General features: G+C 65.9%; 33 protein-coding genes and 1 pseudogene. 14 read left to right on the top strand and 20 right to left on the bottom strand.

The window, feature by feature from the left end:
- On the top strand, positions 1-1061 hold a 1061-nt coding region (locus ACLMAL_RS28230), incomplete at its 5' end, for a 3-oxoacyl-ACP synthase III family protein (RefSeq protein WP_412001861.1).
- Positions 1062-1606: 545 nt separating this feature from the next.
- On the opposite strand, the gene ACLMAL_RS28235 is transcribed toward ACLMAL_RS28230, so the two are convergent.
- The gene (locus ACLMAL_RS28235) at positions 1607-2641 is read right to left on the bottom strand and encodes a hypothetical protein (protein ID WP_412001862.1); all 1035 of its coding nucleotides are present in this window, start codon (positions 2639-2641) and stop codon (positions 1607-1609) included.
- Between the two features lie 457 nt (positions 2642-3098).
- Between ACLMAL_RS28235 and ACLMAL_RS28240 the strand changes: the two genes are divergently transcribed.
- Together ACLMAL_RS28240 and ACLMAL_RS28245 are read left to right on the top strand one after the other, a co-directional pair.
- Positions 3099-3473 (top strand): DUF4913 domain-containing protein, encoded by a 375-nt coding sequence (locus ACLMAL_RS28240; RefSeq protein WP_412001863.1) that lies wholly within the window; start codon positions 3099-3101, stop codon positions 3471-3473.
- Between the two features lie 71 nt (positions 3474-3544).
- Entirely contained in the window at positions 3545-4261 is a 717-nt protein-coding gene (locus tag ACLMAL_RS28245; protein ID WP_412001864.1) for a metal-dependent hydrolase, read from the top strand.
- 532 nt (positions 4262-4793) lie between these two features.
- On the opposite strand, the gene ACLMAL_RS28250 is transcribed toward ACLMAL_RS28245, so the two are convergent.
- Positions 4794-5174: a MerR family transcriptional regulator gene (locus ACLMAL_RS28250; protein WP_412001865.1), complete on the bottom strand. Its 381-nt coding sequence runs from the start codon at positions 5172-5174 to the stop codon at positions 4794-4796.
- Positions 5175-5203: 29 nt separating this feature from the next.
- On the opposite strand from ACLMAL_RS28250, the gene ACLMAL_RS28255 reads away from it, so the two are divergent.
- On the top strand, positions 5204-6124 hold the full coding sequence (locus ACLMAL_RS28255) for an NAD(P)-dependent oxidoreductase (RefSeq protein WP_412001866.1): 921 nt from the start codon (positions 5204-5206) through the stop codon (positions 6122-6124).
- Positions 6125-6405: 281 nt separating this feature from the next.
- Positions 6406-7392 carry an SMP-30/gluconolactonase/LRE family protein gene (locus ACLMAL_RS28260; protein WP_412001867.1) on the top strand — a complete coding sequence of 329 codons (987 nt, stop codon included), beginning with the start codon at positions 6406-6408 and terminating at the stop codon, positions 7390-7392.
- A gap of 112 nt (positions 7393-7504) precedes the next feature.
- Here the strand turns inward: ACLMAL_RS28260 and ACLMAL_RS28265 are convergent, their stop codons facing one another.
- On the bottom strand, positions 7505-8599 hold the full coding sequence (locus ACLMAL_RS28265; protein ID WP_412001868.1) for a hypothetical protein: 1095 nt from the start codon (positions 8597-8599) through the stop codon (positions 7505-7507).
- 95 nt (positions 8600-8694) lie between these two features.
- On the opposite strand from ACLMAL_RS28265, the gene ACLMAL_RS28270 reads away from it, so the two are divergent.
- Positions 8695-9492 carry a HugZ family protein gene (locus ACLMAL_RS28270; protein ID WP_412001869.1) on the top strand — a complete coding sequence of 266 codons (798 nt, stop codon included), beginning with the start codon at positions 8695-8697 and terminating at the stop codon, positions 9490-9492.
- Positions 9493-9547: 55 nt separating this feature from the next.
- Here the strand turns inward: ACLMAL_RS28270 and ACLMAL_RS28275 are convergent, their stop codons facing one another.
- The 4 genes and pseudogenes from ACLMAL_RS28275 to ACLMAL_RS28290 all read right to left on the bottom strand — a co-directional run bounded on the left by ACLMAL_RS28275 (position 9548) and on the right by ACLMAL_RS28290 (position 11381).
- Positions 9548-9919, bottom strand: a complete 372-nt coding sequence (locus tag ACLMAL_RS28275) for an MmcQ/YjbR family DNA-binding protein (RefSeq protein ID WP_412001870.1) — start codon at positions 9917-9919, stop codon at positions 9548-9550.
- Between the two features lie 357 nt (positions 9920-10276).
- Positions 10277-10378 (bottom strand): annotated as a pseudogene (locus tag ACLMAL_RS28280) (haloacid dehalogenase-like hydrolase); the annotation flags it as partial.
- A 138-nt stretch (positions 10379-10516) separates the two neighbouring features.
- Positions 10517-10909, bottom strand: coding sequence for a hypothetical protein (locus ACLMAL_RS28285; RefSeq protein ID WP_412001871.1), 393 nt, complete (start codon positions 10907-10909; stop codon positions 10517-10519).
- 43 nt (positions 10910-10952) lie between these two features.
- Positions 10953-11381, bottom strand: a complete 429-nt coding sequence (locus tag ACLMAL_RS28290; RefSeq protein ID WP_412001872.1) for an organic hydroperoxide resistance protein — start codon at positions 11379-11381, stop codon at positions 10953-10955.
- A gap of 186 nt (positions 11382-11567) precedes the next feature.
- Between ACLMAL_RS28290 and ACLMAL_RS28295 the strand changes: the two genes are divergently transcribed.
- The 3 genes from ACLMAL_RS28295 (at position 11568) to ACLMAL_RS28305 (ending at position 14240) form a co-directional block, all read left to right on the top strand.
- Positions 11568-12266 (top strand): alpha/beta fold hydrolase, encoded by a 699-nt coding sequence (locus tag ACLMAL_RS28295; RefSeq protein WP_412001873.1) that lies wholly within the window; start codon positions 11568-11570, stop codon positions 12264-12266.
- A 9-nt stretch (positions 12267-12275) separates the two neighbouring features.
- On the top strand, positions 12276-12953 hold the full coding sequence (locus tag ACLMAL_RS28300) for a winged helix-turn-helix transcriptional regulator (RefSeq protein WP_412001874.1): 678 nt from the start codon (positions 12276-12278) through the stop codon (positions 12951-12953).
- 117 nt (positions 12954-13070) lie between these two features.
- Positions 13071-14240: a PQQ-binding-like beta-propeller repeat protein gene (locus ACLMAL_RS28305; protein ID WP_412001875.1), complete on the top strand. Its 1170-nt coding sequence runs from the start codon at positions 13071-13073 to the stop codon at positions 14238-14240.
- Between the two features lie 351 nt (positions 14241-14591).
- Here ACLMAL_RS28305 and ACLMAL_RS28310 read toward each other — a convergent pair whose 3' ends face one another.
- Complete coding sequence (locus ACLMAL_RS28310) at positions 14592-15380, bottom strand: FkbM family methyltransferase (RefSeq protein WP_412001876.1); 789 nt, start codon at positions 15378-15380, stop codon at positions 14592-14594.
- Complete coding sequence (locus ACLMAL_RS28315) at positions 15374-39811, bottom strand: non-ribosomal peptide synthase/polyketide synthase (protein ID WP_412001877.1); 24438 nt, start codon at positions 39809-39811, stop codon at positions 15374-15376. The genes ACLMAL_RS28310 and ACLMAL_RS28315 overlap by 7 nt, the downstream gene beginning before the upstream one ends.
- Positions 39812-40819: 1008 nt before the next feature.
- Here ACLMAL_RS28315 and ACLMAL_RS28320 point away from each other — a divergent pair.
- A complete protein-coding gene (locus ACLMAL_RS28320) occupies positions 40820-41659 on the top strand; it encodes a hypothetical protein (RefSeq protein ID WP_412001878.1) in 840 nt (279 codons plus the stop codon).
- Between the two features lie 421 nt (positions 41660-42080).
- Here ACLMAL_RS28320 and ACLMAL_RS28325 read toward each other — a convergent pair whose 3' ends face one another.
- A complete protein-coding gene (locus tag ACLMAL_RS28325; protein WP_412001879.1) occupies positions 42081-43520 on the bottom strand; it encodes a short-chain fatty acid transporter in 1440 nt (479 codons plus the stop codon).
- Between the two features lie 347 nt (positions 43521-43867).
- Positions 43868-44515 (bottom strand): TetR family transcriptional regulator, encoded by a 648-nt coding sequence (locus ACLMAL_RS28330; protein ID WP_412001880.1) that lies wholly within the window; start codon positions 44513-44515, stop codon positions 43868-43870.
- Between the two features lie 60 nt (positions 44516-44575).
- On the opposite strand from ACLMAL_RS28330, the gene ACLMAL_RS28335 reads away from it, so the two are divergent.
- Both ACLMAL_RS28335 and ACLMAL_RS28340 read left to right on the top strand, forming a co-directional pair.
- On the top strand, positions 44576-45097 hold the full coding sequence (locus ACLMAL_RS28335) for a VOC family protein (RefSeq protein ID WP_412001881.1): 522 nt from the start codon (positions 44576-44578) through the stop codon (positions 45095-45097).
- A 143-nt stretch (positions 45098-45240) separates the two neighbouring features.
- Positions 45241-46116 carry a TIGR03619 family F420-dependent LLM class oxidoreductase gene (locus ACLMAL_RS28340; RefSeq protein ID WP_412001882.1) on the top strand — a complete coding sequence of 292 codons (876 nt, stop codon included), beginning with the start codon at positions 45241-45243 and terminating at the stop codon, positions 46114-46116.
- Positions 46117-46548: 432 nt separating this feature from the next.
- On the opposite strand, the gene ACLMAL_RS28345 is transcribed toward ACLMAL_RS28340, so the two are convergent.
- Both ACLMAL_RS28345 and ACLMAL_RS28350 read right to left on the bottom strand, forming a co-directional pair.
- Positions 46549-47394: a fructosamine kinase family protein gene (locus ACLMAL_RS28345; RefSeq protein WP_412001883.1), complete on the bottom strand. Its 846-nt coding sequence runs from the start codon at positions 47392-47394 to the stop codon at positions 46549-46551.
- Positions 47391-48170, bottom strand: a complete 780-nt coding sequence (locus tag ACLMAL_RS28350; RefSeq protein WP_412001884.1) for a helix-turn-helix domain-containing protein — start codon at positions 48168-48170, stop codon at positions 47391-47393. The genes ACLMAL_RS28345 and ACLMAL_RS28350 overlap by 4 nt, the downstream gene beginning before the upstream one ends.
- Before the next feature lie 109 nt (positions 48171-48279).
- On the opposite strand from ACLMAL_RS28350, the gene ACLMAL_RS28355 reads away from it, so the two are divergent.
- A complete protein-coding gene (locus ACLMAL_RS28355; protein ID WP_412001885.1) occupies positions 48280-49080 on the top strand; it encodes a thioesterase family protein in 801 nt (266 codons plus the stop codon).
- A gap of 139 nt (positions 49081-49219) precedes the next feature.
- Here ACLMAL_RS28355 and ACLMAL_RS28360 read toward each other — a convergent pair whose 3' ends face one another.
- Positions 49220-49783: a type 1 glutamine amidotransferase domain-containing protein gene (locus ACLMAL_RS28360; RefSeq protein WP_412001886.1), complete on the bottom strand. Its 564-nt coding sequence runs from the start codon at positions 49781-49783 to the stop codon at positions 49220-49222.
- A 553-nt stretch (positions 49784-50336) separates the two neighbouring features.
- Between ACLMAL_RS28360 and ACLMAL_RS28365 the strand changes: the two genes are divergently transcribed.
- Entirely contained in the window at positions 50337-51857 is a 1521-nt protein-coding gene (locus ACLMAL_RS28365; RefSeq protein ID WP_412001887.1) for a catalase, read from the top strand.
- Positions 51858-51861: 4 nt separating this feature from the next.
- Here the strand turns inward: ACLMAL_RS28365 and ACLMAL_RS28370 are convergent, their stop codons facing one another.
- The 6 genes from ACLMAL_RS28370 to ACLMAL_RS28395 form a co-directional block, all read right to left on the bottom strand.
- Complete coding sequence (locus ACLMAL_RS28370; RefSeq protein ID WP_412001888.1) at positions 51862-53262, bottom strand: AMP-binding protein; 1401 nt, start codon at positions 53260-53262, stop codon at positions 51862-51864.
- Positions 53255-53857, bottom strand: coding sequence for an energy-coupling factor transporter transmembrane component T family protein (locus ACLMAL_RS28375; RefSeq protein ID WP_412001889.1), 603 nt, complete (start codon positions 53855-53857; stop codon positions 53255-53257). The genes ACLMAL_RS28370 and ACLMAL_RS28375 overlap by 8 nt, the downstream gene beginning before the upstream one ends.
- Complete coding sequence (locus ACLMAL_RS28380) at positions 53854-54534, bottom strand: energy-coupling factor ABC transporter ATP-binding protein (RefSeq protein WP_412001890.1); 681 nt, start codon at positions 54532-54534, stop codon at positions 53854-53856. Before ACLMAL_RS28380 ends, ACLMAL_RS28375 begins: the two co-directional genes overlap by 4 nt.
- A gap of 64 nt (positions 54535-54598) precedes the next feature.
- The gene (locus tag ACLMAL_RS28385) at positions 54599-55726 is read right to left on the bottom strand and encodes a thiolase family protein (protein WP_328400799.1); all 1128 of its coding nucleotides are present in this window, start codon (positions 55724-55726) and stop codon (positions 54599-54601) included.
- On the bottom strand, positions 55723-56811 hold the full coding sequence (locus ACLMAL_RS28390; protein ID WP_412001891.1) for a class I adenylate-forming enzyme family protein: 1089 nt from the start codon (positions 56809-56811) through the stop codon (positions 55723-55725). The genes ACLMAL_RS28385 and ACLMAL_RS28390 overlap by 4 nt, the downstream gene beginning before the upstream one ends.
- Before the next feature lie 25 nt (positions 56812-56836).
- Complete coding sequence (locus ACLMAL_RS28395) at positions 56837-57421, bottom strand: biotin transporter BioY (protein ID WP_328400797.1); 585 nt, start codon at positions 57419-57421, stop codon at positions 56837-56839.
- Between the last annotated feature and the right edge of the window lie 250 nt (positions 57422-57671).

Genomic DNA, 57671 nt, shown 5'->3' on the forward strand with positions numbered 1-57671 from the left:
ACCTGGTGATGACCAATGAACGCCTACTCGACATGTTCCCCGGACCACGTAACAACCCTTGGACGCCAACGGAATTCGAGCAGAAGACCGGCATCAGGCAACGTCGATTCAGCGTCGATCTCGACGACAAAACAGGTCGCGCCGTGTTCCCGCCCGGTTACGGCGAGCCACCCGGCCCCGCCGGGATCCTCGCCGAAAACGCACTGCAGGAGGCGCTGACCACCGCAGGCATCGACGCAAGGGAACTCGACGGCCTCATCATCGGTTGCTGCACCCCAGATCTACTGCACTTCGGCACCGATGCACAGTTGCTGCATCATCGGCTCGGCATGCGCCCCGACGCCACCGTGCTACAGACCGACATCGGTTGCGGCGGCGCCGTCTTCTGCCTGCAGTGGGCCAAGGAAATGCTTCTGAGCGGCATCCGCAAACGGATCGCGGTGGTCATTACTCACACGATGTCACCACTGTTCGACAGCGAAATGTATACCGGCAGTGTTACGTTCGACGAGAAAGAAGTCGGGGCATTTCTCACGCCGCTCCTGTTCGGAGACGGTGCAGGCGCAGTGATTTTGGAGGCCACCGACGACGACAGCAACTCAGGGATAGTGTCATCCCTGGCCGTCAACGAGCACTACGAAATCACCCTCAGGCCCGGGGGCGGCAACCTACATCCACCCGGCCTGCCGAATACCGCCCTGTCCGACCATGCGTTCTACATCACCGGAAAGCGGGTTGCCGACGCCTACGTACCGGTCATGAAGAAATCCATCGACCACGCCCTCGCGGATGCTCGAATGGATGCCGACGACATCGCGCGCTTCTATCCGCATCAGTCCAACCTCCGGCTCATCGAGCGACTCATGGATGCCGCGAATATGCGCGAAGATCGAACAGCCACCAATGTCGAACGGTACGGAAACACCGCAGGCGCCAGCGTTCTCATCCTCCTCGCCGAAGATGTACGCGCCGGAACCGTCACCCTTGGCGGTGGCGAGCCGATTGTCGTCGCCGCCATCGGCGCCAACCTCCAATACGGTGCACACGTGATACGACTGTAGTAACCAGAGTGGTCGCGGGCCGCCCTATCCCCTCAAATCGTCACCGTGACATTTTGAGGGGATAGGCCACAACGACCAGGGGAGAAGTGCATCATCGCACCAACCGCATCAACGGCTCGCCGATCAACAGCCCTGGCAACATCCGCACAGTCACCAGCCAACAGGTGACAATGATGAATTTCCGTCGCAACGCGGATTTGACAGAAAGATTTCCATTCGGCGAATCCGAAGACGACACCGATCGACCGGCACACATTTCATCCAAAGCCGTGTTGGGCCCGAGATACCTACCAAAACCCAGGCAATCGACCACCAAAAGGGGTGACAAACAATTGAGGAGGACACCCCTTCCGACACCTTCTTGTAACGCCGATAATCAACATTATGTCAACTAAACCCCTTCACTATTCTGGAAGTACTGGCTGCGTGCTCTCGTCACAAGGTGATAGACCTTGACCGGTTCAGCATCCCGTTAGCTGATACAGCTCGCTCAGGGATGCCGTGCATCATGTGGACCATGCCGTTCGGCGTCCTGCGGTCCCGGATCACGAAAGTGTGTCCGCCAGCTCCGCATGCAAATCGAACAGCGCGGTGATCTGGTCGGCTGACCGTCGGCCCATGCCGCACTCGGTGGCGATGCCGAAGTCCGCGACGGCGGTGCGGGCGGCTTCGATCCGACGCACTGCGCCGTCTCGACCGTCGGTAGCGTGCACCAAGCCGAGGTAGAGATCGGTTTCGGGCGGCAGGTCGAGATCGGCGAGGGGTTTGAAGTAGTCGGCGTCGGCCCGCGACCGCGGGACCGGCATGTGGATCCAATCGACGCGCCTGCCCAGCCCGGAAAGGATGCGGGTCGCGACCGAGGCCAGCCGCCCGGTATCGGTGGGTTCGGCGAAGTGGCGGTGGCCGAAGTCGCCGTAGCACAGGTGGAATCCGAGTTCGACCGGTTCGGGTACCGCGGCGCCCAACCGGACCAGCCGCTGTGCGACTTCCTCGAGCTGGGTCGGATAGTCGCCGCCGAACCAGGACGGGAACACGCCTTCGAAGATGGCGAACTCGACTGCGGTATCCCATTGCACCGCAAGGTCTTCCGCCGGGATGCCGTCGACGATACGGGCCAACTCGCTGCGCAGCTGCGCCTCGTACCTGCCCTCCAACTCCCCCTGCGGTCCCGCGACGAACGCCCCGATCACCGCAATCGGCGTCGGCAGGCACACCTGGAATCGGGAGCCCTGCGGGATAACGCCTTCCTCCCGCAGGCGCCGGAAGACCTGCCATGACTCCAGGGCAGCGTCGGCATAGCCCAAGGGGCCGAAGTTGATTGATGCCGCGTCGACACCCGATTTGGGTTGCACTCGTTCACTTGGCCCGTATTCCGGGCTCGGCGGCGGAACGGTCTCCAGGTCCGGGTGTGCCTGCATCTTGGGCAGCTGCCACACCACCCAGTTGTTGCGCACTCCCGTCTCACCATCCGGAATGCGCTTCAGGCGAGAACCTATCCGCTGTGCTGCTTCCGAGAACACCGTCTGCGCATCCGCCAACGGAACGCTGCCGCACAGATGAACTCCGCGACCTCTACCCACCGCAATCTCCCTACACATCGCCTACCACTGGTCGAGCCGACCTGGTCGAAACCGGATTGTTGCCGCGCACCGTCCCGCTCGGTGCGACCGGGCGACGGTGCGCAGTCGGGTCACAGGCACGCGACGAGGTCGCGCTACGCGATGCAGCGTAAGCGCGGCCATGCAATGAGGTTCCCCACATTTGGGAAGTAGTCGAGCACCCGCTCAGCCCCGGAATGCGGCGATGTTGCGGCGGACGAAAGCCGATCGCAGGCAGGGATGCGAAAGGCCTCGTGCGTGCTCAGATCGACTGCAGAGTTCGGGGATTGGGCGCGATCCCGGTAGAGCTTCGGCGAGCACCCTGACCCACGTCAAGGGATACCGGACTCCGCCCGACGTGGCCGGAACGGTATGAAAGCAGCCGAGATTCGTCGCTACCCTCGAAGGTGGCTGGATCTACCACAGGTACGGGGGACGAATGAGTGACGAGCAGAGGCCGGCCTTGTTCGGCTCCGTTGTCGAGTTCGTCGAGAGCTACTTGACACTGATCTATCAGCGCGACATCGACATTCACGCGTGGTGCCCGGAATGGTGGCAACACGCCGAGGCCGTTGTACGCCTGGATGCGCTCTGGAGAACGTGGGAGTACTACCGGCTCGATGGGAACACCGGGCTCTCGGTGTGGTTTCTCGACCATGCCGATGCTCATATGGGCGTCCTACTCAGCCTCGACGGTCCGTTCAGCGGCTGCTCGGTCCGCAAGGGCCACTCCGCCAAGGTACCTCCCCTGCCACTGGAAGCCCCCCCTCTCCCGAACATGTTCCGATCTCCGACTCTCACCCGAGACGACTAGCAGCGGGCGGCATTTCATCACCCCCACCAGCGCTTATCCGAAAAGTACTGTGGTCAACTAACGTTCATGCGGTGCTAGGACATTCTCATGCGACCAGTGGCGCGTTTGCCTGGTCGGTAGCGGCCGCGACCTTGCCCGTATCGGCGATGACGTATCCCGTATTGACAAGTGCGGACGTGCATCTCGGCCCTGTCGACATACTGTTGGGCGTCTTTCTGACGGCGGGCGCCGCGCTCCTGCCCGATGCCGACCACCCCAACGGCACCATCGCCCACGTGCTCGGACCGATTTCGTACTACCTGTGCCGATTCATCTCATGGATATCGGGCGGGCACCGCCATGCCACGCACTCGTTCGCGTTCGTCGTCGCCGTGGCATACGGGACCTGGGCAGGCGAACACTGGCTCGGACGATACTTCACCCTCGCACTCGCCTTCTTCCTTCTGGCCCTCGCGGTACGCGCACTACATATCTGCCCCTCCGGTGACAGCATCAAAGCGTGGGGCACCGTGGTGATCCTCGCCGCCGCGGGCACCTTCGCCATGGACCACTGGATCACCGACAAACCGGTCTGGCTACCGTTCTCCGTCGGCCTGGGTGCACTCGCCCACCTGGCGGGCGACTGCCTCACCGACCGCGGCTGCCGCCTGTTCTGGCCTTTCCCGCTGCGCACCCGCGTGCCGATCATCGACCGCACCGGCAATAAGGTCGAAACCTGGGTTCTGTCACCATTGTTCACCCTCGGCGCCCTTTCGGCGCTCTGGTACGTCTTCACCACCAGCCCCTGACCGCCACCGGCGTGGCGACTGTCTTTCGTGGACCGGTCGGTGGTCCACGAAAGACAGCGCCTGTCGGCACAGCCTGGCCGACTCGAAAACCCGCGCCTCCCCCGCCGTACCAACAACGGCGATGGGCGCCCCTGTCTGCCTTTGCTTTTCTTTTGATGGTGACGTTGTGGATGTTGGTGACGACGTCGTGGTGACTCTATGCAAAGATATGCATAGGCCAATATTGACATGCGTTTTCGGTCGAGTGGTCGGGTCGCATTGACTGGAGCCTCGCCCTGCCGTGCAGCTTCCATCCCGTCGTCAACGGACTGCGAACTCGGCATCGACTGCTCTCCCCCTGTTGGTAGATGAGCCCTCCCTTCGCGCTTCCCTCCCCAACCAATCGGCTAGCGCTCCCCTGCCCCACACCCGCAGGAGATCGGCACGGGACCCACCCTAGCGACGCCACTTTGGCGTAGTCGATCGATATGCCGTTCCGGCACTGGCTGATTCATGCTGCGGGACCTACTGCCGCGGCCTGCGCACGAGTCGATCACCGTGTCGGGTCGCACACGATGGCAGGCGCTCGTTCGGCTGCGTCCAGGTAGCTGCGCAACGCTTGACGGTTCTGAGTGAGTGCGTCGATGCGTTCGTCGAGTCCCCGAAGGCGTGCCCGGAGTACGTCGAGCAACTCGGTACATGGCGCGATGTCAGGGCCTGCGCCGGTCGCGCAGGGCAGCAGGAGACCGATGTCCTCGGTCGAGAGTCCCGCCTCGAGCAGCCCTCTGATCTGGGTGACGGTCAGGATGGCGTCCTTGGTGTACTCGCGGTATCCGTTGGCTCCACGGCCGGGCTCTAGCAAACCCTGGGATTCGTAGTAGCGCAGTAGATGCGTGCCGACTCCGGTGTGGCGGCTCAGTTCCCCGATCAACACCGTGGCTCCTCCTTGACCTTCATACCGATATGAAGGTTGATGATACCGACATGACCGATAAATCGACGCCCGACTCCAACGCCGGCCACGCGCGGGTCACTGTCATCGGCCTCGGGCTCATGGGCCGAGCTCTGGCTGAAGCGTTCTTGGCAGCTGGACACCCGACAACCGTATGGAACCGCTCGGCCACCAAGGCCGAACCGCTCCTCGCCCAAGGCGCCACCCTTGCGGGCTCGGTCCGTGAAGCCGTCGCAGCAAGCCCACTCGTGGTCATCTGCGTCACCGACTACGAGGCGGCACGCAAGCTGCTCGACCCATTGGGGGATGTGCTCGCCGACACGGTTCTGGTGAACCTGACCTCGGGCACCTCCGCCCAGGCGCGGGAGACCGCCGAGTGGGCAACCGCGCGAGGCGCGTCCTACCTCGACGGCGTAATCCTGGCTATTCCCCCGGCCATCGGTACCGCAGACGCCGTTCTCCTCTACAGCGGTCCACAGCCGGCCTTCGACCACCACGAGGCGACCCTGCGGAGCCTGGGAGCGAACACCACCTACCTCGGCGTCGATCATGGCTTGTCCTCGTTGTACGACATGGCGATGCTGAGCATGATGTGGAGCGTTTTGAACGGATTCCTGCACGCCGCTGCCCTGCTCGGTACCGCGCAGGTCGACGCGGCAACAGTCGCGCCATTCCTGAACAACGGGATCGGCAGCATGACCGAGTGGATCACCGCCTACGCGGACCAGATCGATGCAGGCAAGTTCCCTGCCGAGGACGCCACCATCGACACCCACCTGGCGTCGATGGAGCACCTCGTCCAGGAGAGCGAGACACTCGGTGTCAATGCCGAACTTCCCAGGTTCGTCAAGATGTTGGCCGACCGGGCGGTGGCACAGGGTCGCGGCGGCGACGGCTACGCCGCGATGATCGAGCAGTTCCGAAAGCCATAGGCATGAGCGCTGCACCATTCGATATGACAGTGGACCGCGTGCACGGCACCACGATTCGTTAGCAGGCTCGCCGACCGAATCCACACCGGTACGGACGTAGCAGGGGCGGCCCCCTCCCCGTCTTTGCTACGTCCGGCGGAGCCGGACGGTTGATGTTTCGTACCAAGTTGCTGACATGTTTGAATGCGCATATCTACGTATGATCATGTTTTCTGTAGATCCATTTCGGCCGGAAGGAGACGCCTCTCGGGCTAACCTGGGGCATGTTTGCTGGTTCGACGATGCAACCCCACCGCTGGACGCCGCCGCAGGCGCTCCCCCGCGCTCGTGAAACGCGCAGCGCCACACCGCTCCCCCCGGTTTCCCGGCTGGAGGTGTCGAGCGCCGGCCCCGAGGATGTGGTACTCGCGCCGGATGGGCGGGTGCTCGCTGGGGTCGACGACGGGTCGATCCTCAGCATCGACCCGTCCGACGGGGACGTGCGCCAGCTCGCGAACACCGGTGGCAGACCGTTGGGGCTGCATGCTGATGCGGACGGCTCGATACTCATCTGCGATGCGACGCGCGGACTGCTGCGGCTGGATCCCGATGGCAGCCTCGAAATTCTCGTCGACCAGGTCGACGGCGAGCCACTCTCCTTCGCCAGCAACGTCGTTCGCGATGACGACGGCACGATCTACTTTTCGTCGTCATCGCGCCGCTATCGCCTTGATCAGTGGATGGGCGACATATTGGAGCATTCCGGCACCGGCAGGCTGCTGCGCCGCGATCCGTCGGGCGCGGTCGAAACTCTGCTTGACGGACTGCAATTCGCCAATGGGGTGGTCCTGTCCCCCGATCGTTCGTGTGTGGTGGTTGCCGAGACGGGCGCATATCGTGTGTCGCGCTATTGGCTCACCGGACCCAAAGCCGGCACCCATGATTATCTCGTCGAGAACTTGCCAGGTTTTCCGGACAACATGGGTCTCGGTAGCGACGGACTCGTCTGGATCACCCTGCCCTCTCCTCGAAATCCATTGCTGGACTGGCTATTTCCGCTGCCAGGTGTGCTGCGAAAGATCGTGTGGACGTTGCCGGCGTGGTTGCAGCCGAAACCGCCGAAGACGGTCTGGGTGATGGCCGTCGACTTCGACGGCAATGTCGTGCACGATCTTCAGATCGAAGGCACCAATTTCTCGATGGTCACCGGCGTTGTCGAGCACGAGGGGATTCTCTATCTGGGGAGTCTCACCGAGTCCGCGGTCGGTGTGACGGGGGTTCCGTCCTGACCAGAGCGTGGTCCCCCGTCGAACCGACCAGGTAGCTGTTGGTGTGCCCGGGCACTCTCGGGTTCATCGCGCAGGGTGTGCGGATGTGCCGCGAGGGTGTCCGGGCCCGCGGTCAGAACAGTTGTTCGGGGTGGGCGTCGGCTTCGCTGCGGACGTCGGCGGCGAATCGGGCTTCGATGTCGTCGGGGTCGCCGGAGTTGTGAGCGGTGTAGAGCAGCAGGCAGCCGCGGATGCCGTCGAGGAGGTCTTCGAGCAGGTCGAGGGCGGGGCGGACCGGGTCGAGGCGGCTGATGCGGAATTCGGCGAGCAGGGCTTCGCGGGTGTCGTTGTCGAGGTCGAATTTGCGGGCTTGTTCTTCGATTTCGGCCACTCGGCTGACGACGGCCCATGGTGCGGGCACGTGTCCTTCCGAGACGGACACGGCCTCGGCGATCAGGTCGACGACGATGTCGGTGGGTGTCTCGCCTCCGCCGAGGCGTTCCAGCACCATGGTGGGGGTTTCTACCTGCAGCGCTTCGATGTCGTCGGCTTCGACGACGACATCGACGGTCGGTACGCCTGCCAGTTCGCCCGCGACCTCCGCGGCGGCGTCGAGCCAGTGTGCGGCAGCGACCGCTGCGGAGGCGGGGTCGAGTTCGGTGAACAGTTCGATGGAGCCGAGTGGGTCGGCGCGCAGCAGTTCGTCGGCAGCTTGGACCTGGGCAGGTGAGACGTCGGGTCTGGACAGCTCGACTGCTTGGCGTGCGCGTCCGGTGAGGTCGCCGAGTTCGGCGGATTCGATGGCGGCTTGTTCGGTGATGACTTCGGCGAGGATTGTGTTGCGCAGTTCGAGGTCGTCGATGCTGTGCAGGGTGCGTCCGACGCGGTGCGCGGATTCGACGACGCCGCTGTAGGAGACGAGCAGGCCGTGGTCGGTGGGCAGGTTAGGGGTGCGGATGGCCGCGTCGACTTCTTTGAAGTTTCTGCGTTCTTCGGCGCGGCGCCAGGCTTCGCTATTGGGGATGTCGGGATCGCCTGCGGCGCTGGCCGGGTGTGTGTAGGTGCGCCATTGGAACCGGGACAGGGTGGTCAGATTCGACGCCAAACTGGTTGCCTGGTCTGGGCTTATCGGGGGCAGTGCGGCCACCGTCGCCGCGAGATCGCCGCGTCCGGTCGCCCAGATGGCGACTAGTGCGTTGCGGTCTGCGTCGATTGCATATCGGGTCACATCCGCAAGTCTTGCCGATTGGGCGTGGTTGCGCGCGCGCAATCCTGTCCATCCCGCTGCGGTGACCGGCGTTTCTCCATGGCACGCTGGGGAGTATGACTCTCGATCACGGTGATCCCGGCGACGCGCCTTCGGTTCCGCAGCCGACCGCGCCGGTGGCGAATTCCGCGCGTCCGTCTGCGGCGGAGGAGGCCAGAACTGTTGCGGCGGGGACGAATACGGGGACGTTGGCCAGCCTGAGTGCGGATGGTTCGCCGTGGGCTTCGTTCATCACCTATGGCTTGTTGGATGGTCAGCCGGTGTTGTGTGTGTCCAGGATGGCGGAGCACGGCCGTAATCTGGCCGCGGATGCACGGGCCAGCATTGCGGTAGTGGAGCCGAATCCGCCTGCCGATCCGTTGGCGGGGACGCGGATCACTCTCGCGGGTGTCGTCGAGCAGCCGGTGGGTACGGAGGCCGAGGCGGCGCGCCAGGCGCATCTGGCGGCGGTGCCTGCGGCGAAGTATTACATCGACTACAACGATTTTGCGGTGTGGGTGTTGCGGGTGCAGCGGATTCGGTGGGTCGGCGGGTATGGGCGGATGGATTCGGCGACGGCCGAGCAGTATGCCGCTGCCGCGCCGGATCCGGTGATACCGGTTGCCGCTGCGGCGATTACGCATCTCAACGATGATCATGCCGATGCGCTGTTGTCGATGGCCCGGGTGCTCGGCGGGTATCCGGATTCGACGGCGGCCAGTTGTGAGCGCGCGGATCGGTACGGGCTTGATTTGCGGGTTGTGACACCGCGTGGGGTGGCGCGTACGCGGGTGGGTTATGCGGTGCCGTTGGATTCCATCGATGGGTTGCGGGCGGCGACGGTCGAGTTGGCGCGTCGGTCGCGCGAGGGCTGAGCGCGGCGGTCGGCACCTGTGCTGGGTCGGAATGCGGGCGGTGTTGGGTGTGGCTTCATCGGGTCCGAGGGTGGGGTGTCGATTGCGCCCAGTCGGGGACTTCGGCGACCAGTTCTTCGGGAGCGGATAAGCGCCAGGCTTCGAAGACCAGTTCGGACAGCTCGTCGGCCTCGATGCCTGCGAGGGAGACGACTACCCAGCCGAATCCGCCTGCGGTGAACTGTACTTCGAAGACTTCGGGCCTTTCGGACACCAATGCCAGCTGTTCGGACAGGGTCTGCTTCAGGCCGACGGTTTCGGTCCGCGGCCAGTAGTAGCCGAACCGCTTGCCGCGGACACTGAAGGTGGTGTACTTCTCGCCTTTGGCGCGTTGCACGTCGACGAGCGCGTCGATGATTCGGAAGAATTCTTTGTTGTGTACGGCCACCGCGGACCCCTTACACACAGTCCGCCGCAGCGGCCTTGGCCGATGCCGCACCGATCGGGAGGTAGGCGATCGCGTAGGCGCGGCGCAGCAAGGTGATCGGCATGGACCAACTCAACCACATCCTTTGGTGTGTCCGGACATCTTGGCCCCGTGGTGTGGTCGCCCCGCAGTTCCTCGGTGCAAACACTGCGCTCTCAGTTCGTCCAGCGTCGCTGTGACGTCATAGATCATCGGCACCTTCCCGCACGTCTGATCAGAACACCGTCGTCCAGTCGTGGTTGATGCTGACCACGGTCCAGCCGTGGGTATCGGCCAATTCGAGCGCCTTCTCGGCTCCCGCGATGTAGTCGTACTCGCGGGCATCGGCTTCTCACACCACAGCGTGCCGTCGTTGTCGAAGACCGCGACCTGGTCCTCGGATGGGACGCCCTCGGCCGTCACCCGCTCGACGAAACCCACGACGGCCGCCTTGGCGCCGCCGTCCCGCCAGCTGAGAAGCGGAGCGTCGGCGGGGGTGCGCTCTTCCCTTTGATTTCAGCAGTATGCGTACCAGCCTCGCGTCTTTCGGTCATGGTGCTGCCCCTTCGACCCATTCCGTCATCCCGGGAGCGTCACCTCGGCCTGGTCCTTGTCACTGCGCGGCCCACGCCAACTCGGATGCCGCAGCCCTTCCCCGGTGAACTCACGAAATTCGATGTCGCCGACCAACTCCGGGCGCACCCAATGCACGCCGCCCTCACGGCCTCGGCCACCGACGGTGGCGTCGAACGGCATGGCAGCGGCGGCGAGTTCATCGAGCCGAGCCCGCAGGCTACGACGAGTGGCCATGCTGAAGCCGGTGCCGACGCTGCCGATGTAGGTGAGCAGCCCGTCCTTGTCGTGCGCAGCCAGCACGAGCGACCCGAACGTCGGCGCCATCATCCCGGTGCCCGGCGTCCACCCGATCACGATCGCCTTCGTGGTCTTGCGGATCGGGGTCTTGATCCACACCGGCGAGCCGATACCCCCTTTTCTACCGGGTGCTGGGGCGAGGTCACAGCCGGGTGCCGTTGACTACCAGTGCCACATCGATGTTGTCGCGTGTGGCGTTGGAGTACGGGCAGACTTGATGGGCTGCTTTGACCAGCTCGACCGCCTGCTCATCGGTGACCGAGGGCAGCGAGATCCTCATTTCGACGCCGAGCTTGAAGCGGCCGCCGTCGATCGGGATCAGCGAGACCGACGAGTCGATCTGCGCATCGTTCGCCTCGAGCTTGCCGCGCTGCCCGACCAGAGCGAGCGTCGTGCCGAAACACGCGGCGTACCCGACCGCGAAGAGTTGCTCGGGGTTTGTCCCCTCACCGTCGCCGCCCAGTTCCTTGGGCTGCCGCAGGTCCAGATGCAGTCGCCCATCGGATGTATGCCCGTGGCCGATCCTGCCTCCAGCGACGTGCGCCTCCGCCGTGTACAGCGCAGTGGTCATCGTTGAACTCCCTTCGTAGGCAACAGAACAGAATTTGTCACTTCTAAAACAAGAAGTCAATAGATTACTATCCGGAAGATCCGATGATCGGAGAGAAGATGCTGAAGATCGACTATTGCGTGTCGATCCAGGCCCTATTCGCCGGTACCGACCAAGTCATGCCCTGCTGCGCAAGGAGAATCACCAGTGACCACATTCGTTCTCGTACACGGCGCCTGGCACGGCCCCTGGGCCTGGGACCGCGTCACACCGCTCCTACAGGCCGCCGGGGCGCACACACTGACCCCCGATCTCGGTGCCGACGGCGACCGCGGGCTGCACGATCATGCCGCCGCAGTCATCGCAGCCCTCGACACCGTCTGCCGGGACGACGAGCTCGTGCTGGTCGGGCACAGTTACGCGGGCCTGGTGGCCCGGGAGGCAGCCGACGCGCGCCCCGACACTGTCGACCACATCGTTCTCGTGGACGGCTGGGCAGGGGGCAACGGTGCCAGCCTGTTCAGCTTGGCTCCCGCCCGCTTCGTCGAGGCGATCCGCGCCGCGGCCGAGGCATCCGGGGACGGACGGCAGATCCCAGCGCCGCCCCCCGCCGCGTTCGGCATCTTCGCTCCCGACACCGCGGCTTGGCTCGCCGCACGGCTGCTCCCGCAACCACTGCGCACCTTCACCGAGCCCACTCAGTTGACCGGAGCCGTCGACCGAGTTCCCGGAACGGCCATCTATTGCCGACCGAAGACCTACCCCTTCGGCCAATTCGGCGCGGCCGCCGGATACCGGACCCTCGCGGTAGACGGCCCGCACGACGTCATGCTGACCGACCCGGAACCACTCGCCGACCTGCTCCTGACAGCGCAGTCATTCAAGAACGAGAAGCGCGAAGTCTAGAGTGATGAAGTGGAGCAGCGAACGTACAACCAGTACTGCGCGACCGCGCGCACCCTCGATCTCGTCGGCGAGCGTTGGACGCTACTGCTGTTGCGCGAACTGCTGACCGGACCCAAACGGTTCGGCGACCTCCAAACCGGCCTTCGCGGCCTCGGCACCGGTCTCCTCGCCGCCCGCCTGAAACACCTGGAACGCGAGGGCCTGGCACACAAGATCACACTCCCGCCGCCCGCTCGCACCCCCGCCTACGCCCTCACCGAGGCCGGTGAGGAACTCGGGCCCGCGATCCTCGCACTGGCACGATGGGGGCTGAAATGGACAATGGGTGAACCACAACCCACCGAAACGTTCCACCCGGGCTGGGCGGTCCTCGGCCTGCAAGCCTGCTTCAATCCTCAGGCCGCCGCCGGACTCCGCGCAGTGTATGAGTTCCGCATCGACGGCGAAGTCTTCCACGCCCGCATCGATGACGAGACGATCGAGACACTGCACGGACCCGCCCAGCATCCCGACGCGATCATCACCATCAGCGAGTCTGCGTTCCTCCGCCTGACCAGCCAAACCCTCACCCTCGCCGAGGCGATCAAAACCGGTGCCGCATCCGTGAGCGGCGACGAAGAAGCCCTGCGCAGGATCAAAGGTCTGTTTCGCCTCCCGCAACCACGCACCCGAAAGACAGACCGGTAAGCGGTGGGCGACCAAACGGTCGGACCGAGTCCACGCGGAAAACCGCGATTCGGTCTGCCGCTGCTGCGACAGCGTCCGGATTGGCCTCTGCGACAAGACCGCTCGTGACGAACAAACGTGGCAGCGCCGCAGAACCTGCACAGCTACTACGGCTACGGCTCGCCGATGGACGCCGGGACGATGATCGTCGCGGCAACCGCGGTGCCCGGGGGGCCGAGGCCCGGCGAAAATGTGGGACTGACCGTCGGACCGGTGCGAATGCACGGCATCGATCCGGACACCGGCCAGGTGCGATGGACGACCGATGTCGGCGTACTCCTCGGCTGCCGTGAGCAGGTATTCGACGGACTCCTCTCCTGCCACGGCACCCATCGAGTGTTGATCATCGAGGCTGCGACGAGCGCAATACTCGGGGACCATACGACGGACTTCGAGCTCACGGACGGGACGGCGCGGGACGGCGTTGTTTCCGTAACCGGCCGCACCGCGGACTGGATGACCGCCGTCGTCGCCCGAGGGACCGTTTCCGATATCGACGCGACCTGGCGGCGGACGTATCCGACACCTGTTCCCGGCGACCCGGTCACTCCCAAGATCGACGTGCTCGCGCAGGACTACTTCCTGGAGGGGCACGACCGTGGCGTTCGCGTCTACGATCTGCGCACCGGCGAGCCGCTGTTCACCGGACCCGCTGCCTACACCTTCGACGGCGGCATTGTCGCTGCGCAGGTGATCGAACGCAGCGGGAGCGCGGGAAGGGTCACGCTTCTCGATCGCAATCGCCACCCGATCACCGAGGTAAGCAACGCCAGCTTCATCTTCGAGTGGTATCCGACTGCAACCGCGACGCCGCCGTCGATCCTCACCGGCGAGAGCGCCTACGAGCGAACGACAGGCCGAGTCCTCTGGACCAATGCGCAGATCGGCATCGACGAGTACAGCGGACGCACGAGCGCGATAGAAGGAGTAGTGGATAACACCGTGATCGTCCGATCGCTCGATGGATCAGAGCTGGCCGGTCTCGATCTCACTGACGGACACCGAATATGGCAGCAGCCGACGCCGTTCTCGAACACGTTGCGCTACGACGGCATAACCGACGCAAGCCACCTTATCCTGACCGACGGCACCACCGTGCACGCGATCGACGCCGGAGACGGTTCGACCGCCTGGTCGATGCCGTTACCGCCCAGTGGTAGGCCCAGCTTTCGCTCGGCGGTGAAGGCACTGGGTGGTCGCATGGTCACGGTGACCGCGCATGAATTCACCGGATACGCTGCGGCATAATGTGACTCGAGCATTCGGCGGCAGCCTCATCGGCGGTACATATCAGGATCGGACTGCAGCGTGGATCGTTGCGAATTCGGAATATTCCCTGCAGCTTTCACGGGTGTCCCCCAGCGCGCGGAGTGGAGTCGATGGCACGCGAACGTGTCAGTGAACCATGGTCGGTGCTCAGCCGCAGATACTGGCCGCTGCTGTGCGGCTGCCAGCGTTCGTAGAAATCGGTCACGCTGTCGTCAGCGACCAAACCGACGTGCGGAATAGCTCTCGCGGCCGCCCGATCGATGATTCGATCCATCACCTGGACGCCGATGCCACACCGTTGGAATTGCGGCGTCACTGGTCCGGCTCGAGTCAGTCGGCGCGGGGCCTGGCGGCAAACACCTCGTGTATTTCGGTTCCGATCAATCGCGGGTCCTGCTGAGTCTGCGCGGACATGCCATGCCGGCCGAACAGCTCGCAGACTTCTCCCAGGCGGCCGTCGCGATCATGGACTTCGGCCACGACGACGTGGATACGACGCCAGTCCGCGTCGGTGATGCCATGCAAGACATCCAATTCCGCACGCTCGACATCGACTTTGAGCAACCCGATCTCCCTATCGCGGCAGTGTTCGTCCAGTATCGCCGAAACAGTGGTGACCTCGACCTCCAGTGGTACGCCGTCGTGCAGGCCGGTGGTGATGAGCGCGATGGCCTTGTCGTCCAAGCCGCAGTTGCGCAGATAGATCTTGGTGGCTTCGTCGTCTGCCTCGCGATCGGCGAAGAAACCGGAGTTCGCCGTTGCGCGCGGATACCAGGTGAACGGCCGCGTGCCCGGCGTGGCGCCGACCGCGATCTCGAGGGATATCCCGTCCGGAACGTGCGCTGCAATATTGCGGTCCAGGCAACGAAAGGTCATCGGTACGGGCTCGACCGCGATGACCTGAATTCCGGGGCAGGTGTCGGCGAACATCATCGTGCTGAGTCCGATGTTGGCGCCGATGTCGAGGGCAACGTCTCCAGGGCAAAGGCACGCGGCGGCACGCCGGTAGAACCCGTGCGTCGCGGTCATCTCGCCCCACAGCATCCGGGCCTCGGCTGGGCTCGTGCAGGTCACCATTCTGCCGTCGTCGAGACGCAGTTGCTGCATAGTGGTCAGCATTGCTTCATGAACCTTTCGAGGACAGGGCCGACGATTGCCAGCGCGTGTGGATGGCTCAACTCGAGGTGGCGGGCGTCGACGACAACGTTGTGAATGTCGCCGCTGACATAGGGCCGCCATGTATGCGCGAGAGCGTCGTGGTCCGCGTGGTCTATTCCGGCGGTGAAGAAGACCAGGTCACCGTCGAAGACGCTCGGCCGATAACCGGCGGAGATATCGCTCGCGGTTCGGAAGCTCTCCATCACCCGATCCGTCTGTTCGGCGGTGAACAGTCCGGTTGCGATCACCTGGTCCCGGATGACGTTCCACGCTTGCTCATGGGTGGTTGCCTGCAGCTCGTCGCTGAGGTCGAACAGCTCCCGCCAGCCGCCGAGCAGATCGGCCATCAGCTGTCCCGGTGCGGGCCGGCCTGCAAGGGACGCGGCCGGTTGCGATGGTGCACCTGCTGCGCTGTCCAGCATGGCCACGATGCCGACCCGATCACCGTCGCGCTGCAGCTGTGCTGCCATAGCGTGCGCGATCTGTCCGCCCAACGACCAGCCGAGCAGGTGATACGGACCCGTAGGCTGCACTCGGCGAATCTCGGCCACATAGCGTGCGGCCAGTTCGTCGACGGACTCCGCACATGGTTCGCCGGACACGACGTGCGGGTCCTGCAACCCGTACACCGGCCGATCTGGATCCAGATGTTCGATGATGCCGCCGTAGAACCACGCCAGACCGCCTGCCGGATGCACGGCGAAGACCGCCGGCTCGGATCCGCTCGCGCGCAGCGCCAGCAGCACCTTCAGGCCGGAGTCGCCTTCCGAGTCGTCGGCCCTGCGCGCCAACGCCTGCGGAGTCGCATCCTCGAACATCCAGGGCAATTCGATCGTCACACCACGAGTCCGCAACTCTGTTACCGCCATGGTGGCGAGCAGTGAGTTGCCCCCCAGGTCGAAGAATCCGTCGGTCACCCCGACCCGGGGGGTTCCCAAGACCTGCGCGTACACATCGCCGATCACTTTCTCGGTGTGCGTCCGCGGTGCGACGACCCGATGTACTGCTCCGTCGAAATCGGGAGCGGGCAGTGCTTTTCGATCCAGCTTTCCGTTGATGGTCAACGGCAGATCGGGCAAAACCATGACCACCGAGGGCACCATGTAGCTCGTCAGCACCTCAGCGGCGGCCGCCCGGACCTGGCCCGGATCGATCGGCTGCCCGTCGGTGCCGACGACGTAACCGATCAGCTGATCGACGTCGCGCTCGTGGCGGTGCACCGCCGTGGCGGCCCGCGACACCGACGGATGCCGTAGCAGCGCCGACTCCACCTCGCCCAGCTCGATCCGGTACCCGCGCAGCTGAACTTGTGCGTCGCTTCGGCCGGCGTAGGTCAACTCCAGCCCGCTGCTGGTCTTGCGCCAGCGGCCGACATCGCCTGTCCGATATACCCGGCCGCCGTCCCGATCGAACGGGTTCGCCACGAAGCGGCTCGCCGTCAACGCTGGGGCTCGCAGGTAACCGCGCGAGAGTTGCCCTCCGGCGACATAGATCTCGCCGCGGACTCCGATCGGTACCGGCTGCAGCCGGTCGTCGAGCACGTACACCCGCAGCCCCGGCAGCGGTGTTCCGATCGTGGCTGTGTTCGGGTCATCGACCTCGGCGAATGTCACGTGTACGGTCGTCTCGGTGATCCCGTACATGTTGACCAATTGCGGCGATCCGGGCTCATGCGCGGCGAACCAGCCGGTCAACCTCGCCGCATCCAACGCCTCGCCGCCGAGGACGATGTACCGGAGCACAAGATCGCCACAGCTGCGACCAGATTCGCGATATCGGCGCTCCGCGTCGAGGAATCCGTAGAAGGCCGAAGGGGTTTGGCTCAACACCGTGACGCGCTCGCGCGCCGCCAGTTCCATCAACGCCTCTGGCGACCGGGATGTGTTGTAGTCGACGACGACCAGCCTGCCTCCGGTCAGCAGGGCGCCCCACATTTCCCACACCGCGAAATCGAAAGCGTACGAATGGAACATCGTCCACACGTCGTCGGAATGGAAGTCGAATCGTTCGGCGGCATGGGTTAACAATGTGACGGCTTCGCGATGGCTGACGGCCACTCCCTTCGGGGTGCCGGTCGACCCGGAGGTGTAGATCACGTAGGCGAGGTTGTCCGGTCGCGCGGCCGAGGGAACGGGGCCAGAGCAATCCGGGACCGCGGCCCCGGATTCTTCGATCAGTAGCGTCGATGCCGCGTATCCCGTTACGTCCGAGGCCATTTCGACAGAGGTCAACACCGCGGCCGGACGCGCGTCGTCGAGGATGAAGCGCAATCGCTGCGGCGGGTTCGTCATATCCAGTGGCAGATAACCGGCGCCTGCGCGCACGACCGCAAGCAAGCCCACGACCAGGTCGACTGAACGCGACAACGCCACTGCCACCAGGGTTTCCGGCCCGACACCGCGCTCGGTGAGCCGAACGGCGAGCTGGGTGGCGCGCCGATCCAGCTCCGCGTAGGTCAGCTGCGCCACACCATCGGTCACCGCGACCGCATCCGGCTGCGCCGAGACGCGGGAAGTGAAAAGCTCGGCCAGGGTCACATCTGCGACCGCGACGCCGTCGACTCCGGCAGCGGCCAGCACCTCGCGCCGCTGGTCGGGATCCATGATGTCGATATCGCCCACGACAACAGCCGGATTCACGGCCCCCTGCTCCAGGATCCGGGTATACGCGTGCGCGAACCGAATCATCGTCTGCTCGACGTACAGATCGGTGGCGAAGGTCAGTCGTCCGACCATGCCGTCGGGACGACCCCCCGGACCGAACCGTTCGACGAGCTTGACGTTCAGATCTGCGTGGGCCTGGTCGAAGCCGTTCTCGATCGGTTCGACGGTGAGCCCCGCCAGCTCCAACGCGGCCGCGCTGAGATCCTGGACGTCGAGGGTCACCTGATAGAGCGGCATGTGCGCGGTCGACCGCCGCGGATTCAGCGCCTCCACGACCTCCTCGAAGGGCACATCGGCGTGGGCGAACGCGGCGAGATCCATTTCGCGGGTAGCAGCGAGCAGGTCGGCGAACGGCTGCCGCGACGACACCCGCGACCGCAACACCAGCGTGTTGACGAACATGCCGATCAGATCGTCGAGTTCGCGGTCGCCGCGGCCGGCCACCGGGGTGCCGATCGCGACATCGTCGACGTCGGCCAGCCTGGACAGCAGCACGGTCAAGGCGGCGTGCAGGACCATGAACACCGTTGCGTTGGCCTCGCGGGCGAGGGCGTCGATGCGGGCGTGCAACTCGGCGGACAGCTCGAAATCGACCGCGCGGCCGCGCATGGACGCCACCGGCGGCCGGGGCAGGTCGGTCGGCAGCTCGAGCAGTTCGGGCAGTTCGGTGAGGCTGTCGGTCCAGAATCGCAACTGCCGGGAGACGAGCGAGTCCGGCTCGTGTTCGTCGCCGAGCACCTCGCGCTGCCACAGGGCGTAGTCGGCGTACTGGATCGGAAGGGGCGGCCAGTTCGGTTGTGTCCCTTGCCTACTCGCCTGGTAGGCCATTGCCACGTCCCGCGCGAGCGGCATCATCGACTGTCCGTCGGCGCAGATGTGATGCACGCAGAGCACCAGCACGTGATCACGGTCGCCGATGGCGAACAATTCGGCTCGCACCGGAGGTGCTTGGGTTACATCGAAGCCCGCGGAGACCACCGCCGCCGCCCGCTCCATCACATGTTGTTCGTCGACCCGGATCGGCGTCAGAGCCGGTGCGACCTCGTCGACGCCGACCGTGACCTGGCAGGGCGTCGCGTTGATCATCGGGAACTTGGTTCGCAGCGACTCGTGCCGGTCGATGACCAGCTCGCACGCGTGCCGCAGCGCATCGATATCGAGCTCGCCCCGCAGCCGGATCACCAGCGGAATGTTGTACGCGCCGACCGAGGTGTCGAATTGATTGAGGAACCACATCCGCTGCTGCGCTGGGGACAGCGGGACCAGAGCTGGGCGGGTGCGCGGTGCAGGCGGCACAGCGACGTTCCGGTCGGCGGTAGTGAGGTGCGCGGCCAGTTCGGCGACTGTCGGTGCGTCGAACAGGTCCCGAATACCGACGCTCACGTCGAGTGTCGTGCGCAATCGCGCAACCACGCGCGTCGCCGACAGCGAATTGCCGCCGAGTTCGAAGAAGCTGTCCGCTGCGCCGACTTCGCCGCCACCCAATACATCGCCGAAAACGTCCGCGATGCGCTGTTCGGCGTCGGTACTCGGGGCGACCCATTCCCGCTCGTCCGGGAATGCCGGCGTGGGTAGTGCCGCCCGATCCAGCTTGCCGGTCGCGGTCAATGGGAGCTCGGCGAGCTGTATCAGCACGTTGGGCACCATGTGCGCGGGCAGATGACGTCGGGCAGCAGCCTTGACGTCGCTCGGATCGATGCGTCCGTAGCCGACCAGATAGCCGACGAGTTGGTCGGTGCCGCGCTCGTCTGTGCGCAACACGACCACCGCGTGGTCGACTCCGGGATGCTCCGACAGCACGGCCTCGATCTCGCCGAGTTCAATGCGTTGACCGCGGATCTTGACCTGGAAATCGCGGCGGCCGAGGTACTCCACGGCGTGGTCCGAGGTCCAGCGGGCAAGATCGCCGGTGCGGTACATGCGCGACCCTGCCGCGCCGAAGGGATTCGCCACGAACGCACCCGCGGTGGCCGCAGGCCGGTTCACATACCCGCGCGCCAGCTGGATGCCCGCGAGATACAACTCCCCCACCACCCCGACCGGCACCGGCCGCAACCACGGATCGAGCACGACGGCCTCGACGCCACGGATCGGTCCGCCGATCGTCACCACATCGCCCGGGTGCAGCGGACCGCTGATCCCGGCCAGAATCGTGGCCTCGGTCGGTCCGTAGCCGTTCAGCAGCCGCCTGCCGGGCGCCCACACCGAGACCAGCTCCGGTGTCACCGCCTCGCCGCCGGCGGTCAGCACTCGCAACGAATCCATACCGGCCGGTGCCATGGTGGCCAGCACGCTCGGGGTGATGAATGCATGCGATACCCGTTGCGCCCGAATCAATTCCGCCAGCTCGTCGCCGGCGAACGCGTCAGGTGCCGCCACCACCAGCAATGCACCGTTCGTGTGGGCCAGCAGTACTTCGAGGACCATCACATCGAAACCGGGACCAGCCGCCTGCAGCACGCGCGAACCGGTGTCCATGCCGAAGCGGTCACGCACTACTGCGGCGAAATTCGCCAGCCCCTCGTGGGTGACCACGACGCCCTTCGGGATTCCGGTCGACCCCGAGGTGTAGATCACGTACGCCGCATCCTGGAGCTGTGGCGTCCGCGGCCGCTCGGAGTCGGTGACAGCGGCCGCAGACTTCGCCGCGATAGCGGTCTCGGTGTCCGGATCGTCGAGGACCAGCGGGCACACCACGTCGAGAAGCAGATCCCGCGATGCCTCGACGGTGAGCGCGACCCGCACACCGGAGTCCGCGATCATGTGTGCCACGCGCTCGGCCGGATTGCGCGGATCGATCGGCAGGAACGCCGCACCCGTCTTCGCCGTCGCCCACAGGCCGAGCACGAACTCCGCCGACCGCGCCATCGCCAGCGCGACTTGATCGCCGGGGCCGATACCGCACTCGATCAATTGCCGCGCCAGCTGGTTCGACCGGGCATCCAACTCGGCGTAGGACATCGTGCTACAATCCGAAAGCAGCGCTGCTGCAACGGGATTCACGTGCACGCTCCCGACCAGCAACTCCGCCAGCAGCTGCGGCGACACGGCACCGCCACCCGTGGCCGGCACCAGTTCACGCCGATCGGCCGCGGACAGCAGATCGACCGAATCGAGCCGCGCGTGCGGATCAGACGTGATCGCGCGCAGCACGATATCGAGCCGGGCGGCGAGACCGGACGCTGTCTCGTCGTCGATGCGGTCCTGCTGGTAGCGCAGGCGGACGTGCAGTTGGTCGGTGTGGTGCGCCTGCACGGTGATCGGGTAATGCGCGGCGTCGCGACCTCCCGCCGAGACCACCCGCATGCCACCTATGTTTGCGTCGCCCAATCCGCTGCTGTCGACCGGGTAGGACTCGAACACGAACAGCGTGTCGAACAGCGACACGGCTTCCGCGGCTGCCAAGATCTGCGGCAGTTCGAGGTAGTGGTGGTCGAGCAGACGCGTGTTGTCGGCCTGCAATCGAGTCAGCGCGTCCTCGATGCTCCGGTCCCGGCGCACCTCGACGACGACCGGAATCGTATTGATGAACAGACCGATCATCGACTCGACCCCAGGCACGTCTGCGGGACGGCCGGACACCGTGCTGCCGAAGACCACACGGTCGGCGCCGAGCAGGTTGCCCAATACCACAGCCCAGGCGAACTGGACGATCGTCGCCATCGTCACCGCGTGTGTCCGGGCGAATTCCACCAACTCGGCCGTCGCGTCGCGATCGAGAACGACCGGCAGATCGATCGGGATGGTCGCGGTCGTATCGGTGTGCGGATCTGCGACCAGCGTGGGCTCGGCACCGCTCAACGCGTCCCGCCACACCTCGACGCTTCCGGTACGGTCGCGCCGGGCCAGCCATTCCAGGTAGTCGCGGTAGGGCACCGCATCGGGCAACAGGTACGGCTGTGCGTCCACCGCGTACAAGCCGATCAGTTCACGCCACAGCAGCGGCAGCGACCAGCCGTCGAGCAGAAGGTGATGGGCGGTCAATATCAGCCGGAAGTCTTGCGGTCCCACCGTGACGAGCACGAACCGCAGCAGCGGCGGATCAGCCGGATCGAACCCGGCCGCCCGCTCGGCATCGATTATTTCGTCCAGGTCCAGTGTGCGCTCGGACAGCGTGATGTTGCGCCATGGGACGGCGGTATCGACCGGAATCACTTGTACCGGAAGGCCTTCGGCGGTTCGGGTGAAGGCGGCCTGCAGGTTGCGATGGCGTGCAAGCAAGGCCCGCGCGGCGCGCTCAAGGCGGTGGTCGTCGACCGCGCCCGACAACGTGAGTACCGATTGCGCGATGTAGACGTCGAGATGGCCCGCGGCGACCTCGGCGTGGAACAGCAGCCCCGCCTGCAGCGGCGCTAACGGCCACACGTCGCGCAATCGTCCGTACCGGTCGGCAAACTCGTCCAGATCGCGCTGGGTGAGGTCGACGAGCGGAACGTCGGCTCGAGTCAGTCCCCAGTCCTGGTTCGCGACGGCCGCGATGGCGGTCAGGGCATCGACCCATTCTTCGACGAGTTCGGCCACGTCGTCGTGGTCGAGCAACCGCGAGGCGTAGCCGACGTACGCCGACAGCTGAGGTCCGGCCGCCGCGTCGACGATGTTCACGTCGATCGTGAGGACCGCCGCCGCCGGCATATCCGGATCGAATGCGGCCCGTCGGTCGAAAGGTTCGCCGGTCGGAACCCACGGCAGATCCGACAATGTCGCGAGATCGATGCCGATTCGCCCGAGATTGTTGACACTGATCTGCGGCTCCGGCAGTACCGCGAGTCGCTCGGCCGTCTCGGTATTCAGATAGCGCAGCAGGCCGTAACCGATTCCTTTGTCCGGGATGTCGCGGAGCTGGTCTTTGACGGATTTCACCGCCGCGCGCATATCAGTGAGATCGACACCACTCAGGTCGAGCGCCGCCGGATATCGAGTGGTGAACCAGCCAACGGTTCGGGAGACGTCTGCGCCCTCGGCGATCTGCTCCTCGCGACCGTGCCCCTCCAGTAGGACATTCATGCCCGCATACGCAATGCCGCGACGATGCCGCCAGCGAGTCAGGGCCACGGTAAGAGCGGCCAGCAGCGCATCGTCGACGCTGCCGCGCACGGCTTCGGGCACCTCGTCGAGCAACGCGGAGGTCACGTCGGCCGGGAGCGACACGGTCAGCTGACGCACGGTCGACTGCGTGTCCAGCGCGGGATCCAAATCCGCACGTCCGAGCAACGGATCGGGTGCCGAACAGATCCGATGCCACAGCTCGAATTCGCCGGCGCGCGCTGCCGCGGCGGCGATCGACGCAGCCGACCAGCGACGCATAGAGGTGCCCGACGCGGCCAACTCGACCGGCCGCCCCTCGGTGATCTGCTGCCACGCAGTCACGAAGTCGGGCAGCAGAATCCGCCACGACACCGCATCGACTGCCAGGTGATGGATCACGATGAGGGCACGGGCCTCCGCGTCGACGCCTTCTTCGGGCAGCAGGCACACGACGTGCACCATCCTGCCTGCCGCCGGGTCGAGCCGGTCGAACGCCGCGGTGGCCGCCGCCTCCACCACGGCGGTGAAACCGGCGCTACCCGGAGCCTCACCGGCACCGAAGGTTCGGACGGAGACCGAACAGGCGGTATCGGCAGCGCTCGGTGCCAGCACCTCCCAGCCTTGGGCATCGAGCCGCGAGCGCAGCACATCGTGGTGTTCGACGATCGCCCGCACGGTCGAGAGCACGTCCTCGACGCGCGCGTCACGCGGCAAGCGCACCAGCATGGACTGCGCGAACCGAGCCGGTGCCCCGAGTCGCTCGACGAACCAGGACACGATCGGCGTGAACGCAATCTCGCCCACACCACCGCCGGGCAGCTCGTCGAGCGACGCCCGCTCAGCGGCCTGCGCCACCCGCGCCAGTCCGCGAACTGTCTTGCGCTCGAAGATGTCTCGAGCCGTCACGCCGATGCCCGCGGACTTCAGTCGCGAGGCCAACTGGATCGACATGATCGAATCGCCACCGAGCGCGAAGAAGGAGGTTGTGGCGCCCACCGTCGCGACGCCCAGGACATCCGCGAAGGCGGCGGCGATGGCGCGCTCCAGTTCGGTCGATGCCGCGGCGGCACCGTCCTCGGAGGTCTCGAAGACGGCCTCCGGCAACGCTTCTCGATCCACCTTGCCGGTCGAGGTGAGCGGCAAGTGGTCGAGCACTGTGATCGTCGCCGGCACCATGTGGGCGGGCAAGGCGGCCGCCACGTGATCGAGTACCGCGCTCGGATCGGCGACTGCTGCGGGTTCGGCCGTGATGTACGCGGCGAGCACAGGTTGCCCGCCGGGCCCCGTACGACTCACGGTGACCGCACTGGCGACCGCCGGATGCGTGAGCAGCGCGACATCGATCTCGCCCAGCTCGACACGCTGGCCCCGAATCTTGATCTGGAAATCGAGGCGCCCGATGTATTGCAGCGTGCCCTGCGTGGTCCAGCGGACGATGTCGCCGGTGCGGTACATCCGTGAGCCCGGCGCACCATAGGGGTTCGCCACGAACGAACTTGCCGTTGTCGCAGGGCGATTCAGGTAACCGCGCGCCAGCGCGGCCCCCGAGAAGTGCAGCTCACCCGCTACTCCGATCGGCGCCGGCCGCAGCCGCGCGTCCAGCACCACCGCCTCCGCACCGCGGATCGGTCCGCCGATCGTGAGCACCTCGCCTGGGCGCACAGGGTCGCTGATCGTGATCACGATAGTCGTCTCGGTCGGACCGTAGATGTGGTGCAATCGCCGCCCGGCCGCCCAGGCGGCAATCAGATCCTCCGCCGCCTTTTCGCCGCCGACCGCCAGCATCCGCATCGAATCCACCTCGGCGGGGGACATCGTCGCCAGCACACTCGGTGTCAGGAACGCATGTGTCACCTGATGCGTTCGGATCAGCGCGACCAGGTCTGCGCCGCCGAGTACTTCCGGCGGCGAGACCACCAGCGCCGCGCCGGCGGCGTGCGCCATCAACGCTTCCAGCAGGACCGCGTCGAAGGCGGGTGCCGCAGCTTGCAGTACGCGCGACGTGCCCTCCACCCGATAGCGCTCGCGCTGCTCGGCCGCGAAGGCCGCCAGCCCCTCATGGGTAACCACCACGCCCTTTGGCGTCCCTGTCGAACCCGACGTGTAGATCACATATGCCGCATCCCGAATCCACAGTGCGCGTGGGCGCTTCGCGTCCGATACCGCGTGGCCGGGACGGGCGGCGATGTCGGCGGCCGTGCGCGGGTCGTCGAGCACCAGCCAGCGGACGCCGTCCGGCAGGGATGTGCAGGCGGCCGCGACCGTGATGCCGACTTCGGCACCGGAGTCGTGCAGCAGGTAGGCGATCCGCTCCGGCGGATAGCGGAGGTCCACCGGCACGAAGGTGGCGCCGGTCTTCGTGATCGCCCACATGGCGACGTGATAGTCGGCCGATCGTGGCACGGCCAGCGCAGCGCAGGTTCCTGGCCCTGCTCCCCAGGAAAGCAATTGCGCCGCAATCTGATTGGCGCGGCGGTCGAGTTCGATGTAGGTAAGGGTCCGGGTGCCGTCGATCAGGGCGATCGCCGAGGGGGTGGTTGCCACGGCCGAGGCCAGCAGATCGGGAAGCAGACGCGGCGCGGGGGCGGCGCTGCCGCGCGCCGGGACCAGCCGTTCGGCCTCCCCGCTGCCGATCAGCGGGATGTCGCCCACCCGCCGCGTCGGATCGCAGACCACTGCATCGAGGACGCGGATGAATCGCTCGGCCAGCGATTGCGCGGTTGATTCGACGAAAATATCTGTGGCATAGATAATTTCGCCATCGATCCCGGCAGGTCGATCACCGTCGAGGCGTTCGGTCAGCAACACCGTGAGGTCGGTCTTGGCCTGCGCGATACCGGGATCGAGCAGTTCGACATCGACGTCCGGCAGCTCGAACCGGGCCGCCGGGGTGTTCTGCAACCCGAACAGCACCTGATAGAGCGGCGTATACGCCGTCGACCGGGGCCGGTCGAGCAGATCGACCAGTCGCTCATAGGGCAGATCCGCGTGCGCGAGCGCCTCGAAGTCGACACCGCGCACCTGCGCGACAAGGTGCTGGAAGGACCTGTCGTCGCGCACGGGCGTGCGCAGCACCACGGTGTTGACGAACATGCCGACGAGATCGTCCAGCGCCGGGATGCCGCGACCCGCCACGGGCGTGCCGACCGACACGTCACCGGTGTGCGCGGTGCGCGCCAAGACGATTGCCAGTGCGGAATGCAGCACGACGAATACGGTCACGCCCTCTCGACGGGCCAGCCGCACGACCGCGTCGTGTAGCCGCTGCGGTATGCCGAAGCGAACACTGCCGCCGACCATCGACATGGTCGCAGGCCGAGGTCGATCGGTCGGCAGGTCGAGCAGCTCTGGGGCGTCAGCGAGAACCTCGGTCCAGTACCCGATCTGCCGCGCGATCACCGACGGCGGATCGTCCTCGGCGCCGAGCATCTCCCGCTGCCACAACGCATAGTCACCGTACTGGACTTGCAGCGGTTTCCATTGCGGCGCTTGGTCTTTCACTCGCGCGCGATAGGCGGCGAACAAGTCGCGAGCCAGCGGCGCCATCGACGAGCCGTCGGCGGCGATGTGATGGACGACCAGCACCAGGATGTGCTCGTCAGGGCCGGTGCTATACAGCCGCGCCCGCACGGGCACCGCTGCCGAGACGTCGAAGCCCGTCTCGACGGTCTGCCGGATCCGCTCGCCCAGCACGATCTCCTCAGCGACCGGCTCCGCATCCAGTGCCAGGCCATCGACTACTGTCGCCACATCCCGCACGACCTGACATGGCTCGCCGCCGACCACGGGATACACCGTCCGCAGTGGCTCGTGCCGGGCCACCACATCCTCGAAGGCCGCACGCAACGCATCGACGTCCAGCACGCCGTTCAACCGGGCCGCGAAACCGATGTTGTAGGCCGCCGACGCGGTATCGAACTGGTTGATGAACCACAACCTTCGTTGCGCCGCCGCAAGCGGGATCGTCGCAGGGCGCGGCCGCGGCGCGAGCGGTATCAGCGACGACTGCGTGCGCTGCGCCAAGCGTGCCGCCAATCCGGCGATCGTCGGCTCCTCGAAGATATCGCGGATACCGACCTGGACACCGAGCGCCGCCTCGGCCCGCGCGGCGATCCGGGCAGCCGAGAGCGAGTCGACACCGATCTCGAACAGGTTCGCCCGCACGCTCACCCGGTCGCTGCCCGTGATTGTGGCGACGATATCGGCCAGTGCCGCTTCGCGTTCGGTGCACGCCGGCACGAACTCCTCGTCGTCGTCGAACGTCGGCTGCGGCAACGCGGCTCGGTCGAGCTTGCCGTTCGGGGTGAGCGGCATCTCCTCGAGTACCTCGACGCGGACCGGAACCATATACGACGGCAGCGTGCGAGCGAGCTGGTCGCGAATCGCGCGACCATCGGTCACCGCTCCTGGCGCGAGCGTCACGTAGGCGACGATTCGCTCCGAGGTCGCGACGGCAACAGCACGAGCAACCTCCGGTATCGCGCACGCCGCCGCTTCGATATCCCCAGGCTCCACCCGCTGACCGCGGACCTTCACCTGGAAATCGCTGCGGCCCAGAAAATCCAGCTCTCCAGCTATCGTCCACCGCACCAGGTCACCGGTGCGATACAGCCGCTCCCCGGGCGCGCCGAACGGATGCGCGAGGAAGGCTGTGCACGTCAGGTCCGCGCGGCCGTGATAACCGCGCGCCAACTGCACACCCGAGACATACAGATCGCCGACAACACCGACCGGCACCGGTTGCAGTCGCTTGTCGAGCACGTAGACCCGCATGCCGGAAACGGGCGCGCCGATCGGGACCGTCGCAGGGGTCGTCGCACCGGGCAGGCAGCGCGCGGCGGTGACCACCTCGGCCTCGGCCGGGCCGTACCAGTTCACCACCTCTGCTTCGGTGAACACGCGTACCGCGGCGTCGACGGTGTGCTGTGCCAGCGCCTCACCGGCGACGAATATCCGCCGGACAGAGGGCAATTCGGCATCACCGACGGCTTCGAGGAGAACATCGAGCATCGACGGGACGAAATGCACGGTGCTGATGTTTCGGCTCGCGATGAAGTCCGCCAAGTAGGCCGGGTCGCGGTGCCCGTCGGGTTCTGCCACCACGATGTGCGCGCCGATTTGCAACGGCCAGAACAACTCCCACACGGCGATGTCGAAGGTGATCGGAGTCTTGTACAGCACCGGGTCGGCCGCGGTGTGCGGCCACTGCTGCTGTGCCCACGCCAGCTGACTCATCGTCGCGGCATGGGTCAGGGCCACCCCTTTGGGGACGCCGGTGGAGCCGGAGGTGAACAGGACGTAGGCCACGTTGTCCGGCCGCAGCGGCGCACACCGTTCCATGTCGGTGATCGGGGCACCGGACAGCCCGGCCAGATCCAGCCGATCGACTCGAACGGAGGAGAATCCCTCGGGCAGTCCGTCGCCGTCCGCTGATGTCGTGAGCACCATCAGCGGTCGCGCCGCCCCCAGCACGCCGGCGATTCGCTCGCTCGGTTGATTCGGGTCGATCGGCAGGAACGCAGCACCCGCCTCGAGCACCGCATACAGCGCCGTCACGAGGTCGATCGATCGCTGAATAGCGACGGCTACAACAGTTTCCGACCTCGCATCACACGATATGAGCCACCTGGCCAGCCGATTGACGCGGGCGGCGAAATCCCGGTAGGTCAGCGCATCGCCGTCCGGAAGCCGAATCGCCGGAGCATCCGGGCTGCATTCCACCTGTTCACCGAAGGCGTCCACCAGGGTTCGGCCCACTGATACGGGGTCGCCGGTGTCGTTCCAACGCTTGAGCACCAGCTGCCGCTCGGCGGCATCGAGTAGATCGAGCTCACTGATCGGCGAGTCGGCATCGGTCGCGATGCCGTCGAGCAGGCGAACGAACCGGTTGGCGAAACGCTGTGCGGAGTTCGCGTCGAACAGGTCGGTGGCGTAGGTCAACCGCAGCGTCATGCCGGTCGGCTCGTTGTCCGGCCCGTGGTCCTCCGTCATCATGAGCAGCAGGTCGTAGATCGCGGCACTGTCGCCCGGGTCGATGGTCTCGACGGTGAGACCCGGAAGTTCCACGCGCGCCCGTACCATGTTCTGGTAGGCGAGCATGACTTGGAACAACGGCGTGTGCGCTGTCGACCGTGCCGGATTCAGCGTTTCCACCAGCTGCTCGAACGGCACGGTGGTATGGTCGAAGGCCTCGATGTCGCTGTGCCGCACCGCATCCAGCAGGCTGGTGAACGTCTGATCGAGCGTGACGCGGGTGCGCAGGACCAAGGTGTTGACGAACATCCCGACGAGGTGGTCGAGCGCCCGGTGGCCGCGACCCGCGTGTGGCACGCCGATGGTGATGTCGTCGCTGCCGGACAGCCGTGACAGCAGCACCGCGAGTGCCGTGTGCACCACCATGAACGTCGTCGCCCGGGATCGCTGGGCCAGGGACTCCACCCGGCTCTGCAGGTCCGCCGGAATCTCGACGTGGATCACCGCGCCGCGGTGGGTCTGCTCCACCGGGCGCGGTCGATCGGTAGGCAGCTCGAGCAGTTCGGGTATGTCCGCGAGTCGGGTTCGCCAGTAAGCGACATCGCGGGACACGGGCGAATCCGGGTCGTCCGGCGAGCCGAGCACCTCGCGCTGCCACAGGGCGTAATCGGCGAATTGGATGGTGAGCGGCGCCCAGTCCGGCAGGTTTCCGCCGGCCCGCGCCCGATAGGCCGTCACGATATCGGCGGCCAGCGGCGCCACCGAATAACCGTCGCAACTGATGTGGTGCACGGCTACCGCGACCACCCAGGCCGTGTCCGCCAGCTGGTACAGCGCGACCCGCACCGGCACGCCCTTCGACACATCGAATCCGGTGTTCGAGAACGCCGCCAGCCGATGTGCCAGCTTGCGCTCATCGATCTGCTGCGGGCTGAGGTCCCAGCCCGCGACGACATCGGCCGCGTCCAGCACCACCTGAGTGGGCGTGCCGTCCACCGCCGGGTACACGGTGCGCAAGCTCTCGTGCCGCTCGACGACATCCCCGACGGCCGCCGTGAGCGCATCGAAATCGAGTACTCCGTCGAGCCGAATCGCCAGCGGCACAATGTATCCTGGCGAAGCCGGATCGAACTGGTTGAGGAACCACATGCGGGCCTGCGCCGTCGACAACGGCAGACGGTCCGGTCTCGGTTTCGGCGTCGGCGCGAGCAGACCCGGCACCCCCCGCAGCTGTGCGATGCGCTCGGCCAACTCGGCGACGGTGGGCGCCTCGAACATCATTCGCACCGGTACGGTCGCGTCGACCATGGCGCCGATCCGGCTCAGCGCCCGCGTGGCGACGAGCGAATTCCCACCCAGGTCGAAGAAGTCGTCGTCCGCGCCGACCGTCGGCAGGCCGAGCAGCTCGGCGAAAACCTCGGCGACGGCCTGCTCCACGAGCCCTCGCGGCGCCCGGTATTCCGCGAGGTCGCTCGGATCCGGAGCAGGCAATGCCCGGCTGTCGACCTTGCCGTTCGCCGTGAGCGGGACGGCGTCGATCCGGACGATCGCGGACGGCACCATATACGCCGGCAGTCGCTCCAGCAAGAGTCGTCGAATCTGCTTGGTGTCCACTGCCTCTGGGGTGACCACGTAGGCGACCAAGCGTTGCTCGTCGCGGCCGGAATGCACCCGCGCAACGGCCGCGGTCACCTGTTCCTGCGCGAGCAGCGCTGCCTCGATGTCGCCCAATTCGATCCGCAGCCCGCGAATCTTCACCTGATCGTCGGCGCGGCCGACATAGCGCAGGGCGCCGCCCTTATCCCAGCGAACAAGGTCGCCGGTGCGGTACAGGCGAGATCCGTGCGCGCCGTCGAGCGGGTCGGCGACGAACGTCGCCGCCGTCAGATCGGGACGTTGGTGGTATCCGCGGGCCAGCTGGATGCCGCCCAGATACAATTCACCGGACACCCCCACCGGAACGGAGTGCAGTCGCGAATCCAGCACATGCACGATGACATTCGGCCCGGGAACCCCGATCGGCACCGCGCCGCCGTCGATTCCGTCGATGCGATACGCGGTGACGCTGACGGCGGCCTCCGTCGGCCCGTACAGGTTGTCGATGCGCGCGTCGCTGAGATCGCGGAAACGGCGGACGGTTTCGGCCGGTAGCGCCTCGCCGATGCACAGCACGCGCCGCAGGTCTGGGAACTGGCGTCCGTCGGCCGTCTGGTGGAACACCGAGAGCAATGACGGCACGAAATCCGCTGTCGTCACGTGATGTTCGGCTATCAACCCGGCCACCGCATCCGGGTCGCCGCTCCCGTCGGGGCCCGCGACAACCAACTTCGCACCACATGACAAGGGGCAGAACAACTCCCAGACCGACAGGTCGAAGGTGACCGGAGTCCGCAACAGCATGACGTCGTCGCCGAGCCGGTAGTGCTCGCACATCCAGCGGAGTTGATTGACCACCGCGGCATGCGGTACCGCCACACCCTTCGGTACCCCGGTCGAGCCCGAGGTATAGATGACATACGCCAGGTTCTCGGGATGCAGCGGCTCGAGCCGATCGGCGTCCGTCACCGGCGACCCATCCCAACACTCGGCGTCGAGTTCCGCGAACGCCCATATCGGGACGTCGTCGGGCAGACTCGCTTCGTCGAACGGGCGGGTGAGCACCGCCCGCGGCCGTGCGGCGGCGAGCACGGCGCGCACGCGCTCGAGCGGGTGATCCGGATCCAGAGGCAGGTAGGCCCCTCCGGCCGCGTGGATCGCATACAGCGTGGTCAGCAGGTCGATGGAGCGACGCATCGCCACGGCCACAATGGTTTCCGGGCCAACTCCGCGTCCGATCAACGCATGCGCCAGCGAATTCACCCGCGCCGCGAACTCTCCGTAGCTCAGTCGCGCGCTGCCTTCGGAGTCGATCACGGCCGTGCTGTCCGGCGTCGCCGCGGCCTGCGCGGCGAACAGGTCCGCGATCGTCGCAGACGACGGCGGCGTCGTCCCCCCGGTTTCGCGTGCGGCCAGCTCGCGCGCCTCGTGCGCGGTCAGCAGCTCGATGTCACCGACCGCGCGGGCGGGATCGGCGACTATCGCCCGCAGCAGCAGCACAAATCGATCGACCATCGAAAGGATCGTCGCCTCATCGAAAAGGTCTGTGGCGTAATTGAATTCGACTGCCATCGCGCCCGGTTCACCGTCGCGCTCCGCGGTGTCGACGAGATTCAGATGCAAATCGTATTTGGCCACGCTCGGATCGGCGGTCCGGGCCGACACCGTCAGTTCCTCGAACCGTACCGTGGGAATCTCGATGTTGTGGAACGAGAAACCCACCTGCGTCAACGGCGCGTGGGCCGTCGTGCGTGGCGGATTCAGCACTTCGACCAGGCGCTCGAACGGGATGTCGGCGTGGTCGAAGGCGGCCAGATCGGTAGCCCGGACCTGCTCCAGGATCTGGAGGAAGGACGCGCCGGGTTCGATGCGCGTCCGGAGTACCAGGGTGTTGACGAACATTCCGACCAGGCGCTCGAGCCCTGGTTCGCCGCGACCGGCGATGGGTGTGCCGACAGCGATGTCACCGGTTCCCGAAAGCCGCGCCAGCAGTGCGGCAAACGCCGCGTGCAGCACCATGAAGACGGTCACGTCGCGGCGGCGGGCCAGGGCGACCAGGTCACGACCGAGGTCGGCGGGCAGTGTCGCCGAGACCGTCGCACCGCGGAACGATTGCCGCACCGGGCGCGGACGATCGGTGGGCAGGTCGAGCACTTCGGGCAGATCGGCCAGAGAAGCCCGCCAATACTCGATCTGGGTGGCGGCCGGGCAGTTCGGGTCGTCCTCGGCGCCGAGCCATTTCCGTTGCCACAGAGCGTAATCCGCGTACTGCACCGACAACGGCGACCACTGCGGCGCCTTGTGCCGGATGCGGGCATTGTAGGCGGTCATCAGGTCCGCGGCCAGCGGTGCGAGCGAGGATCCGTCGAAGCTGATGTGATGGACGATGAGGACCAGGGTGTGTTGATCGGATGCACTACGCAGCAACGTGATTCGGAACGGAACCTCGCGGGTGACGTCGAAACCGATCGCGGCCGCCGCGGCGATGTGCGCCTCGACGTCTGCCGCCGCCACCTCAACCGGCTCCAGCGGGGGTAGTGCCGCCTGCACCGACACGATCAGCTGATGCAGTCCGCTGTCGCTGTCGGGGTAAACGGTCCGGAGAGCTTCGTGCCGGTCGAGCGCATCGGCGATCGCCGCGTGCATGGCTGCCACGTCGAGGGGTCCCGACATGCCCACGACCAGGGCGATGTTGTACAGCGCCGAGCCCGTGTCGAACTGATTGAGAAACCACATGCGGGCCTGGGCGGGCGACAGCGGGATCCGCGCCGGACGTTCCTGCGGAATCAGCGGTTCCCGCCCGGGTGCCTCGATAGCCCGCAGATCCTCGGCGAATGCCGCGATGGTCGGCGCGTCGAACACGGTGTGCAGCGGAATATCGACACCGAACACAGCGCTCAGCCGCGCGGCCACTCGCGTCGCCGACAGCGAGTTGCCACCGAGATCGAAGAAGTTGTCGAGGACGCCGACGCGATCGATGCCCAGCACAGCGCTGCACACATCGGCGACGATCTGCTCGGCCGCGTCGCGTGGCGCGACGAACTCGATGGTCTCGGCGGCGAACACCGGTGCAGGCAACGCGGCACGGTCGATCTTGCCCACCGATGTCAGTGGTAGCGCGTCGAGCACCGTCATTGCGCCCGGAACCATGTGCAACGGCAGGCGTTGTGCGGCGTAGGCCGTCAGCTCGGCGACGTTGACGGCATCCGTCGCCGGCATGACATAGGCGGCAAGCCTCTGCCCGCTCTCCGTCGCAACGCTGACCGTCACCGCGACCGCCACCGCTGGATGCCCGGCGAGGACGGCGTCGATTTCGCCGAGCTCGATGCGCTGGCCGCGGATCTTCACCTGGAAGTCGGTGCGCCCGACGTATTCGAGGGTGCGCCCGGGTGTCCAGCGGGCCAGGTCGCCGGTGCGGTACATACGTGCTCCCGTCGCACCGAACGGATTGGCCACGAATGCCGCCGCGGTGTCCGCGGGTCGGTCCAGGTATCCGCGGGCGAGATGGATCCCGGAGATGTACAGCTGTCCGGTCACCCCTACCGGTACCGGCTGCAGATTCGCGTCCAATACCAGGGCCTCGACACCGCGGATCGGGCCACCGATCGTGACGCGGGCACCGAAGCACAGCGGGTCACTGATCGCGACCATGATCGTGGTCTCGGTCGGCCCGTATCCGTTGAACAACCGACGGCCGGGACTCCACACCGCGGCCGTTTCCGCCGACACCGCCTCTCCACCGGCGACCAATACGTGCAACGAATCCACATCGGCGGGCGACATCGTCGCCAGCACGCTGGGGGTGATGAATGCATGCGAAACCCGTTGCGTGCGAATCAATTCCGCCAAGCGATCCCCAGCGAAGACATCCGGCGGCGACACCACCAAGGCCGCACCGTTCGGGTGCGCCATCAGCAACTCCAGGACCACCGCATCGAAGCCCGGAGCCGCCACCTGCAACACCCGCGCGGAACTGTCGATCCGATAGCGTTCACGTTGTTCGGCGGCGAAATTCGCCAAGCCCTCGTGCGTCACAGTGACGCCCTTCGGCTCGCCCGTCGACCCCGAGGTGTACACCACGTACGCCGTGTTCGAGGCACGGCAGGCGCGGATCCGATCCGTGTCCGTCACGGCGGCCGGGGATCGCGCCGCGATGCAGGCCTCGGTGCCCGGATCATCGAGAATCAACCGCGCGACCGCGGACGGGAGCAGGCCCTGGGCTGCTTCCACCGTCAACACCACCCGAACATCCGCGACCATGAGCGCGACACGCTCGGCCGGATTCCGTGGATCCACCGGGACGAATGCCGCACCCGCCTTCGCCGCCGCCCACATCCCCACCACGAGTTCCACCGACCGCGCCATCACCAGCGCGACCTGATCATCCGGGCCCGTCCCCCACTCGATCAGCAACCGAGCGAGCTGATTCGACCAGACATCCAACTCCCCGTACGACACCGTGCGTTCTCCCGACACGATCGCCACGGCATCCGGCTCCTGGACCGTCAGCAACTCCGCCAGCACCCGTGGTGCCTCGGCACAGCCGCCCGACGCGGGCACCAACGCGGCTCGCTCGGTCCTCGACAGCACATCGACAGCACCCACTCGCTGCTGTGGATTCGACACGACCGACTCGAGGATCCGATGCAGTCGCGCGGCGAAATCCTCGATCGTCCCCCGATCGAACAAGTCGGTCGCGTAATTGATCCGTAGTGCGAGATCGCTTGCTGCCCTACCGTTCTCGGCGACAGTGACGATGATGTCAACCTTCGCCGGTTGCGGTCCAGGATCCAGGATCTCGGCGGTGAGCTCGGACAGTTCCAGGCTCGGGCGGTCCATGTTGTCGAAGGCGAGGTACACCTGACACAGCGGTTCGTGCGCCAGCGACGGCATCGGATCGACTGCTTCGACGACGCGTTCGTACGGCAGGTCGCTGTGGGCGAAAGCTTCGATATCGATGTCTTTGACTCGCGTCAGAAACTCCGTGAACGATTCGTCGCCGCGCACCTGGGTGCGCAGTGGCACCGTATTGACGAACATGCCGATCAGCGGTTCCAACGCGCGCTCGCCGCGGCCCGCGACCGGCGTCCCGATGGTGATGTCTGCCGAATCCGACAGCCGGGTGAGCAGAACGGCCAACGCGGCATGAACGACCATGAAGGTCGTGGCGTTCGCCGGGCGCGCCACCCGCTCGATCCCGGCGCAGGTCTCGGCGGGGAGCACGGAGTCGACGACGTCGGCGAGCATGGACTGGCGAGTCGCCCGTCGACGGTCGACGGGGAGATCCAGCAGCCGAGTCATCCCCGCCAATTGAGTTGTCCAGTAACGTAATTGGCGCGCCGCGAGTGAGTCCGGATCGTTTTCGTCGCCGAGCACACTGCGATGCCAGATGCTGTAGTCGGCGTACTGCACGGTCAGTGGTCGCCAGTCCGGGCCGTGTCCCTGCGACCTCGCTCGGTAGGCCGCTGCGAAATCGGCCGCGAGCGGCGGCAGCGACGATCCGTCGCAGCAGATGTGGTGCAGAACGACGACCAAGACGTGCCGCCGCTGGTCGGTGGACGCCAGTAGTGCGATCCGGATCGGCGGACGTCGGCGCACGTCGGTCCCGGTCGAAGCCAGCTCGCGGATCCGGTTGTCGACATCATCGGGGCGGGTGGGCTGTGGGGTCGAATCGAGATCAGCAGCGACTTGCTCGGCCGACAGGATCACCTGCGTCCCTTGGCCATTCACGGCGGGATAAACGGTTCGCAGGGATTCGTGCCGTTCGATCACGTCGGTCAGCGCCGAACGCAGCGCCGTGGCGTCGAGGTGTCCGGTCAGCTGCAGCACCAGCGGTATGTTGTACGCCGCCGACCCCGGGTCGACCTGATTGATCAGCCAGATCCGGTTCTGTGCGGGCGCCAACAGAATGGGCTCGACGCGTGGCTGCGCCCGCAGGGCAGGGCGGCTGGATTGCTGACCGGCTTCGATATGGGCGGCGAGTTGGGCGACGGTCGGCTTGCCGAACACGTCGAGCACCGATACCTCGCACCGGGTCAGCTCGGCGATCCGCACGGAAGCGCTGGTAGCGGTCAGCGAATTGCCGCCCAGGTCGAAGAAGCTATCCAGCACACCCACCTGCGGAGTACCCAGGACCTCGGCGAAGACGTCGGCGATGGTCTCCTCGACGACGGTGCTCGGCGCTACGTACGGCGCGGCCGAGCCGAAGGCCGGCTCGGGCAGCGCCCGATAGTCGACTTTGCCGTTGACGGTCAGCGGCAACGCCTGCAGAACGACAATGTGTGCCGGGACCATGTATTCCGGCAGCATCGACCCGACATGCGCGCGCAGCACCTCGGGCTCGCAGACCGCGTCGGCAGCGGGCACGACGTAGGCGACCAGCCGGGCCGCTTCCGTGCCCGGCAGGTGCACGATGACGACCGCCGTCGAGACCACGCTGTGGCTGAGCAGCGCACTGCGGACCTCGTCCAGCTCGATCCGGAACCCGCGCAGCTGCACCTGCTGGTCGGCTCGTCCGCGATATTCCAACTCGCCCTTACTATTTCGGCGAGCGACGTCGCCGCTGCGATAGAGGCGCTCACCCGGCCCGCCGAACGGGTCGGCGACGAAGCGTCCCGCGGTCAATCCGGGGCGGCCGAGGTAGCCGCGGGCGAGTTGCGTTCCCGCGACGTAGATCTGACCCCAAGCTCCCAGCGGCACCGGGCGCAATCGTTCGTCCAGGGTGTACACGCGCAAGCCCGGCAGCGGTGGACCGATCGTGCTCGGTGCGCCCGGCACGGCGATGTCGGGGGTCAACCGGAGATAGGTGACGAAGACGGTGGTTTCGGTGATGCCGTAGCTGTTGGCCAGCACGGGCAGGTTCGGATTGTGCTCGTACCAGTCCGACAAACCCGCCGGATCGAGAGCCTCACCCGAGAGAACGACCAGTCGCACCGAAAGCACGCCGTCGAGCTCGCCGGCGTCGACATATCGCTGTCGCGCGGTCGCGAATTGATGGAATGCCGAGGGTGTTTGGCTGAGGACGCTCACCTTCTCGCGCGCCACCAGGCGCACGACGTCATCCGGCGAACGCGTCGCAGGGCTGTCCACCACGACCACCCGGCCGCCGGTTACCAGCGCACCGAAGATCTCCCACACCGAATAGTCGAACGTGAACGAATGGAACAACGTCCACACGTCGCCGGCGCGGACTCCGATTTCGGTACACGCGTTCGTCAGGTAGGTGGCGACGGCGCGATGGGTGATCGGCACGCCTTTCGGCCGTCCCGTCGATCCGGAGGTGTAGATGACGTAGGCGACGTTGTCGAGGCGCAGCGGGCGGGTACGATCCGCATCGGTGATCGGACGATCGGTTTCCACACCTGGGTCGTCGTCGAAAAGCACCACGGGGCCGGCATCCCCGGGCACCTGATAGCGCAGGGTCCGGTTTGTCACCACAGCGATCGGATCGGCGTCGTTCAGCACGTAGTCGAGTCGATCGAGCGGGTGCGCGAGATCCAGCGGCAGATACCCGGCACCCGACTTCAGCACCGCCAGCGCGACGATGATCAGATCGGCATCGCGTGGCATCGCGATGGCCACCAGCGAATCCGGCCCCGCACCGAGGGCGATGAGCTTGCGGGCGAACCGGTTCGAGCGCTCGTCGAGCTCACGGTAGGTGAGGGCGGTCGTACCCGACGTGACAGCGACCACGGACGGGGTGGCCGCGGCCTGTCGCGTCAGCAGATCGACCAGTGTCGCAGAGGTCGCCGCACCGTCGCGGCCGGCGAGTTCGCCGAGCATGCGCCGTTCCTCGGCAGGATCGACGAGCGGGATGTCGACCAGGCAAGTGTCGATGGGCGAGTCGATCATGCGATGCAGGAAGTCGACGAATCGACTGGTGTGCACGTCGAGTTCGTCCTGGCTGTACAGGTTGGCGTTGCCGTGCAATTCGATGAGCAGTGGCGCGTCGGCCCCGGAGCGGTACATATTGAGCTGCAAGTCGTCCAGAGCCCCGGACGTCAGTGCGCGGTAGCGGCCGATCGCCGATCCGAGCCGAATCTCGGAATCGAAGAACAAGATATTGACGATCGGACCGAACGAGGTCGCGGCCGCGTCCAACGCGTTGGAATCGCGGCGCAGATCCTCGAACCGGTAGAGCTGGTGCCGCATCGCCAGGACGAGCTCGGACACCGATGCGCGAATCAGCCCTTCCACGGTGGTCGTCGCGTCCACGGCGAATCGGATCGGCACCATATTCGCCAACATCGCGGCGGCGTTCCGCAAGCGCATCGTCACCCGTCCGGTCACCGGCAGCGACAGGGCGACGTCGTCGGTGTCGGTCATGCGGGCGAGAAACGCGGCGAACGCGGCCACCACCACCTGCGCGGCCGACGCGTGCAGGTCGTCGGCGAAACGGTCGAGCATGGCGGTCAACCGCGACGGCAGCGGCCGACCGGCGAAGCGGTCGACTTCGCTCCACTTGGCGGTGCGACCGGACAGACTCGTCGTCGACGGCAGATCGGCGACCTTCTCGAGCCAGTACGCCTTGTCGGTGTCGAACCGGCGGCTCATGCGATATTCGCGCTCCGCCACGATGATATCCGCCAGCCGGGCCGCCGCCAGTCGGGCCGGCGGCCTGCCCTCGAGCAGCGCGTTGTAGTGCTCGGCCACTCGGTTCAGGATGTTGAACGCGCCGTAGCCATCGGTCATCAGATGATGGGCGCGCGCGTACCACAGATACCGGTCTTCGCCGAGCCGGATGAGCCGCGTCGCGGCGAGCCGGTCCCGGGCCAGATCGATAGCCTTGGTGTTGTAGTCACGGCGCATCCATTCCATCGCCGCTGCGTACGGATCGTCTTCGGCGCTGAGATCCAGCAACGGTTCGTCGTAGACGATGCTGCGGTCGACGAATTGATACGGGTGACCGCCGGATTCGACCACCCGGACAACAAGAGACTCGGTCTCGTGGCCGGCGTCGTTCACCGCTTTGGTGAACGCGTCGTAGTCTATAGGCCCCTCGATCTCGACGTAGTGCGCGATATTGACGTTCGGGCCGCCGGGGAGATTGTTCGCGAGCCACATTCCGTATTGCGCCCTCGAAAGCGGAATCAGATCCGGATCTCGGTCGGCAGGCGCGGCTGGATTCGGACTCATCGTCTAACCCCCTCCTCAAATTCCGAGACGCAGGAGCAGCGCGCAACAAGAATCCGCCCGCGCCCAGAATTTTCCGTAGATGTATTCTCCGTTACAGATGCAATTACATGTACTCTTGACCGACGTTGAAGCGAGCTTTCACCCCCTACGGTCATGCGCCGGTCGAAGCGCATGGCGTTACTAATGACGACTCGAAGTCGTAGCCGCTCTCCGATGGAAGCGCTCTTCGGACGCCGCCTGCCACAGGTACATAAACCCCCTGACCTTGCCGAGCAACTGTGCAACAAATTCGTCGTAACACGACGATGTGCCGCCGCAGGCGTGTAGACGTCCAGTAAGCCGCTGCTCACGCGAGAGCGATGGAGACCTCGCCGGACGTGTCAAGGCCTGTACGATATGTCCGTAATTAGATGAGATCCGCGTTGTCGAAGTGGCCGATTCCCGCGCCCCACCTCGATTCGGTATCACACCCCAAAGTTGAATCTGCCCCATGACGGCTGGCGCTTCGAACATTATCCTGCCCCTCGAAAGACAAGATGCTCACACGTTTACGCACAGGAATTGCGCGTATGGACCTTCTACGCCCGAGATATATGGAAACCCGTTGCGCCGCACCCATCTAATGCTACTGAACACCGGCTTTGATGTCTCGTACTTGACGTGAATCGATGAGCTCCGCGGCCGAATGATGTGATTTGATCGATCGCGACACCGAACACCGCCGCGCCCGCTGCCCGAACGTCAGCTGAATCGTGAGAAGTAATTCGGGGCCGGCGCGGCTGTCACGTAAAGAACGTTACCGACCCGGCTGGGGGCCGCTGCAGGATTGGGTGGCAGTTGGCTGTGCGGCCTGCTTGGTCGCTGGGGGTCATGACTGTCTCGGACTCGGTGGGGTCGATCTGCAGAGTCCGGGTTTCGCGTCCTGATTGCACCCGAACTACTACGATCATGGCCCGAGTCGACGATTTGGCGGGGGAAGCCCGTTCGAGACCGGATGGGCCTATACGCATGACCGATTCCCAGCACGAACCCGGCGATAACCCGAACCCGGGCACCGCCGAACCCGCACCGCCGCTATTCAACCCACCCGGCGGCCAGGACAATCCCACTGCAGGCGCGGATCTCGTGTTCTTCGGTCCCGCTGCGGCGGGCCCGGCTGTCGACTCGCCTTGGTACGGCCAACCCGGTCAGCGGTACCGGCCGCCACCGCCGTATCCCCCACCGTCGACCGGTAGCGGCAAAACGGGTCTGATCGTCGCCGGCGCTCTCGGGCTGGTGGTGGTGCTGGGTATCGGTGTGGCGATCGGTATCTTCCTCGGCGGCGACGATGGTGAGTCCGCCGGTGCGTCGTCCACTGCCCAGCAGGGATCGGGGCCGGGAACCTATTCGATGAACGGGATCACCGATGCGTGCGACCTGGTCGACCCCACACCGTTGACCAAGTGGTCGTCCACGCCGAAAGGCGCTCCCAACCATCGGGAAACCCGGCCGTCCACCCACGACAGCGGCAGCCTGAAATGCGATGTCGGCTACACCAGTTCGACCAGCGCCGCGTTCTCCATGAACAGAGCCGGAATGAGCGTCGAGGCCGAGTTCACCGACGGGACAGCTCCGCCCTTCTACGACCATTGGAAACACACCGACACCGCCACCGCCGGACCGGGGTCGGTCTCCGGCGAGGTCACCGGAATCGGCAGCCAGGGTTACTGGCACCCCCAAGACTTCCCAGTCCACCGCACCAGCCTGCCCATCCACGAGCGACACGAATTTCACGGCTCCGGACAAGGAGAATTCGATGTCAGACCCTGTCGCTGGGGTTCGCCGCCATCGAGCCCGCGACAGCCGTGATCGTCGAGATCGTGTGCGGCATGAGGCCTTTCGACCTGATCGCGCAGCAACACATAGACGAAAAACTGGAGTGACTCAGCCGAAACGACAACATCTTCCCTCGACGCAAGCCAGCGGCACCCCCACACACGGCCGATACGTCGAACAGATAGCTCGTTGCCCGACCAACCAGCGAGGGCCTCCGGCGACTGCTGATACTTTGTGAGCCCGCATCCATTCCCAGAGCCCATGCACAAGTCGGAGGAAGTTCCTCGGAATGAGCACTCTCATTGTGATTCGGGGCAATTCGGCGTCGGGCAAATCGACCGTGGCCAGCGCGTTGCAGTGCCGCTTCGAGCGGGGAACATGCGCGCTGGTCTCCCAAGACACCATCCGGCGCGCGAAATGCTGAGAGGTAACGAGCAGTACCGACCTGGATGGGTCACGGGGTGGCGGGCAAGATCGGCGGGACGTATTCGAACGTCATTCCGAGCAACCATACGAGAAGCAGTACGACCGGCAGGTGGAATAGGAACTGCAGGAACGTGAATCCGACGAGGTCACGTGCCCGCAGTCTGAGCACTGCCAGCAGAGGCAGCATGAAGAACGGGTTGATGAGGTTCGGCAGTGCCTCGGCGACGTTGTATATCTGAACCGTCCAGCCGAGGTTCATGTGGACGTCGGTCGATGCCTGCATGACGTAGGGGGCTTCGACCAGCCATTTTCCGCCGCCGGACGGGACGAATACGCCTAGCACCACGGTGTAGAGGGCGATGACGATGGCGAAGCTTCCGCCGCCGCCGATGCTCGTGAAGAACTCCGCGAGGTGTTCGGAGATGGTGAGACCGCCACTGCCCTTCGCCTTGGTGAGGATCGCGGCCATGGCGGCGTACAGCGGGAACTGGACGAGAATGCCGGCCGTGGCGGGTACGGCGAGGGAGACGGCTTGCAAGAACTTGCGCGGGGTGCCGTGGAGCACCAAGCCCAGCATGAGGAAAACGAGCAGATAACCATTCAGGCTGCTGACAACGGTGAGCAGCGGTTTGGCGGTGAGCTGGGAGGTCAACCAGCCCGCCGTCATCAGGCCGGCCAGGATTGGCAGGATGCGGCTGTACTCGAGCCATTCCCCTGGACGGGAACGTGGAGCCACCTCCGCAGGCTGGTCATCCAGATCGACGTCCAGCTCTTCGGCGGTCTTGATTGCTGCGTCCTTCGGCGCCGAGAAGTGAGCGATCACCACGGTGAGCGCCATGACGATGGCGCACATGAGCAGGGACTGCCACGTGAAGATCGTGTGTCCGAAGTCGAGGGCACCGGTGATTCTCAGCAGTGCCGGAGGCAACGAGGTGGCGGTGGCCTGTAGCTGCGCGGCCGAGGAGGATATTCCCAGCGCCCACACGGCGCCCAACCCCATGAACGCCGCCGCGCCGAGCGCGCGATAGTCCACGCGCAGATCGGTCCGACGGGCGATCGCCCGGGCCAGTAGACCGCCGAAAACTAGACTGAGTCCCCAGTTCAGAAATGATATCGACATGGAGAGGAACGCAACGAAACTCACCGCACTGCTAGCAGTTTGCGGCAGGGTGGCCAGCCGGTCGATCAGCCGGGCGACAGGCGGGGACGTGGCGATGACGTATCCGGTGAGAACCACCATTGCCATCTGAAGAGTAAAAGCGGTCAGATCCCAAAAACCATCGCCGAACGCGTTCGCGACTGTTCGCGGTGACGAGCCGTTGGCCAGCGCAGCGGCGGCCACGATGAATACGCCTGCCAGCGCGACGACGTAGGCATCCGGGAACCACTTCTCCGTCCACCTGGCGAGCGACTGCGCAACCCGCGCAAGGCCCTTTTCGGAGATGGCTTCTTCTATCGTGGACGTCATCCAGTTGTTCCTCTTCTTTCCACACGCGCCCGTACGCATGTGACGCACCGCACACAGGCTTGGTCAGTATTGGTGTCCACTTTGTGTGCAGGCAATAGAGAAATGCGCAGGTATCGTCTGCAAAAGTGCAGAAACCGTCGATGGTCTGGCACTCGACGACTTGAAGTTCCCGCCCGGGAAGCGGTGTGCCGATCGTGGCGCCGGTAGCGCTTCGGTCTGGATTGCATCGTCGACGCAGCGCACTCCCAAGCCGACGCCGCCGAGTGGCTGCCGCACCGCAGCCGGGGTTCGCGCGGGTGATGGTGGTGAAATATTGGACCGCGGCCACGATGGTGACCGGTGCGGGGTCAGCGAGATCGGTTGCGGCCGGCGGAAGCCGGATCGCCAACGGGGACGGTGAGCATGGCGACGATCATGTCGATGATTTCGGCGGCGTCCTGCTCCGGGTTCGCGGTGCGGACGCCGGACTCCAGTGCGCGTTCGTAGTCTGCGAAGAGGGCGAACATGACCGTTGCCATCGTTTCCAGGCGTTGGCGGCGTCGGCGGGGTGGCAGTTGTGGGAGCGCGGCGTCCAGGCGAGCGGCGATGATGCGGACCGCGGCACGGTCGGCGCCTGCGAGGCGGCGGGCGTCGGCGATCACGGGGTGGGCGCGGACGACTTCGAGGAAGCGGCCGTAATGGGTGACGCCGGCGGTGCCGACCAATTCGAGGATCGGTGCGGCGAGCATGGCGACCAGGGTGCGGACTTCGTGCGCGGTGCCGTCGGCTTCGTGTTCGGCCAGCAGGCGCATCCTGCGGTCTTCGAGCCAGTTCATCCTGCGCTCGACGATGGCTTCGATGAGGCCGGTGCGTGAGTCGAAGTAGTAGTGGACCGCCGAGTTGTTGCGTTGGCCCGCCGCCGCGGCGATGTCGCGCAGCGGGACCTCGACGCCACGTTCGGCGATGAGTCGTTCCCCGGCGGCGAGCAGTGCCGCGCGCGAATCGTCGATGTGCATACCCGAACTGTACTAAACGCGAGTATTGACGATATTAAGCATCAGTGATTAATTGATGGTGTGGGAAGTCCAGAGGGCCGCATCGCGCACGGACCGATATTCCAGCTGTGCTGGGTGGTCCGGGACATGGCGGGCGCGCAGCGGGAGTTCACCGAGCGCTATGGGGTGGCGCGGTGGCTCACCATCCCCGACGTGCACTTCGGGCCGGAAACCACCGAATTGCGTGGCGCGCCCGCCGATTACACGATCACCGTGGCGTTGGGCTATGCAGGCGGGCAGCAGTTGGAGCTGATCGAGCCGAGGAGCGGCATGAGCCTGTACTCCGAGCATCTCGACCGCGTCGGGCCCGGTCTGCATCACCTCGCGTGGGTTCCCGAGGACTTCGACGCCGCACTGGCCGAGGCGACGGCCTGCGGGTCCGATATCTTGGCCAGGGGCGCATTCGAGGGGGTCGGGATGGAGTTCGCCTACCTCGACGGCGGCGCGTTCGGTTCCCACGTCGAACTGATGCGGCTGTCGGCGGACATGCGCGCGATGTTCGATTACCTGATCCCCGAAGGGTATTCGAACCCGTGGACCTAGACGACGATGCTCGGGCTATTCCAGTGGCACCTGTCTGGGGAAGGTTCCTACTTTCGGCCGCCGCGCGGGCGTTCACGCCGCGCGCACCGCAGCCACGACAGAGCACGACACACCGCACACCTCCGCACCGAAGGACGCCTGATATGCGATTCACCTACGCCGAGACGATGGTCGACCCCACCTATTACGTGCCGCTGGCCCGCGCGGCCGAGGAGGCCGGGTATACGACGATGGTCGTCGCCGACAGCGTCGCGTACCCGAAGGATTCCGACGCGAAGTACCCCTACACTCCCGACGGGAGTCGGGAGTTCCTGGAGAACAAGCCGTTCGTCGAGGCGTTCGTGGTGACCGCCGCCATGGCCGCGGTGACAACGACGCTGCGGTTCACGCCATTCGTGCTGAAGCTGCCCATCCGGCCACCCGTGCTCGTCGCAAAACAAGCTGCCTCCATCGCCGCGCTCAGTGGTGACCGGCTCGGGCTCGGCGTCGGAATCAGCCCGTGGCCCGACGATTTCGACATGATGGGGGTGCCGTTCGAGCATCGTGGCGCCCGCATGGACGAGTGCATCGACATCGTGCGCGGGCTCACCGCGGGCGGCTACTTCGAGTTCCACGGCAAGTTCTACGACCTCGCGCCGATCAAGATCAATCCGGTGCCGGGCGCGCCACTGCCCATCCTCATCGGCGGGCACAGCGAACCAGCGCTGCGGCGTGCGGCCCAACGCGGCGACGGCTGGATGCACGCCGGCGGCGACCCCGCCGAACTGGATCGTCTGCTGGATCGCTTGACCGTGCTGCGCGCCGAATACGGCACCCGCGAGGACTTCGAGGTGCATGTCATTTCGCTGGACGGGTTCACTGTCGACGGCGTGAAACGCCTGGAGGACAAGGGCGTCACCGACGTCATCGTCGGCTTCCGCTACCCGTATACGACCGAGGTCGACACCGAGCCGCTGGACACCAAGATCGCCAACCTGTCCCGGTTCGCGGAGAAGGTGATCGCGCGAACCAACCGGTGAGCGGCGCGAGCGAACGGACGGAACACTTGGTGGGAAATTCGGCAGAGCCGAGTTCGAGCAGGAGCTCGCCCACTACGGCCAGGTCGCGTACCTGTTCACCGAGGGCGTGGAGTACATCGTCATGAGCCGGCGGGCTCGCGGCGTGTTCCGCCCTCCCTCCAGTAGATCCGACCATCAGCGAACGCTCGTTACACGGCACATGCTGCAATGCCGCAGTGCATGCGCAGTCCGATCTTGCGTCGGCCCGGTGAGCCGCTCCGACGACGATCCGATCAGATCGACGGTGCCGCAACGGCCTTCACCTGGCGCCCACAGCGTTCGTTCGGCCCGGGTCATCACCGCGAGGTACTCGTCATGAGGATTCGATAGGTCACAGGACATCGGGGCAACGAGCAGCAACGTGCACCGGATGCCACAACGCGCCCGGTGCACTCATATCGCGAGTATCGCGGTAGCGGCGGCGATGGTTCGGTCTCGGTACCCTGCACCGAACAGCACCACGTGCACGAGCAGTGGATGCAGTTGGTGCAACGGAATTCGGGTGCGCCAGCCGTCGGCGAGCGGATGGGTTTCCCGGTAGGCGGCGTGGATTCGGTCCAGGTGCGGAGCGCCGAACAGAGCCAGCATCGCCAGGTCGGTTTCGCGATGACCGCCGTGGGCGGCGGGGTCGATGAGGATCGCCCGGTCGGTGGTCCAGCGAATGTTGCCAGACCAGAGGTCACCGTGGATGCGGCTGGGTGTTTCCTGCGGGCCTGCGAGGGTGTCGATGTTCTCGATGACGCGTTCGAGCATGCGGGTTCCGTCGGGACCCAGGTGCGCGGCAGCACGCGGGAGGTAGGGGGCGAGGCGGCGCTCGGCATACCAGTGGGACCACGGGCCGTTGCTCGTCGTATTGTCCAGTGGGAGATCGGCGATCCAACCGGACCACGGCGCTCCGAACGATCCCGGTGCATGCGCGTGCAGCGCGGCGAGTTCGCGGCCGAATCGTTCGGCGGCGACGGCGGTGGCTGGTGCTTCCGGCAACCACGGCAACACCAGCATGCGGTCATCGACGGCCAGCACCTCCGGCACGAGTCCTGGCGCCCCGACGCCGAGCCAGCGCAGACCCTCCGCTTCGGCACTGAGTATCCGCGCCCGACCGGCGGCGACCTTCGCGAAAACGTCGCGGCCGTCGGTCAGCATCGCGTGATGCAACGTCCAGGAATGGCTCGCCCCGAGGTCGGTCGTCGCCCGGACCGCAACGCCGAGCAGCTCACTCAGATCCGCGGCGACACTCACGAGTGCGCCGTCGTCAGCAGCTTCTTTGTGTCCGGGTCGGCCGGATAGAACGACTCGATGGCCAGTTCGGCGACGGTGACGTTCATCGGCGTGCCGAAGACGGTTGTCGCGCTGATGAACGACAGCTCGCGGTTGTCGTGGCGCAGCCGCAGCGGAACCACCACCTGGTCCGGCTCCGGCAACGACAGTTCGATCTCACCGCCGGGGTATCCGCGCAATTCGTCGAGCAATTCGATCAGTTCCGGCGCGCCGGTGACCTCGATCCGGCGCGTCAACCGCTCGAACAGGTGGCCGCGCCATTCGGCGAGATTGACGATGCGGCTTGCCATGCCATCGGGGTGCAGACTCAGGCGCAGTGCGTTGGGCTGCGCGGTGAGCAACGCCGGGTCGATGCCTTCGAGCATCAGCGCGATACCGGTGTTGGCATCGACCATGTTCCAGTTCTGGTCGATCGCCAGCGCCGGAAACGGTTCGAGTCCTGCCAGCATCTGACGCATCGCCTCGCGCACCGGCGCCATCGCGGGGGTGTCGAGGGCAGATTCGGCGTACACCGGAGCGTATCCCGCCGCCAGTAGCAGGCGATTGCGTTCGCGCAGCGGAACCTCCAGCTGTTCACACAGGTGCACGAGCATGGTGCGGCTGGGAGTGGCGCGACCGGTTTCGATGAAACTGAGGTGCCGGGTGGAGGTCTCGGCACGCCCCGCCAGTTCCAGCTGACTGAGCCTGCGCTCGAGGCGCCAATGTCGCAACAGGTCACCGGCGGTCTGGGTAGTCACCTCCCGAATCCTACGAACTCACCATCCAGCCGGCCATTACCTCTCGGGTAATCGACGCGGGTAGCGTCGGCAGGCGATCGTTGTGACGGATCGAAGGGACACCCGACCGATGACCGCAACCACGCACTACACATTCGACACCGATACCGCCGGCACCCGCATCGGCGACCACGAATACGGTCTCGAACTGTCCGACCGCTGGTCGACACTCGGTGGCACCCTCAACGGTGGCTACCTGCTGGCCACCGCACTGCAGGCGCTGCGCGACGAACTCCCCCAACCCGATCTGCTGTCCGCTTCCGCGCACTTCCTGCGCCCCGGCACCCCCGGCCCCGCCCTCGTCCACACCGAGATCGCGCGCATCGGCCGCAGGACGGGCACCGGCCAGGCCATCCTCACCCGCGACGACCGCGAAATCATCCGCGTCCTGGCCACCTTCACCGACCTGGCCGTGGCACAGGGCCCGACGCTCGTGCGCAACGGGCCTCCCACACTGCCCGCCCCGGAGCAATGCCTCGATCCCCTGCGCGGTGTCACCCCGGCCGGGGCCACCATCGCCGAACGAGTCGAGTTCCGGATGCCGCAACTCGCCGGATTCTGGACCGGCAAGCCCGGCGGAACCACCGCCGCCGAATTCTGGATGCGCTTCGCCGACGGCCGCGACGCCGACCCCATCGCCCTTGCGCTCCTCGTCGACGCCGCCATGCCGGTGGTATTCGACCTAGGCGTTCCCGGCTCCTCGACTATCGAACTCACCGTGCACATCCGCCACCGTCCGGCCCCGGGCTGGCTGGCCTGCCGGGTCCACACCAACTACCTCATCGACGGCTTCCACGAGGAAGACTTCGAAATCTGGGACAGCACAGGCTCCCTCGTCGCTCAGTCCCGCCAGCTCGCCCTCATCCCCTAGGGCGACGAACACGATCGAGGGAGCACCCATCCTGGAACACATCATCACCGAGATCGACGATATCGTTGTGCCACGGCTGTCCTGACCGCCAGTGGACGAAACGCGTCCGTTCGACCTACGTGCCGACCTCTCACATCGGCTAGAACGCTGCCAGCAGTTCGGTGGCGATCGCATCGCAGAAGGCCGGAATATCGCCCGGGTTGCGAGAGGTGATCAAGGTCCAGCCGTACTCCGGTGACCGGACCACCGACCGATCGGTCCACAGACCATCGGCGTTGATCACATCGGTGCGCAGTGAGTGATACGACGTCAGAGACTTTCCCTGGAGCAGATCGGCCTCGACGAGCAGCCACGGGCCGTGGCAAATGGCCGCGATGGGTTTACCTTCGGCGGCGAACTGTTTGGCCAGCTCGACCGCACCGTCGGCGACCCGTAATTTGTCGACGTTGACGGTGCCACCCGGGACAACGAGGACGTCGAAATCGTCGGCGTCGACATTGTCGAGCGTCGTATCGGGATGAACCACCACATCCTTGTCGACATCGTGCCGGAACGTCTGGATGTCATCGAGTTTCGGCGCCGCATGCACCGCAGTAGCTCCGCGTTCTCGCAACCAGCCGAGGGGCACCAGCAGTTCGTCCCGTTCGACACCGATGTTCGAGGTAATGAACAGCACGCGTGCCTCGGTCAGTTGGCCTGACATGGGTGACCTCCTCGCGATTCGGATACCTTCGGCCTACCCGAGTCGTGGCAACCCAAACGATCGGTGCGAATCGGATCGGCGGCCTGCGGCGCGGCGGGACGGATGGGACCCGTTCCTGGATGGCCATGAAGCGACGCGCTGCCACCTGCGACTTTCTGCCGCCAACCGCACGAGTTCGCGTTACGTTTGGTGGTGCGACACCTGGGAAGACGGTCGGTAGAACCTACGGAAGGGTTTCGCCATAGCGATCACCGAGGACTTGTCACCACACACCGTGCAACCGTCGCGGCGTGCAATGACAGTTCTCCGCGCTACAGGTAGCAATCCTCGCCGAACACGCTCACCGCACCGCCGCGACCGTCTCCGATCTCGTTGGCAGACGACTCGGTCACGTGTGGTCCTCGGGGATCGACGATGTGCTCGACGTCGGCACCCCTGGGGTTTTGCCGCGGTGTTTCGAGGCAACCGAACCAGCAGCCGGTCCGAGACCAGGACTGCACGCAACCAGCACCACCCGATCTGCCGACGACTACCTGCTACCTAGAGGAGTGAGATGTCCGAGCAGAACTACACCACCGACGACGCCGGTATCCCGCAGCCGAGCGACGAGCATTCCCTGACCGTCGGCCCGGACGGTCCGATCCTGCTGAACGACGCTTATCTCATCGAGAAGATGGCCGCCTTCAACCGCGAACGCGTGCCGGAACGGCAGCCACACGCCAAGGGCGGCGGCGCTTTCGGCACGTTCGAAGTCACCCACGATGTCAGCGCCTTCACTAAGGCGGATGTGTTCCAGCCGGGTAAAAAGACAGAGATGCTGGCCCGGTTCTCCACCGTCGCGGGCGAGCGTGGCAGCCCCGACACCTGGCGTGACCCGCGCGGGTTCGCCCTCAAGTTCTATACCGAGCAGGGCAATTTCGACATGGTCGGCAACAACACGCCGGTCTTCTTCGTGAAAGATCCGATGAAGTTCCAGGACTTCATCCGCTCGCAGAAGCGCCGCGCCGACAACAACCTGCGCGACCACGATATGCAGTGGGACTTCTGGACACTGTCGCCGGAATCCGCGCACCAGGTGACCTGGCTGATGGGCGACCGCGGCATCCCGCGCACCTGGCGGCATATGAACGGCTACTCCAGCCACACCTATCTGTGGGCCAACGCCGCGGGTGAACGGTTCTGGGTCAAATACCACTTCAAGACCGATCAGGGCATCGAGTTCTTCACCCAGGACGAGGGTGATCAGATGGCCTCGATGGACACCGACTATCACATCCGTGACCTGTGGGAGGCGATCGAGGGCGGCAACTATCCCAGCTGGACGCTGCACATGCAGATCATGCCGTTCGAGGAGGCGAAAACCTACCGGTTCAACCCCTTCGACCTCACCAAGGTCTGGCCGCACGCCGACTATCCGCTGATCGAGGTCGGCACGATGACCTTGCATCGCAATCCGGTCGACTACCACACCGAGATCGAGCAGGCCGCTTTCGAACCGAGCAGTGCGGTGCCGGGCACCGGGCCGAGCCCGGACAAGATGCTGCTCGGCCGTTGGTTCTCCTACCCCGACGCGCATCGCCACCGCATCGGCGCCAATTACAAACTGCTGCCGGTCAATTCACCGCACGCAACCACAGCGCGGTCGTACTCGAAAGATGGGGCGATGCGCTACACGAACGTGAGCGACCCCGTCTACGTGCCCAACTCCAAGGGCGGCCCGCACGCCGATCCCGCGGTCTCCGGCCCATCCATCGGGTGGCACAGTGACGGCGAAATGGTTCGCACCGCATACACATTGCGCCGCGACGACGACGATTGGGGCCAACCGGGCACACTGGTCCGCGACGTTCTCGACGACGCCGCCCGCGAGCGGCTGGTCGACAATATCGTCGGGCATCTGCTCAACGGTGTCTCTGCACCCGTGCTGTCCAGGGCATTCGAGTACTGGCGCAGTGTCGACAAGAATCTGGGCGACCGCATCGAGACGGGCGTGCAAGCCAAACAGGACGAGCTCGACCCGAAGGCCGTGAAACAGGCCAACCCGGCCCGCTCCTCGGCCCAGCACAAGGCGTAGGGCACTAAGCAGTTCGGGCTTCGACTTCGCGATGAGTAGCGAGAATCGCAGACAGCGCCTGACGGTCGAGTTTCCCGCGCGCAGTGCGTGGCAGGCTGTCGAGAACCACGAGCTGGATCGGCATGCTCGGGCTCGGGAGGGTCGCGCGCAGGTGTCGCCAGATTTCGCCGGTGCTCGGCGCACCGTCGTGCACCACGATCGCGGCGGCGGGCGCTTCACCCATTCGGGCGTCGGGCACTGCGAGGCAGGCGGCCTCGCCGATGCCAGGTAGCGCGGTGAGCGCGGCTTCGATGGCTGCGGGTTCTACATTGAGGCCCGCGCGGATCAGCATGTCGCTGTTGCGGCCGAACAGGTGTAGGTGGTTGCCGACCACGCGGCCTCGGTCGCCCACCGACATCCAGCCGTCGACCGGTCCGTTCACCACACCGTCGTCGGTGAGGTAGCCGTCGAACAGCATGTCGCTGCGCACGAACACCAACTCGTCACGGATCTGCGCCTCGACGTCGTCGAACAGTCGGCCCGCCGACGTCTCCTCGACGGCCCCGAGTCCCCGATCGAAGGACACGAAGCTCAATTCGGACGCGCCGTAGAAATGCACGAGCGACGCGTTCGGAACGATCTTCTGCAACGCAAGACGGCCCGGGCGCGGCCACCGGGCCGCCGAGGACAGCACCTCACGGACGGTCTCGACCGGATCGATGCCCGAACGCGCCACATCCCAGGCGATCGTCGGCACCGAATACAGGTGTGTCGCCCCATCGGGCAGCGACTGCGCCACCGGCCGCAGGTCCACTGTCGCGCCGCGGGTGAGGGCATGCAGGGCGCCGTAGAGAAAATGCGTGTGGTCGAGGACACCGGGCACCGCGACGCGATCGCCGCGGCCGATATCGAAGGTGTTGTCGGAGCGATCGAGGGTGGTGGCCCACGAATGTTGGTTACGCACGAACAACTTCGGTTCGCCGGTGGTGCCGGAGGTGATGCCGACCAGCAGTTCGTTCTCGGGGTGCGCGCGGCCGACCGGGCCGTTGGATTCCAGTGCCGACGCCGTCTGCACATCCTTCTCGAAGCCGAGTCGGCGCAACCGCCGGTGTTGGTGCGGCGCGGCGACGACGGCGCTGGGCTTCGCGAGCTCGAGCACTCGGGCCAGTTGATTCGCCAGCAGGTGCCGGTGCAGCAGCACGACGCTGACACCCGCGTGCATGGCCGCCGCCACCGCGACGAGCGATTCGATATCCGAGGTGGGCAGCACCGCGACCCTGTCCATACCGTCGAGCCCGGCGGCGGTGCGGGTAACCCGCGACCAGAACTCCCGGTAGTCGATGCTCGCGCGAGCATCGACGATCGCCGTCGATTCCGGATGCTCGCCGACTCGCCGCGCGATGCGCTCGGCCAACAGTTCAGTCATCGTCGACGCCCCTGGCGGCGAGCGCGTCACCCATCGCGTCCGCGGTGCGCAGCGCTCGTACCAGCACTGGTGTGACCAGCGCCGTCATCGACCACTGCAACCCGCGAGCACGCCTTGCCTCGGCGACGTCGTGCACGATCTCGGTCAGCAGCGGAACACACCGGATGGCCAGCGCCAGCAGCAGCCCGATCCGCTCGGGGTCGACGCCCACCTTACGCAGCGGTCCGAGCGCACGCGTCACGGCGTCGAGCATGTCGGTGACCCGCGTGGTGAGCGTGACCAGCGCCGCGAGCGCCACCGAGATCAGCAACACACCGCACACGACAACCGCACGCGCGGGCGAGGTGATCAGCACCTGGAAAACGGCGATGATCAGCAGCATCCACACCATCGGACGCAGTTGGGCCACAACGACTTTCCATGGAACACCGGCCATCGCGAACAATCCCGCCACCAGCACCCCCACCACTGCGACGGCCACCGGGCCACGCACGAACACCGTGGCCGTCACGATCGACGTGATCAGCAGCACCAGTTTCGATCCGGCAGGCATCCGGTGCAGCAGCGAGTCACCGGGAAGGTACACACCGATCATCCGACCGATGCCCGATATGCGGGGACAGCGTCACTGGGGATTCCGTCGAACGCCACGGCGCCGTCATCGATGACGATGACGCGTTCGAAGCTCTCCAGCAGCGACAGCTGGTGGGTCACCACGATCACCTGCTGGTCCACGGAGTCGAGTGCGGCGGCGACCACACGGGCGTTGCGCAGATCCAGCAGGGTGGTCGGCTCATCGGCGATGATCACCTCCGGTCGGCGGATGAGAACCGCGCCGATGGCCAGCAACTGCTTCTGACCGCCGGACAACAGGTGCGAGGGATGCTCGGCGTGCTCCGCCAGCCCGAACCGGCCCAGCACCTCCTCGACGCGCGCTGCGACCTCCTGCTTGCTCAGCCCTGTCCGTCGCAGCGAGAATGCGAGATCCTCCGAGACGGTGGGCATCACGATCTGGGTGTCGGGGTCGGTGAATACGAACCCGACCTTGCGGCGCACCTGCGCGCCCTGCCTTGCCGCGTCGACCCCATCGACGGTGACAGTGCCGGAGGTCGGTCGCAACAACCCGTTGATCATGCGCGCCAAGGTCGACTTGCCGGAGCCGTTGGATCCGATAATGCCGACGCGACGCTCGCAGATGCGCAAATCGATGTTGCGCAACACTTTTCGATCACCGAAGTGGTGGCCGACCGAGTCGAAAACAATTTCACTCACGACTGCGCCTCACTACCGCTCGTGCGCCGGGTGCACAGCAACCCGGCTCGTTCGCTGTACTCACTCACGACACTCGCTCCACGAGCATCGCGATGCCTTGCCCGCCGCCGATGGCACACGCCGCGAGCCCGAGCGTGGGGCCACCCTCGCGCAGCATCTGACTTGCTAACCGCACCAGCAAGATAGCTCCGGACGCACCCCACGGATGACCCATCGCGATGGCGCCGCCCTGCGGACAGATCGTGGATTCGTCCAAACCCAGTTCATCGGACACCGCAAGCACCACCGAGGCGAAGGCCTCGGTGATCTCGATGACACCGAGATCCTTGGTATCGACACCGGTGCGCCGCAGCAGTTTCCGAATGGCGGTCACCGGTCCGAGACCGGGAAACGCCGGATCGGAGCCGGCCACCGCCGACCCGAGTATCCGCAGCGCTGGCTGTCCAGCGGCCAGCGACTCACTGGTGACCGCCAGCATTGCGGCGCCGTCGGAGATACCGCACGAGTTACCCGCGGTCGCCGTGCCCTCGACGCCGAAACTGGGGCGCAGTCGCGCCAGCCTGGCTTCGGTCATCCCTGCGCGGATGCGTTCGTCGCGGTGCACGTCACCGATGGGCACGATCTCCGCGGAGAAGTCGGCTGCGGCAGCGAGGGCGTGCGAACGCGCGGCATAGGCATCCTGCCGTTGTCTGCTGATGCCGCGCACGCGCGCGAGGTCGTCGGCGGCCGCGCCCATGTCGGGATCGGGGAAGCCTGGTGGCGCAAAGGGAGCGCGGGTGTAGCGCACGGGATCGGCGTCCGCGATCGGCGGCCAGAAGCGCCACGGTGCTGTGCTCGCGGACTCGACGCCGCCGGCCAGAATGAGTTCGTCCGCGCCGCTGCGCACCCGCAACGCCGCCTGCATGACAGCATCCAGGCCGGAGCCGCACTGGCGATCGACCGTGACGCCGGGAACGTGTACGCCCGCACCGGCGTGCAGTGCCACGATCCGCGCGGGGTCGCCACCCGGCCCGAGGCAGTTGCCCAGGATGACGTCGTCCACCTCGGCGTCGATGCCCGCGCCACGCACCGTGGTCAGCACTTCGCGCAGCACCGGGGTGGCCAGATCGGTAACGGTCAGATCGGCGAACCCGTGCCCGGCGTTGCCGATCGGCGTTCGACGCGGCGCCACCAGAACGGGGATGTGATTCATGTCAGCAACTCTTTCAGCCGACCACGAGCGACCTTGCCGCCGCCGGTCCGCGGCAGCGCCTGCAGTGCCACCCAGCGACGCGGCATGGCCTCCTTCGTCAGCACTCCGCGGGCGCGCGAGCGGATCTCCTCGATGCTCGCGCCGTCGAGTTGCACTGCAGCGGTGACGGTTTCACCGAATACCGCGTGCGGCGATCCGATGACGGCCGCGGCGGTGACACCGTCGATCGTTTCGAGGATGCGCTCGACATCTTCGGCGACCACGGTGGTGCCACCGACGTTGATCGCGAACTCGCCACGGCCACGAACCGTGAGCTCACGGTTATCACCCAGCTCGGCGAGGTCGCCGACGCCGAACCATTCGGGGGCGCCGAGCACGCTATAGGGAGAACGGACGTAGAGCAGTCCCCCGCGCACCTCGACGTCGACGCCGTCGAGCAGTCGAAGCGGCTCGGGGACCCGGCGCGCGGCGACGAGGGAGACTTCCGCGGACCCGTAGTACTCGATGAGCGCAATATCCTCGGCCGCTGCCGCGGCGCCGTCGTCCAGGGCGATGCCCGCGACGATTGCCGTGCGCAACCGCGGAGCGGTGCGCACCACCTCCCGCAGCACGGCAGGGACCGCGTGCACGACCGTGGCCTGCGACGGATCGTCGGTGACGCACGCGCCTCGCCACAATGCATGCAGCGCGCCGAACAGATGCATCGTCGCGTGCAGCGGGCCGGTGATCAATACGCGATCGGTGGCCAGGATGCCGGTGATCGTGGTGAACGCGGGGAAACTGTCGAACCAGGATGCGGCGGTCCGCGCCAGTGCCCGTGGCCTTCCGGTGGAGCCCGAAGTGGTCACCAGCAGAAATGCCGACGGCGGAATACTCGGGCGGTGCGGGCGGGCGTCGGGGTTCTCGACGATCACCGGGATGCCTCGGCGCGCTGCGGCACAGATACAGATCAACGCGTCCGCAATCGTGAGCATCGACGCGTCGTAGACCGACTCCCGCGGCCCGTGCCGATCGATCCACCGCTCGATCGCGGCGTCGAGCTGCGCATAGGTGTAGGTGCGGCCGTCGATGTCGAGAGCGGGCATGTCACCCGCGCCCCCGAGTTCGGGACTATGCACGGATCAGACCGGGGTATGCGCGGTGCACCCCCTTGGCGACGACCGTCGCCACGACAACCTTGAGCAGATCACCCGGAATGAACGCGAAGTTGGTGGTGATGGCGTGCCGGAAATCCAGATCGGTGCGCAGCAGCAGACCAACTGTGCCGAGGACATAGAGGATCAGAATCCCGCCGACCGCGTTGACGACCAGACCGAGCACGATCGGGTACTTCGGCAGGATCCGGGCGGTGCACAAGCCGATGAACAGCGCCGCTGGAATCCAGCCGATGAGGTAACCGACACTCGGACCGGCCAGCGCCGTCAATCCGGTACGGCCGCCGGACAGCAGCGGCAACCCGATCATCGTCAGCGCGAGGAAGACCACGACCGCGGCCGTGCCCTTGCGCGCCCCGAGCACCGCACCAGCCAGAATGACACCGAGGGTCTGCACCGTGATCGGCACACCGCTGAATCCGACCGTGATGGCGCCCGGCAGGCCCAACGCTGCGATCAGCGCCGCGAACACGGCGATCTGCGCCATATCCCGCGCGGACATACCGACCCTCGACTTCCGAGGGCTCTCGACACCTGCCACGACGACATCCTTCGCTATCAACTTGAACGACGTTCAAGATAGCAGGCGACCACGGCCGCGAACCCGTCGGCGCACGCGATCCGCTACCAACGACTCCCGTAGCCATGCGCAGTAGGCGGCCATTCGAAAAAGATCGGCCGCCACGCCGCCGTGGTCGTTGCCATCCCCCCGGTCGCTATCCAGGCTTACCGCCTATGTCCGCCACCTGCCCGTCCTGCTCCTGGTCCGCGCCGATGCATGTGTCGTCGCA

The sequence above is a fragment of the Nocardia sp. CWNU-33 genome, assembly GCF_046764895.1.
Lineage (GTDB): Bacteria > Actinomycetota > Actinomycetes > Mycobacteriales > Mycobacteriaceae > Nocardia.

Bases quoted from the DNA above. Each gene is read 5' to 3' on its own strand.
- ACLMAL_RS28240 (WP_412001863.1), top strand. From the start codon at position 3,099: ATGAGTGACGAGCAGAGGCCGGCCTTGTTCGGCTCCGTTGTCGAGTTC.
- ACLMAL_RS28255 (WP_412001866.1), top strand. From the start codon at position 5,204: ATGAAGGTTGATGATACCGACATGACCGATAAATCGACGCCCGACTCC.
- ACLMAL_RS28260 (WP_412001867.1), top strand. From the start codon at position 6,406: ATGCAACCCCACCGCTGGACGCCGCCGCAGGCGCTCCCCCGCGCTCGT.
- ACLMAL_RS28270 (WP_412001869.1), top strand. From the start codon at position 8,695: ATGACTCTCGATCACGGTGATCCCGGCGACGCGCCTTCGGTTCCGCAG.
- ACLMAL_RS28290 (WP_412001872.1), bottom strand. From the start codon at position 11,381: ATGACCACTGCGCTGTACACGGCGGAGGCGCACGTCGCTGGAGGCAGG.
- ACLMAL_RS28310 (WP_412001876.1), bottom strand. From the start codon at position 15,380: ATGCTGACCACTATGCAGCAACTGCGTCTCGACGACGGCAGAATGGTG.
- ACLMAL_RS28315 (WP_412001877.1), bottom strand. From the start codon at position 39,811: ATGAGTCCGAATCCAGCCGCGCCTGCCGACCGAGATCCGGATCTGATT.
- ACLMAL_RS28320 (WP_412001878.1), top strand. From the start codon at position 40,820: ATGACCGATTCCCAGCACGAACCCGGCGATAACCCGAACCCGGGCACC.
- ACLMAL_RS28325 (WP_412001879.1), bottom strand. From the start codon at position 43,520: ATGACGTCCACGATAGAAGAAGCCATCTCCGAAAAGGGCCTTGCGCGG.
- ACLMAL_RS28330 (WP_412001880.1), bottom strand. From the start codon at position 44,515: ATGCACATCGACGATTCGCGCGCGGCACTGCTCGCCGCCGGGGAACGA.
- ACLMAL_RS28340 (WP_412001882.1), top strand. From the start codon at position 45,241: ATGCGATTCACCTACGCCGAGACGATGGTCGACCCCACCTATTACGTG.
- ACLMAL_RS28355 (WP_412001885.1), top strand. From the start codon at position 48,280: ATGACCGCAACCACGCACTACACATTCGACACCGATACCGCCGGCACC.
- ACLMAL_RS28360 (WP_412001886.1), bottom strand. From the start codon at position 49,783: ATGTCAGGCCAACTGACCGAGGCACGCGTGCTGTTCATTACCTCGAAC.
- ACLMAL_RS28365 (WP_412001887.1), top strand. From the start codon at position 50,337: ATGTCCGAGCAGAACTACACCACCGACGACGCCGGTATCCCGCAGCCG.
- ACLMAL_RS28370 (WP_412001888.1), bottom strand. From the start codon at position 53,262: ATGACTGAACTGTTGGCCGAGCGCATCGCGCGGCGAGTCGGCGAGCAT.
- ACLMAL_RS28375 (WP_412001889.1), bottom strand. From the start codon at position 53,857: ATGATCGGTGTGTACCTTCCCGGTGACTCGCTGCTGCACCGGATGCCT.
- ACLMAL_RS28385 (WP_328400799.1), bottom strand. From the start codon at position 55,726: ATGAATCACATCCCCGTTCTGGTGGCGCCGCGTCGAACGCCGATCGGC.
- ACLMAL_RS28390 (WP_412001891.1), bottom strand. From the start codon at position 56,811: ATGCCCGCTCTCGACATCGACGGCCGCACCTACACCTATGCGCAGCTC.